The 55,918-nt window shown below is 64.5% G+C and carries 52 protein-coding genes and 1 riboswitch (1 of these 53 cut by a window edge); of the genes, 22 read left to right on the top strand and 30 right to left on the bottom strand.

Features of this window, described 5'->3' with window-relative positions; genetic code table 11:
• From H1D44_RS11895 to H1D44_RS11865, 7 genes are all read right to left on the bottom strand, one after another.
• Positions 1-754: the 5' portion of a PDDEXK family nuclease gene (locus H1D44_RS11895; RefSeq protein ID WP_181515071.1), read on the bottom strand. The gene continues 506 nt to the left of window position 1, outside the view; only the first 754 of its 1,260 coding nucleotides appear in the window; it begins with the start codon at positions 752-754; its stop codon lies off the left edge, out of view.
• Between the two features lie 125 nt (positions 755-879).
• A complete protein-coding gene (gene thiC, locus H1D44_RS11890; RefSeq protein ID WP_181515070.1) occupies positions 880-2,769 on the bottom strand; it encodes a phosphomethylpyrimidine synthase ThiC in 1,890 nt (629 codons plus the stop codon).
• A gap of 41 nt (positions 2,770-2,810) precedes the next feature.
• Positions 2,811-3,479 (bottom strand): thiaminase II, encoded by a 669-nt coding sequence (gene tenA, locus H1D44_RS11885; RefSeq protein WP_181515069.1) that lies wholly within the window; start codon positions 3,477-3,479, stop codon positions 2,811-2,813.
• Positions 3,480-3,561: 82 nt separating this feature from the next.
• A riboswitch (TPP riboswitch) is annotated at positions 3,562-3,695 on the bottom strand.
• Positions 3,696-3,760: 65 nt separating this feature from the next.
• Positions 3,761-7,096: a hypothetical protein gene (locus H1D44_RS11880; RefSeq protein WP_181515068.1), complete on the bottom strand. Its 3,336-nt coding sequence runs from the start codon at positions 7,094-7,096 to the stop codon at positions 3,761-3,763.
• 100 nt (positions 7,097-7,196) lie between these two features.
• On the bottom strand, positions 7,197-8,123 hold the full coding sequence (locus H1D44_RS11875) for a lysophospholipid acyltransferase family protein (RefSeq protein ID WP_181515067.1): 927 nt from the start codon (positions 8,121-8,123) through the stop codon (positions 7,197-7,199).
• Between the two features lie 4 nt (positions 8,124-8,127).
• A complete protein-coding gene (locus H1D44_RS11870) occupies positions 8,128-8,502 on the bottom strand; it encodes a DUF4870 family protein (RefSeq protein WP_181515066.1) in 375 nt (124 codons plus the stop codon).
• Positions 8,503-8,567: 65 nt separating this feature from the next.
• On the bottom strand, positions 8,568-8,960 hold the full coding sequence (locus H1D44_RS11865; protein ID WP_181515065.1) for a VOC family protein: 393 nt from the start codon (positions 8,958-8,960) through the stop codon (positions 8,568-8,570).
• A 67-nt stretch (positions 8,961-9,027) separates the two neighbouring features.
• Here H1D44_RS11865 and H1D44_RS11860 point away from each other — a divergent pair, with 67 nt between their 5' ends.
• From H1D44_RS11860 to H1D44_RS11835, 6 genes are all read left to right on the top strand, one after another.
• The gene (locus H1D44_RS11860; protein ID WP_181515064.1) at positions 9,028-9,663 is read left to right on the top strand and encodes a class I SAM-dependent methyltransferase; all 636 of its coding nucleotides are present in this window, start codon (positions 9,028-9,030) and stop codon (positions 9,661-9,663) included.
• A 233-nt stretch (positions 9,664-9,896) separates the two neighbouring features.
• Positions 9,897-11,306: an MFS transporter gene (locus H1D44_RS11855; protein ID WP_181515063.1), complete on the top strand. Its 1,410-nt coding sequence runs from the start codon at positions 9,897-9,899 to the stop codon at positions 11,304-11,306.
• 159 nt (positions 11,307-11,465) lie between these two features.
• Complete coding sequence (locus tag H1D44_RS11850) at positions 11,466-13,256, top strand: acyl-CoA dehydrogenase (RefSeq protein ID WP_181515062.1); 1,791 nt, start codon at positions 11,466-11,468, stop codon at positions 13,254-13,256.
• Positions 13,257-13,336: 80 nt separating this feature from the next.
• Entirely contained in the window at positions 13,337-14,968 is a 1,632-nt protein-coding gene (locus H1D44_RS11845) for an acyl-CoA synthetase (RefSeq protein WP_181515061.1), read from the top strand.
• 13 nt (positions 14,969-14,981) lie between these two features.
• Positions 14,982-15,830, top strand: a complete 849-nt coding sequence (locus H1D44_RS11840; RefSeq protein WP_181515060.1) for a 3-hydroxybutyryl-CoA dehydrogenase — start codon at positions 14,982-14,984, stop codon at positions 15,828-15,830.
• Positions 15,831-16,135: 305 nt separating this feature from the next.
• Positions 16,136-16,909: an enoyl-CoA hydratase-related protein gene (locus H1D44_RS11835; RefSeq protein WP_181515059.1), complete on the top strand. Its 774-nt coding sequence runs from the start codon at positions 16,136-16,138 to the stop codon at positions 16,907-16,909.
• Positions 16,910-16,987: 78 nt separating this feature from the next.
• On the opposite strand, the gene H1D44_RS11830 is transcribed toward H1D44_RS11835, so the two are convergent.
• Both H1D44_RS11830 and H1D44_RS11825 read right to left on the bottom strand, forming a co-directional pair.
• Entirely contained in the window at positions 16,988-17,869 is an 882-nt protein-coding gene (locus tag H1D44_RS11830; RefSeq protein WP_181515058.1) for a DMT family transporter, read from the bottom strand.
• Between the two features lie 109 nt (positions 17,870-17,978).
• Positions 17,979-18,362, bottom strand: a complete 384-nt coding sequence (locus H1D44_RS11825; RefSeq protein ID WP_181515057.1) for a Rieske (2Fe-2S) protein — start codon at positions 18,360-18,362, stop codon at positions 17,979-17,981.
• Positions 18,363-18,475: 113 nt separating this feature from the next.
• Here H1D44_RS11825 and H1D44_RS11820 point away from each other — a divergent pair, with 113 nt between their 5' ends.
• On the top strand, positions 18,476-19,315 hold the full coding sequence (locus H1D44_RS11820; protein WP_181515056.1) for an MOSC domain-containing protein: 840 nt from the start codon (positions 18,476-18,478) through the stop codon (positions 19,313-19,315).
• A 273-nt stretch (positions 19,316-19,588) separates the two neighbouring features.
• Positions 19,589-20,029 (top strand): YtoQ family protein, encoded by a 441-nt coding sequence (locus H1D44_RS11815; RefSeq protein WP_181515055.1) that lies wholly within the window; start codon positions 19,589-19,591, stop codon positions 20,027-20,029.
• A 69-nt stretch (positions 20,030-20,098) separates the two neighbouring features.
• On the opposite strand, the gene H1D44_RS11810 is transcribed toward H1D44_RS11815, so the two are convergent.
• From H1D44_RS11810 to H1D44_RS11770, 9 genes are all read right to left on the bottom strand, one after another.
• Positions 20,099-20,542 (bottom strand): DUF411 domain-containing protein, encoded by a 444-nt coding sequence (locus tag H1D44_RS11810; protein WP_181515054.1) that lies wholly within the window; start codon positions 20,540-20,542, stop codon positions 20,099-20,101.
• On the bottom strand, positions 20,539-20,691 hold the full coding sequence (locus H1D44_RS11805) for a hypothetical protein (protein WP_181515053.1): 153 nt from the start codon (positions 20,689-20,691) through the stop codon (positions 20,539-20,541). The genes H1D44_RS11810 and H1D44_RS11805 overlap by 4 nt, the downstream gene beginning before the upstream one ends.
• A 14-nt stretch (positions 20,692-20,705) precedes the next feature.
• Positions 20,706-21,818: a YncE family protein gene (locus tag H1D44_RS11800; RefSeq protein ID WP_181515052.1), complete on the bottom strand. Its 1,113-nt coding sequence runs from the start codon at positions 21,816-21,818 to the stop codon at positions 20,706-20,708.
• A 67-nt stretch (positions 21,819-21,885) separates the two neighbouring features.
• The gene (locus tag H1D44_RS11795) at positions 21,886-22,200 is read right to left on the bottom strand and encodes a hypothetical protein (protein ID WP_181515051.1); all 315 of its coding nucleotides are present in this window, start codon (positions 22,198-22,200) and stop codon (positions 21,886-21,888) included.
• A 69-nt stretch (positions 22,201-22,269) separates the two neighbouring features.
• The gene (locus H1D44_RS11790; protein ID WP_181515123.1) at positions 22,270-22,539 is read right to left on the bottom strand and encodes a DUF2933 domain-containing protein; all 270 of its coding nucleotides are present in this window, start codon (positions 22,537-22,539) and stop codon (positions 22,270-22,272) included.
• Positions 22,536-25,037 carry a heavy metal translocating P-type ATPase gene (locus tag H1D44_RS11785; protein WP_181515050.1) on the bottom strand — a complete coding sequence of 834 codons (2,502 nt, stop codon included), beginning with the start codon at positions 25,035-25,037 and terminating at the stop codon, positions 22,536-22,538. The genes H1D44_RS11790 and H1D44_RS11785 overlap by 4 nt, the downstream gene beginning before the upstream one ends.
• 83 nt (positions 25,038-25,120) lie before the next feature.
• On the bottom strand, positions 25,121-25,741 hold the full coding sequence (locus H1D44_RS11780) for a Spy/CpxP family protein refolding chaperone (RefSeq protein WP_181515049.1): 621 nt from the start codon (positions 25,739-25,741) through the stop codon (positions 25,121-25,123).
• A 104-nt stretch (positions 25,742-25,845) separates the two neighbouring features.
• A complete protein-coding gene (locus H1D44_RS11775) occupies positions 25,846-26,247 on the bottom strand; it encodes a hypothetical protein (protein WP_181515048.1) in 402 nt (133 codons plus the stop codon).
• Between the two features lie 88 nt (positions 26,248-26,335).
• Complete coding sequence (locus tag H1D44_RS11770) at positions 26,336-26,686, bottom strand: hypothetical protein (RefSeq protein ID WP_181515047.1); 351 nt, start codon at positions 26,684-26,686, stop codon at positions 26,336-26,338.
• Positions 26,687-26,948: 262 nt separating this feature from the next.
• Here H1D44_RS11770 and lgt point away from each other — a divergent pair, with 262 nt between their 5' ends.
• The 3 genes from lgt (at position 26,949) to H1D44_RS11755 (ending at position 30,377) form a co-directional block, all read left to right on the top strand.
• The gene (gene lgt, locus H1D44_RS11765) at positions 26,949-27,764 is read left to right on the top strand and encodes a prolipoprotein diacylglyceryl transferase (protein ID WP_181515046.1); all 816 of its coding nucleotides are present in this window, start codon (positions 26,949-26,951) and stop codon (positions 27,762-27,764) included.
• Positions 27,764-29,227 (top strand): cardiolipin synthase, encoded by a 1,464-nt coding sequence (gene cls / locus H1D44_RS11760; protein WP_181515045.1) that lies wholly within the window; start codon positions 27,764-27,766, stop codon positions 29,225-29,227. The genes lgt and cls overlap by 1 nt, the downstream gene beginning before the upstream one ends.
• A gap of 163 nt (positions 29,228-29,390) precedes the next feature.
• On the top strand, positions 29,391-30,377 hold the full coding sequence (locus tag H1D44_RS11755) for a L,D-transpeptidase family protein (protein ID WP_238984485.1): 987 nt from the start codon (positions 29,391-29,393) through the stop codon (positions 30,375-30,377).
• Positions 30,378-30,431: 54 nt separating this feature from the next.
• Here H1D44_RS11755 and H1D44_RS11750 read toward each other — a convergent pair whose 3' ends face one another.
• The gene (locus H1D44_RS11750) at positions 30,432-31,211 is read right to left on the bottom strand and encodes a c-type cytochrome (protein ID WP_181515044.1); all 780 of its coding nucleotides are present in this window, start codon (positions 31,209-31,211) and stop codon (positions 30,432-30,434) included.
• Between the two features lie 276 nt (positions 31,212-31,487).
• On the opposite strand from H1D44_RS11750, the gene H1D44_RS11745 reads away from it, so the two are divergent.
• Positions 31,488-32,168, top strand: coding sequence for a hypothetical protein (locus H1D44_RS11745; RefSeq protein ID WP_181515043.1), 681 nt, complete (start codon positions 31,488-31,490; stop codon positions 32,166-32,168).
• 72 nt (positions 32,169-32,240) lie between these two features.
• Positions 32,241-33,866 carry a multicopper oxidase family protein gene (locus H1D44_RS11740; RefSeq protein ID WP_181515042.1) on the top strand — a complete coding sequence of 542 codons (1,626 nt, stop codon included), beginning with the start codon at positions 32,241-32,243 and terminating at the stop codon, positions 33,864-33,866.
• Positions 33,867-34,010: 144 nt separating this feature from the next.
• Here the strand turns inward: H1D44_RS11740 and H1D44_RS11735 are convergent, their stop codons facing one another.
• The 5 genes from H1D44_RS11735 to H1D44_RS11715 all read right to left on the bottom strand — a co-directional run bounded on the left by H1D44_RS11735 (position 34,011) and on the right by H1D44_RS11715 (position 38,236).
• Positions 34,011-34,499, bottom strand: a complete 489-nt coding sequence (locus tag H1D44_RS11735; RefSeq protein WP_181515041.1) for a FixH family protein — start codon at positions 34,497-34,499, stop codon at positions 34,011-34,013.
• A 149-nt stretch (positions 34,500-34,648) separates the two neighbouring features.
• Positions 34,649-35,305 (bottom strand): response regulator, encoded by a 657-nt coding sequence (locus tag H1D44_RS21260; RefSeq protein ID WP_181515040.1) that lies wholly within the window; start codon positions 35,303-35,305, stop codon positions 34,649-34,651.
• Positions 35,302-36,903 carry a PAS domain-containing sensor histidine kinase gene (locus H1D44_RS11725; protein WP_181515039.1) on the bottom strand — a complete coding sequence of 534 codons (1,602 nt, stop codon included), beginning with the start codon at positions 36,901-36,903 and terminating at the stop codon, positions 35,302-35,304. Before H1D44_RS11725 ends, H1D44_RS21260 begins: the two co-directional genes overlap by 4 nt.
• Entirely contained in the window at positions 36,903-37,562 is a 660-nt protein-coding gene (locus H1D44_RS11720; RefSeq protein WP_181515038.1) for a 2OG-Fe(II) oxygenase, read from the bottom strand. Before H1D44_RS11720 ends, H1D44_RS11725 begins: the two co-directional genes overlap by 1 nt.
• 29 nt (positions 37,563-37,591) lie before the next feature.
• A complete protein-coding gene (locus tag H1D44_RS11715) occupies positions 37,592-38,236 on the bottom strand; it encodes a CoA pyrophosphatase (RefSeq protein WP_181515037.1) in 645 nt (214 codons plus the stop codon).
• Positions 38,237-38,306: 70 nt separating this feature from the next.
• On the opposite strand from H1D44_RS11715, the gene H1D44_RS11710 reads away from it, so the two are divergent.
• Positions 38,307-38,864, top strand: a complete 558-nt coding sequence (locus tag H1D44_RS11710; RefSeq protein ID WP_181515036.1) for an NUDIX hydrolase — start codon at positions 38,307-38,309, stop codon at positions 38,862-38,864.
• Between the two features lie 30 nt (positions 38,865-38,894).
• Here H1D44_RS11710 and H1D44_RS11705 read toward each other — a convergent pair whose 3' ends face one another.
• Positions 38,895-39,206: a YqfO family protein gene (locus tag H1D44_RS11705; RefSeq protein WP_181515035.1), complete on the bottom strand. Its 312-nt coding sequence runs from the start codon at positions 39,204-39,206 to the stop codon at positions 38,895-38,897.
• Positions 39,207-39,402: 196 nt separating this feature from the next.
• On the opposite strand from H1D44_RS11705, the gene H1D44_RS11700 reads away from it, so the two are divergent.
• A complete protein-coding gene (locus H1D44_RS11700) occupies positions 39,403-39,909 on the top strand; it encodes a fasciclin domain-containing protein (protein WP_181515034.1) in 507 nt (168 codons plus the stop codon).
• A gap of 61 nt (positions 39,910-39,970) precedes the next feature.
• Here the strand turns inward: H1D44_RS11700 and H1D44_RS11695 are convergent, their stop codons facing one another.
• Positions 39,971-42,808 (bottom strand): AMP-binding protein, encoded by a 2,838-nt coding sequence (locus tag H1D44_RS11695; protein ID WP_181515033.1) that lies wholly within the window; start codon positions 42,806-42,808, stop codon positions 39,971-39,973.
• A gap of 123 nt (positions 42,809-42,931) precedes the next feature.
• Between H1D44_RS11695 and H1D44_RS11690 the strand changes: the two genes are divergently transcribed.
• From H1D44_RS11690 to H1D44_RS11680, 3 genes are all read left to right on the top strand, one after another.
• Entirely contained in the window at positions 42,932-43,771 is an 840-nt protein-coding gene (locus H1D44_RS11690; protein WP_181515032.1) for a fructosamine kinase family protein, read from the top strand.
• Between the two features lie 102 nt (positions 43,772-43,873).
• Positions 43,874-44,866, top strand: coding sequence for a lipid A deacylase LpxR family protein (locus H1D44_RS11685; RefSeq protein WP_181515031.1), 993 nt, complete (start codon positions 43,874-43,876; stop codon positions 44,864-44,866).
• 89 nt (positions 44,867-44,955) lie between these two features.
• Positions 44,956-45,357, top strand: a complete 402-nt coding sequence (locus H1D44_RS11680) for a hypothetical protein (RefSeq protein WP_181515030.1) — start codon at positions 44,956-44,958, stop codon at positions 45,355-45,357.
• A gap of 42 nt (positions 45,358-45,399) precedes the next feature.
• Here H1D44_RS11680 and H1D44_RS11675 read toward each other — a convergent pair whose 3' ends face one another.
• Positions 45,400-46,335 carry an alpha/beta fold hydrolase gene (locus H1D44_RS11675; RefSeq protein ID WP_181515029.1) on the bottom strand — a complete coding sequence of 312 codons (936 nt, stop codon included), beginning with the start codon at positions 46,333-46,335 and terminating at the stop codon, positions 45,400-45,402.
• Positions 46,336-46,581: 246 nt separating this feature from the next.
• Between H1D44_RS11675 and H1D44_RS11670 the strand changes: the two genes are divergently transcribed.
• Both H1D44_RS11670 and H1D44_RS11665 read left to right on the top strand, forming a co-directional pair.
• Positions 46,582-47,778, top strand: a complete 1,197-nt coding sequence (locus tag H1D44_RS11670) for an efflux RND transporter periplasmic adaptor subunit (protein ID WP_340162531.1) — start codon at positions 46,582-46,584, stop codon at positions 47,776-47,778.
• The gene (locus H1D44_RS11665) at positions 47,778-50,918 is read left to right on the top strand and encodes an efflux RND transporter permease subunit (RefSeq protein ID WP_181515027.1); all 3,141 of its coding nucleotides are present in this window, start codon (positions 47,778-47,780) and stop codon (positions 50,916-50,918) included. The genes H1D44_RS11670 and H1D44_RS11665 overlap by 1 nt, the downstream gene beginning before the upstream one ends.
• Positions 50,919-50,938: 20 nt before the next feature.
• Here the strand turns inward: H1D44_RS11665 and H1D44_RS11660 are convergent, their stop codons facing one another.
• Positions 50,939-51,565 (bottom strand): TetR family transcriptional regulator, encoded by a 627-nt coding sequence (locus H1D44_RS11660; protein ID WP_181515026.1) that lies wholly within the window; start codon positions 51,563-51,565, stop codon positions 50,939-50,941.
• A gap of 174 nt (positions 51,566-51,739) precedes the next feature.
• On the opposite strand from H1D44_RS11660, the gene H1D44_RS11655 reads away from it, so the two are divergent.
• A complete protein-coding gene (locus tag H1D44_RS11655) occupies positions 51,740-52,771 on the top strand; it encodes a succinylglutamate desuccinylase/aspartoacylase family protein (protein WP_181515025.1) in 1,032 nt (343 codons plus the stop codon).
• A 6-nt stretch (positions 52,772-52,777) separates the two neighbouring features.
• On the opposite strand, the gene dusA is transcribed toward H1D44_RS11655, so the two are convergent.
• On the bottom strand, positions 52,778-53,821 hold the full coding sequence (gene dusA / locus H1D44_RS11650) for a tRNA dihydrouridine(20/20a) synthase DusA (protein WP_220128065.1): 1,044 nt from the start codon (positions 53,819-53,821) through the stop codon (positions 52,778-52,780).
• Between the two features lie 100 nt (positions 53,822-53,921).
• On the opposite strand from dusA, the gene H1D44_RS21255 reads away from it, so the two are divergent.
• On the top strand, positions 53,922-54,977 hold the full coding sequence (locus H1D44_RS21255) for a tyrosine-type recombinase/integrase (protein WP_181515024.1): 1,056 nt from the start codon (positions 53,922-53,924) through the stop codon (positions 54,975-54,977).
• On the opposite strand, the gene H1D44_RS11640 is transcribed toward H1D44_RS21255, so the two are convergent.
• The gene (locus H1D44_RS11640; RefSeq protein WP_181515023.1) at positions 54,974-55,804 is read right to left on the bottom strand and encodes a hypothetical protein; all 831 of its coding nucleotides are present in this window, start codon (positions 55,802-55,804) and stop codon (positions 54,974-54,976) included. The two genes, H1D44_RS21255 and H1D44_RS11640, sit on opposite strands and share 4 nt — an antisense overlap.
• Between the last annotated feature and the right edge of the window lie 114 nt (positions 55,805-55,918).

Genomic DNA, 55,918 nt, shown 5'->3' with positions numbered 1-55,918 from the left:
CGGCCTCGCTCAGGGCGGTCAGGGCGTCGGTGGCGGGAAAGCGCGGCGTAGCGTGAAGCTGCTGCCTGTCGGCACCGGGACGCAGCTCAGGGCCGTTATGCGGGTCAGGGGTGGCCAGTGCACCTCCCTCGCCGTGCACCATGCCATGCAGCTCGCCAAGCAGGCCGGCGAGTCGGTCGGCATGATGCGCCAGATACTGGGTCAGGCTCCTGCGGCGCTGGCAGGCTGCCTGCCAGCTGCCGCCATCGGAGAGTGCCCGAACCCGCTTGTAGCCGTTGGCCTGAAGATAGCGGTCGATGTCGAGCACCGGCTCCATGGCCAGCACCTCCGGCTCGCAGTCGGCGACATCACCGGCCATGCGGTAAAGCGCTCCGACCTGGGTGTCTACGTAGAGCCAGTCGGGAGCGCAGCGCCGCATGGCATGCTGCAGCAGCAAGGCCGTGAGCGTGCTGCAGCCGCTCACGTCCAGCGTTACCAGCAGGGATGAGTTGTCGAACTGCTGTCGCTGAAGATAGTCGGCCAATGAATTGGCATAAGCCGCACACTGCCGGGGGTCGTCGATGGCAAGGCTGGCGCGCGTCTCGATCTCTGTGTCCGTAGGCATTTCGTGGCGCAGCAGGATCGCTACCCGCTCGGCAGCCTGCGCCGATGCCCGGCAGGGCACCAGTACGATCCGCTGCGGGCGCAGCTGCAGGATCGGTATCAGGCACTTCTCGGGACGCTCGGTTACCAGTGCGACGTGCAGGTGTGGCATAGACTCCCTCCGCCCTTGGTCCTGGCCGTTTGCTTCAGGCTACATCCATGTACTCCATGCTGTCGCCTGCGGCGACAAAAAAACACGCCGGCCACTGGGCCGGCGTGTGCGGAGCCCATGCGGGCCTACACCTCCTTGTAGAGCTCGGCGCCCTCCTGGCGGAACTTCTCCGCCTGCTCCTCCATGCCCTTCATGACGGCTTCGGCATCGCCATCCAGGCCATGTTCGGCGGCGTAGTCGCGCACCTCCTGGGTGATCTTCATGGAGCAGAACTTGGGCCCGCACATGGAGCAGAAGTGGGCCACCTTGGCGGAGTCCTTGGGCAGGGTCTCGTCGTGGTACTCGCGGGCAGTGTCCGGGTCGAGGCCGAGGTTGAACTGGTCCTCCCAGCGGAACTCGAAGCGCGCCTTGGACAGGGCGTTGTCGCGGCGCTGGGCGGCCGGGTGACCCTTGGCGAGATCGGCGGCGTGAGCGGCGATCTTGTAGGTGATGATGCCGGTCTTGACGTCGTCCTTGTTGGGCAGGCCCAGATGCTCCTTGGGCGTGACGTAGCAGAGCATGGCACAGCCGTACCAGCCGATCATGGCCGCGCCGATGCCGGAGGTGATGTGGTCGTAGCCCGGGGCAATATCGGTGACCAGCGGGCCGAGAGTGTAGAAGGGCGCCTCGTCGCAGTACTCGAGCTGCTTGTCCATGTTCTCCTTGACCAGGTGCATGGGCACGTGGCCGGGGCCTTCGATCATCACCTGCACGTCGTGCTTCCAGGCGATATGGGTCAGCTCGCCCAGCGTCTTGAGCTCGGCCATCTGCGCCTCGTCGTTGGCGTCGGCCACCGAGCCGGGACGCAGCCCGTCGCCCAGCGAGAAGGCCACGTCGTACTGCTTGCAGATCTCGCAGATCTCCTCGAAGTGGGTGTAGAGAAAGCTCTCCCGGTGATGGAACAGGCACCACTTGGCCATGATCGAGCCGCCGCGGGAGACGATGCCGGTGACGCGTTTGGCGGTCAGCGGCACGTAGCGCAGCAGCACCCCGGCGTGGATGGTGAAGTAGTCCACCCCCTGCTCGGCCTGCTCGATCAGGGTGTCGCGGAATACCTCCCAGGTGAGATCCTCGGCCACCCCATTCACCTTCTCCAGCGCCTGGTAGATCGGCACCGTTCCGATGGGCACCGGGGCGTTGCGGATGATCCACTCCCGGGTCTCGTGGATGTTCTGTCCGGTGGAGAGGTCCATGATGGTGTCCGCGCCCCAGCGGATGCCCCAGGTCATCTTGTCCACCTCCTCCTCGATGGAGGAGGTCACCGCCGAGTTGCCGAGATTACCGTTGATCTTCACCAGGAAGTTGCGGCCGATGATCATCGGCTCGGACTCCGGGTGGTTGATATTGCAGGGGATGATGGCGCGGCCGGCGGCTACTTCGGCGCGCACGAATTCCGGGGTGATCTCTTCGGGCAGGCGGGCGCCGAAGCCCTGGCCCGGATGCTGATGGCCGAGGATACGCTCCACCTCGGCGGTCCCCAGGGCCTGACGGCGCTGGTTCTCGCGAATGGCGATGAACTCCATCTCCGGGGTGATGATCCCCTGGCGGGCGTAGTGCAGCTGGGTGACGTTCTTGCCTGCCTTTGCGCGTCTTGGGGTACGGGGCAGGTCGAAGCGCAGCTGGGCCAGGGTGGGATCGTTGGCGCGGCGCTTGCCGTAGTCGCTGGTGGGGCCGTCGAGGAACTCGGTGTCGCCGCGCTCCTCGATCCAGGCGCGGCGCAGCTCGGGCAGGCCGCGGCGCAGGTCGATCTCAGCCTGCGGGTCAGTGTAGGGGCCGGAGGTGTCGTAGACCAGCAGCGGCGGGTTCTCTTCATCGACACCGGAGGTCTTGGTCGGTGACAGCGAGATCTCGCGGAAGGGTACGCGAATGTCGGGGCGCGAGCCTTCGACGTAGAGCTTGCGCGAGCCGGGCAGCGGCTGGATGGCGGCCTCATCGACCTTGGCGGTCTCGGCGAGGAAGTGGGCGGTCTTGCTCATGGGTAGCGATCCTTGTTGCGTTTGTTGTCAGGGGGGAGGGCTCAGAGGCTGCGGTCGAGCCCCATCTGCCAGAAATCGATCTCGAGCCGGGTGGCATCGCGGAATACCTCCACGAGTTCGTCGAAACGTGCCGGGGTGACGTCGGCCAGGCGGGCGTCGAGCCAGGCCAGTTCCGCCTGCATGGCGGCCTGGAACTCCTCGCCTTCGTACATGGCGATCCAGGCCTCAAAGGGGTTGGCGTGGCCGCGCAGGGTGTTTGGCTGGGCGCCCAGCCAGTTGGCGATCTCGCCGTAGCCCACCAGGCAGGGAGCCAGCGCCACGTGGAGGTCGAGCAGGTCGCCGCGGTTGCCGGTATCCAGCACGTAGCGGGTGTAGGCCATGGTGGGGCGGGCCTCGGGCAGCGCGGCCAGCTCCGCCTCGGAGATGCCCCATTCGCGGCAGTAGCCCACGTGCAGGCCCAGCTCCACGTCGACGATGGCCTTGAGCCCCTCATGGGCCTGGCGCAGGTCGGCCAGGGTGCGGCTCTTGTAGGCGGCCAGCGCATAGGCGCGGGCGAAGTGAATCAGGAACAGGTAGTCCTGCTGCAGGTAGTGGCGAAAGGCGCCTTCGTCCAGGGTGCCGGCGCCCAGGCCGCGAACGAAGTCGTGCTCGATATAGGCGCGCCAGTCGTCGTGGCAGGTGCGGGTCAGGTCGGTGAAGCGGTAGCCCATCTTGCCTCCGGTGGTGAAACGAATCCGGAGCGCGGGCGAAGGGGAGAAGAGCGGCTCGGGGCTGAAGAGGGGAGTGCTGGTGCCCTGGCCACCGCTTGATTCCTACGCCGGTACGAGCCGGATCAGGTTCAACGGGCCCCGCCGTGACGACGCGTCTGCAACAGACAAGTCGTATGGCGATCTCAGCCGGTTCCACCGGCACCCCGTCAAGCGTTGAGGCCAGTCTAGCAGGTCGGCGGCCGCTTTCCAGCCATCCGTTTCACTCGATTCAATCCAGAGGTTCATTCCGCCTGAATGTCGAGGCGCTCGAACCAGGCCTCGCTCACGGGCAGCTCCAGCTCGCTGGCGGGCAGCCCGCTGGCGTACCACGAGCGGGCGTTGCGCAGCTGCCAGCGGCGTCTGCCCTCGTCGATCTCGATGCCCAGCCGCAGCGGGCCATAGCGAGCGAAGGCGCGACCGGCGAGCTGGGCGTCGCGCAGGGCGAGGTTGGCCAGTAGTTCCAGGCGCTCGCCGCCCTGCACGGCGAGATTCTCCAGCCGTACGGTGTCCTCGTTCAGCATGACCCGAGCCTCGCCGTGTACCTCGCCGAGGGTGAGGCGTTCACGCAGCCAGCGTCGTTCGCGGGCGGCATCGACGAGCAGATTCACCAGCAGGCCGCTGTCGCGCATGGCCAGTTCCAGTTGGGCGTCGAGTTCGAGTGGCCGCTCCCAGCGCATGCGTCCCTCGGGCAGCTCGAGCCGCGCCCACCAGCCGTGGCTGAGGCTGCCGCCGGCATCCGCCAGGCGCACGCCGTCGAGACTGAGCCGCGAGCCTGAGATGTCGAAGTCGAGATTCTCCAGGTCGCCTTCGGCGAGCCGGGTCTCCAGATGCAGGGCGCCCTCGAGCGTCTGCTCGTGCAGGGCGAGGCGGGCGTCCGGTGCATGCAGCTCCAGCCGGCCGCTGGCGCGCATGCCATCGAGCTGCAGGTGAGTGGCGATACGGGCCTGGCCGGCGAGCAGCTCGATGGCGCCGCCCTGGGGCAGGTAGTCGTTGAGCGCGGCCAGGTCCGGAGCCACCAGATGGGGAAGCGCGATCCGCGTACTCAGCTCGCGCAGCCCCTCGGGCAGATCGAAATGACGTGCGCGGCTGTGAATGTTAAGCAGCCGACCCTCGATCAAGGCGCCTTCGTCCGCCTGACGGCGCAAGCCGAAGCGGGGCAGGGACAGGCTGAGCTCGGCGCCGGGGTCGTCGACCGTTACGCTCAGCGAGCCGTCGCCGAAGGCCTCGTAGTGCATGAAGCGGGCGCCGAGCCGCTGGGAGTGTACGCGCAGCTGACTACCGGGCGTGGCTGCGCCGTCGCTGAAGTCCAGGTCGGCGCTCAGGCGTCCGCCACCCTGAATGGCCAGGCCGTGTTCGTCGGGCAGAAAGGCGTTGAGAAAGCTGAGCCGGTCGAGCAGTCCGTCCAGCCGCAGCGTGCCGGAAAGCGGTCGGCGCGGCGCCTCGCTGCCGGGCCAGTCGAAGCCGCCCTGGAGCCTTGCCTGACGGACCACCAGTTGGGTACGCAGGGGCTCGGCGCCGTTGGTCGAGGCATCGAGAGTCAGGCGACTGCCGGAGAGGTCCAGGCGCTGGCTGGCGGGGTGGAGGTTGCGTAGCTCGAGGGTCAGCTCCAGTTCCCCTTCGAACGCTTCCTGCAACAGGCGGCCACGAATGGCGTCGCCGGCCAGCGTGGCCCGGCCTTGGGCGCGCTCATCGTCGAGCAGCAGCTGCCCATTGCTCTCGGCCTGGCCGCCGTGCAGCCGCAGTGGGGCCGCTGGCGGCAGGTAGGCATCGAGCACGCTGACGTCGGGGATGCGCGCGCCGCGCCACTCGATTTCCGCGGTGTCGGGGCGTGTGGCCTGTGGGTGCGCCTGAGCGGCAGCGGCAAGTGCGAGGTGCTCGGCCTGGAACAGCCGGCGACCATCGCTGAGGCGGGCGAGATCCACCTCACCGAAGATGAGCTCCAGGCTCGCCTGGGGGTGGGGCTCGCCGGGCGTCAGGGCCAGATGGGCGCGGCCGTCACCCCGGGCGTGAAAGTCGAGAAAGCGGGCACCGAGCGCCTCGGATCGAACGTCGAGCCGGCTGCCGGGCAGCGGCTGGCCGTCGCGAACCTGAAGCGCGCCATCGAGCCGGCCGCCGCCCCGCAGGGCAAGGCCGCGCCCATCGAACACTCCGCTGAGAAAAGGGTCTAGCACGGCGAGATTGGCGACATGGCCGTGCAGCGCCAGCTGCGCCTGCCATGGCGTCTCGCCATCGCGCAGGGCATCATCGTCCAGTTCGCGCCACGCCAGCGGCGAGCGAAAGCGGGCGGTGGGCAGTTCGAGGGCAGTGGTGAGCGGCTGCGCCTCGCCAGGGGCGGCTGCCTCGAGCGCGAAGCGCGTGCCGGAAACGTCCACTGCGCCGAGTTCCACGTCGAGTTCGACGATGGGCAGGTGCAGGCCGAGCCGGCCGGTCAGTGGCTGTTCGCCGAGGCGCACCGAGATGGCCTCTCCGGTGAGGTCGAAACCGCCGGCCAGGCGCTCGGCGTCATAGACGAGCCCGCCCTGGAGTCGTGCCGAACCGCCTTCCAGCGTCAGCGGCACGGGTGGCGGCAGGTAGCGTGCGAAGGCGGCGATATCGAACGCCTCGGCGTTGCGCCAGTGCAGTTCGGCGCGCTGCAGTTCGTCCGGCGGGGCGTGCAGGCGCAGCACCGGGGTCTCCAGCGCCAGCCGGAACCCTTCGCCGCCGAGCAGCGGCTGGGCCGTGGTGGCGAGCGAAGCGTCGGGTGTTGCTTCGGTCATCTCTATGTCGTCGAGCTCAAGCGCCAAGCGCGCGCTTTGCGCCACCTCGACCTCGACGGCACCGGAGCCGTCGATGTGGTAGAGCGCGCCCGTTTCCAACCAGTGGCGCTCGTCGAGCCGCACGCTCAGGCGAGGGGAGTCCAGGCGCAGACGGCTGCCCGGCAGCACCTCACCGCGCTCGATGGCGATATCGCCGGTGAGGTCGCCGCGCCCGTCGATCTCGAGCCAGCCCAGCGCGGCGAGGTAGGGATTGAAGACGTTGTAGGCGTCGCTGCGCCCGGCCAGGGTGAGGTTGCCGGAGACGAAGCGTGCCGCCTCGCCGCCAGGGTGTTCGGCCAGGATCAGCGGGGCCAGGCGAAGGCCGGCATCCAGCGCCACGCCTTCCACCAGTACCGCATCGCCATGCAGCACGGCGCCCTCGTCCAACTGCAGCGAAACGCGCTCGGCGCCGATCTCGCCGGCGCGCCAATGGAAGCCAGCCAGTTGCAGGGTGCCGCTGCCCTGCAGCCGGTAGGCGTCGAGGCTGGCCTGACGGATTCCCTCGGCGTCGAGGGAGCGAATCTCCACTTCCCGCTCGAGCAGGGGAGTGAGGGCGAAACGCAGAGAGGCGCGCTCGGCCGCCAGGGTGAAGTCACGCTCGGCGGCGCTGCCGGCCAGGCGCAGTTGGGTCACCTGGAGCTGGCCGGGAATGAGTGTCCAGGCACGTTCCCACTCCAGGGAGAGCCGCGGCGTGCGGTCGAGCTGGGCGCGACCCCAGGCGCTGGCGAGCAGGGCGTTGGCGGCAACGAGGTAGAGCGCGTAGAGCATGGCCAGAAAAAGCATGAGCCATGGCAGTGCCTTCATTAGCCTGGGGCGGATCATAGCTGGCGCTCTCGGCCTCGAGGCATTCGTCTTCCCCCGGCACGAACGGCGGCGTCACCGTTCAGTAGAGTCGAAACTCCTGATGGTTCGGCACGCCCTGCTGCTCTTCGATCACCTTGCGGTAGCGCTTGTATTCCCACTGGTACTGGGCCGGATCCAGGGCGATGGCGTCTTCCACGCAGGCGTTGACGCCGGTGGCCGACTGCTCCTCGTCGGTGGCGTAGACCCGCTCGTCGGCGGCGAGGAAGTGAATGGCGAAGCCGCGGCCGGGAAGGCGCCGGGCCACGCCGGTCACGACCCGGGCGTCGGTGCGAGCCACCAGCTTGGGCAGCAGGGTCGCGGTATAGGCCAGGCGGTGGTAGAAGGGCGCGAACACGCCACTGCCCCAGTTGGGCTCCTGGTCGGGCAGGATGCCAATGGCTTCGCTGCGCTTGAGCGCCTTGAGCAGGGCGGCGACGCCGCGAGGGTTGGTCGGTACCAGGCTCGCTCCCATGCGCTCGCGGCCCTGGCGAATCACTGGATCGAGTTCGGCAATCTTGGGCGGTTCGTACATGGCGGTGAAGGGAAAGTGGCTCGAGAGCCAGAAATTCAGCACCTCCCAGTTGCCGAAGTGCGGTGCCAGCACGATCACGCCGCGCCCTTCCGCTCGCGCGTCGTCGAGTAGTTCACGACCGTGAACCTCGAGAATCGATGCCTCGACTCGCTCTGGCGCTCCCATCCAGGCGAACCCCAGCTCGAGCATGGTCGCGGTGGAGTGGGTGAGGCTCTCCCGCGCCAGCCGGCGACGCTCGCTTGGTGCCTGCTCCGGGTAGACTTCGGCAAGGTTGATCTCGGTGACCGTACGCTCGCGCCGGCTGAGGCGATGTACCAGCGGTCCGGCGGTGCGAGCCAGGCGCCAGAGCATGGCCAGATTGCGGCCTGCCAGGACTCGCCAGAGGCCGGCAATGGCGCGCCCTTGAAGGGTGGCGGTGCGGGGTTGCTCGCTCATGGACTCAGATCAGCCAGGATTCCACGTTGTCGGGTGCACGCTGCTCCTGCAGGCGCTTGATCCCTTTTACGCAGCGAATCACCAGCCAGACCACCGCCAGCAGCCAGGTCATGAAGCCGATCATCACCAGGGTGAGAATGCCGGAGACGGCAAAGTAGAGCAGCGATAGCCAGAAGGTACGGATCTGATAACGGTAGTGCTCGTCGTACCAGTCAGGCCCCTGGCCGCGGTAGACGTAGGCGATCACCACGCCGATCACGGCCGTCAGGCCTCCGCTGACCACGCCGGCCAGGAACAGGGCATAGACGACGATAGGCAGGGTGATATCGGGCTTCTGGTTCGGCTCGATGACGTTGCGGTTGTCAGGACTTTCGTTCATGAAACATCCAGTCGATCGTGATTTTGCCTCCATGATACCGGGCACGGGCGACATTGCCAGGCAGCTTACTCCACCGCTTCCTTCAGCGGCCGGCTGATCTCCAGCAGGTTGCCGTCGGGGTCGCGCAGGTAGAGGGACTCGATGGCGCCGTTGGCACCCTGACGAGTGACCGGGCCCAACTCCACCTCGACATCGAGAGCTTCCAGGTGTCGCTCTACCTCGTCAAGCGGCAGCAGGCTGCGCAGGCAGAGATCCAGGCTTCCCGGCGTGGGGGTAGCGGCACGCGGCTCGATATCCGTGGCCGTCCAGTGAAGGCGCAAGGCGATATCACCCAGCATCAGGTCGACGCGTTCACGATCCCGGTACCTCACCTCGAGACCGAGTACCCGCGAATAGAAGTCCACGGCGCGGGAAATGTCGGTCACGGTGATGACCAGGTGGTCCAGACCTGACAGCATTGCCGGCCTCCTTGTTATGATCCGTTTTCGTTAAACTCTGGCTCGCCAGGCCCCAAAGGATACGACGATGCCGAGTTGCCCGCTATGTGGTTGCCCATATTTGCGACATTTTCATCGTGATGCACGACGCGACTATCTCCGTTGCGAGACCTGCCGGCTGGTATTCGTGCCGCCTGAGCAGCGACTGTCGCCCGAGCGGGAAAAGGCCGTCTACGATCAACATGAAAATCATCCCGATGACCCGGGCTATCGGCGATTCCTGTCACGCCTGTTCGATCCGCTGCGAAGTCGTTTGGTGCCGGGCGCCGAGGGCCTCGACTTCGGGGCCGGCCCAGGGCCGACGCTATCGGTCATGTTCGAGGAGGCGGGGTATCCCATGGCGATCTACGATCCATTTTATGCGCCGGACCCCGCCGTGCTCGAACGCCGGTACGACTTCATCACAGCCACCGAGGTGGTGGAGCACCTCTTTTCTCCGGGGCATGAGCTGGAGCGGCTCGCGGCCCTGCTGCGTCAGGGTGGTTGGCTTGGCTTGATGACCAAGCGGGTAGCCAGCGAGGAGGCCTTTGCCCGCTGGCACTACATTCTCGACCCCACCCATGTCTGCTTCTTCAGCGAGGCGAGCTTCGAATGGCTGGCGCAACGACTGAGCATGAGCGTCGAGTTTCCCGCGGCGGATGTCGTCATGCTGCAAAAGCAGTGAGCGCCGGCTTGGCGTTTTAGTCTGTTTTTCACCCTGCTTGCGGGCCTTTTTTCTGGCTCCTCGTCGAGGGGCGTGTTAAGCCATTGACATGGGGGCTGCACGGCGTATGATTCGCGCGCCCCGCACCCGCGTTGATCGTGCTGATTTGCCATGCCAGTGCGTTGGGCAGCGTTTCACGGCATTCTCTGCCATCTTCTTCCCTTTACCTTTTCTGCAGTCGGAGAGGCGCGCCTATGTCGCGGCAATTGCTGGCCATGGCCCTGGCTCCCTTGTTGGGGCTGTTCATTCTGGGAATCGGCAACGGCTTTCTGGCCACGCTGATTACCCTGCGCTTGGATGCGGCTGGCGAATCGCCGGTGGTGATCGGCTGGGTCTCCTCGGCCTATTTCATCGGCTTGGCGCTGGGCGCCATGTTTAACGATCGGTTGCTGCTGCGCATCGGCCACATTCGCGCCTACGGCAGCTTCGCCTCGCTGGTGGCGGTCACGGTGCTGCTGCAGGCGCTGATTTTCGATCCCTGGGCCTGGTTTGCACTGCGCCTGGTTGGCGGTTGGGCCACCGTGGGGGTGTTCCTGGTCATCGAGAGCTGGCTGCTTACCTCGGGCGACCAGAAGGTCCGCGGCAGGCTGCTGGCGCTCTACATGATCTCGCTGTATGCCGCCGGTGTGATTGGCCAGCTGCTGCTTGGGGTCACCGATGCCATGGGCGAGACTGCGCCGTTCATGGTCATCGGCATGCTGGCTTCGCTCTCGGTATTGCCCATGGCCATGATCCCGCGAGTGTCGCCGCTGATCGAGAACGCCGAGCCGCTCTCGCCTATGCGACTCATCACGCTGACCCCCACCGGGGTCATGGGCAGCTTCGGCTCGGGCCTGGCGGTGGCTGCCGTCTATACGCTGCTGCCGCTCTATCTGCAGCGTGTGGGGCTCAGCGTGGCTCAGGTAGGCCAGATGATGGCCGTGGTGATCCTGGGTGCGATGCTGCTGCAATATCCCATCGGGCGCTGGTCCGATCGCCATGATCGCCAGATCGTGCTGATCCTGATCGGCGCTTTCTGCGTGCTGATTTCGGCCGGCATGCTGCTGCTGCCGCTGACCACCTGGGTGCTGGCGGCGCTGCTGTTCCTGCTCGGCGGCGGAGTGTTTGCCCTCTATCCGGTGGCAGTGAGCCATGCCGCTGACCGGGCGCCGGCGGGGGCGCTGGTACGCATGAGTCAGGGGCTGCTGCTGATCAATGCCATCGGCTCGACGGTGAGCCCGCCCTTGATCTCGCCGGCCATGGCCTGGGTGGGCGACGCCGGGCTGTTCTGGGCCTTCGGCTTCCTCGGCCTGTTCCTGGTGGCCTTCTTCACCTGGCGACGCAGCGTGCGTCCGGCACCGCTGCCGGTCGCTCCGTTCTCGCCCAACACCCCGATGTCTCCAGCGGGCGCCGAGCTGACCGTGACCGAGGAGCTGGTGCAGGGGGCCATCGAGCACGAGCACGTGGAGGATCTTTCCAGTGCAGTGCCGGAGGTTGAGGTGGCGGAACCCGTGGTCGGGCCACCGCCCCCGGACGAGCCTCACATCGTCTTCTATCATGATGACGATGACGTGGTGTACGGCGAGCAGGAAAAGGAAGCGCTCGACGGCGATTCTCGACGCTGAAGCTGCTGTTACTCCCATGACGCCCGATGCCCTCGCATCGGGCGTTTTTATTGCGTACTCAAGCGCGGGGCGCTGGCCACCAGGCTGCGACCTAGTGATAATGGCCAACGAAAAGTAGTATATCTACTATCTTCCCTATCATTTTCCTGAGGTGGACCCATGTTTCCTTTCGCTGCGCCCGTACGAGACCTTCGCTTTGTGCTCGAGGAACTTCTCGAGCACCGTTCGCTCGATCTGCCCGGCTTCGAGGAGGCGACTCCAGACCTGGTCGAGGCGGTGCTGGAGGAGGCGGCCAAGCTGGCCGGCGAAGTGTGGGCGCCGCTCAATGCCAGCGGCGACCGCCAGGGCTGCATGCGCCGGGAAGATGGTGGTGTGACCCTGCCGAATGGCTTTGCCGAGGCCTATCAGGCCTATGTCGAAGGCGGCTGGAACGGTATCGGCGTCTCCGAGGCGCTGGGCGGCCAGGGGCTGCCCGAGGTGGTGGCCAGCAGCGTGCAGGAGATGCTGCATGGCGCCAATATGGCGCTGGGGCTGTGCCCGATGCTCACCGCCGGTGCCATCGAGGCGCTGGCCCATCATGGTAGCGATGCACTCAAGGAGACTTACCTGCCCAAGCTGGTCGAGGGCAGCTGGACCGGCACCATGAACCTCACCGAGCCTCAGGCCGGCTCCGACCTTTCCAAAGTGCGCACCCGCGCCGTGCCCCAGGAGGACGGCAGCTACCGCCTCTTCGGCCAGAAGATCTTCATCACCTGGGGCGAGCACGATGCCAGCGAGAACATCATTCACCTGGTGCTGGCGCGCAAGCCCGACGCACCCGAGGGCAACAAGGGCATCTCACTGTTCCTGGTACCCAAATATCTGGTCAATGCCGATGGCTCGCTGGGGGAGCGCAACGACGTCACCTGCGCCTCCATCGAGCACAAGCTGGGCATCCACGGCTCGCCCACCTGCACCCTGAGCTTCGGTGAGAACGACGGCGCCATCGGCTACCTGGTGGGTGAGGAGGGGCGCGGCCTCAACCACATGTTCACCATGATGAACGAGGCGCGGCACAAGGTCGGCATCCAGGGTATCGGCGTGGCCGAGCGGGCCTGCCAGCACGCCTTCGCCTACGCCCTGGACCGAACCCAGGGACGCAGTCCGCGCTCCGGGCGTGACGACTGCACCATCAGCGACCACCTCGACGTGCGCCGCATGCTGCTCTCCATGCGGGCGCGTACCGACGCGCTGCGTGCCCTGGCGCTCTATTGTGCCGCCCAGCTCGACGTGGCCCGGCACGGTGCTGCCGGTGAGCGCGAGGTGGCCCAGGCCCGTGCCGATGTGCTGATCCCCGTAGTGAAAGCGTTTTCAACCGACCAGGCCGTGGACATCGCCTCCCTGGGTGTGCAGGTGCATGGCGGCATGGGCTTCATCGAGGAGACCGGGGCCGCTCAGCTGCTGCGGGACGCTCGCATCGCGCCGATCTATGAAGGCACCAATGGCATCCAGGCCCTCGACCTCGCCGGGCGCAAGCTTCAGCGTGATGGCGGTGCGGCGCTGGCTGGCTTGATCGAGGAGGTCGAGGCTACGGCGAGCGAGCTGAGCGAGAACGGTGAACACGCCGCAATGGGCGAAAGCCTGGCCGCCGGCGCGGCCGATCTCGAGGCTGCCATGCAGCTCGTGCTCGAGGCGGGACGCGACCCCGAGCAGGGGGCGGACGCCATCCAGGCCTACGCCACCCCCTTCCTCAGCCTGGCCGGCCACGTGCTGTGCGCCTGGCAGATGGGGCGCGCCGCACTCCGGGCCAGTGCCGCGCAGGCCAGCGGCAATAGCGAGCCCTTCTACCAGGCCAAGCAGGCGGCCGCCGACTTTGCCCTGCGCCACTGGCTGCCCGTCGGCCGTGCCAACCGCAGCGTGATCGAGGCGGGCATGAAGAGTCTGGCCGACTATCGAGTCACCCCCTCCTGAGCCGTTACCCCACCGGCCGTCACCTCGGCGGCCGGTGTCCTGGACAGCATCTATAAGAACGATATCCACTCGGAGCCACCATGAACAACAGCATCTTCGAACAGGGCCTGCCCAAGACACAGGCCAACCACGTGCCACTGTCGCCGCTGACCTTCATCGAGCGTAGCGCCTCCATTTACCCCGACTATCCGGCCGTGGTGCATGGCGATATCCGCCGCAGCTGGAGCGAGACCTGGACCCGCTGTCGCCGGCTTGCCTCGGCGCTGGAGCAGCGTGGCATCAAGCCCGGCGAGACGGTGGCCGCCATGCTGCCCAACGTGCCGGCCATGTTCGAGGCGCACTTCGGCGTGCCGCTGGCCGGCTGTGTGCTCAATACGCTCAACATTCGCCTCGACGCCGACGCCATCGCCTACATGCTCGAGCACGGCGAGGCCCAGGCGGTGCTGGTGGATCCGGAGTTCGCCGGGGTGATCGAGGAGGCGGTGTCGCGGCTGGCGATCAAGCCGCTGGTGATCGACGTCGACGATGTCCTGTTCGAAGGCGAAGCACGTCATATTGGTGAGGTCGAATACGAAGCGCTGCTGGCGGAGGGCGATCCGGAGTACGCCTACCGCCTGCCCGAGGACGAGTGGCAGGCGATCTCGCTCAACTACACCTCCGGCACCACCGGCAAGCCCAAGGGCGTGGTCTACCACCATCGCGGTGCTTACCTGAATGCGGTGAGTAACATCCTCGAGTGGGCCATGCCGCACCATCCCGTCTATCTCTGGACCCTGCCGATGTTCCACTGCAACGGCTGGTGCTTCCCCTGGACCATCGCCGCAAACGCCGGCGTCAGCGTCTGCCTGCGCCGGGTCGACCCGAAGAAGATCACCGACCTGATCGCCGACGAGAAGGTCACCCACTTCAGCGGTGCGCCCATCGTGCTCAACGGCCTGGTCAACCTTCCCGCCGAGCACCAGCGCGAGTTCGACCATCCGGTGAAGGTCACCACCGCCGGCGCTGCGCCGCCCGCCTCGGTGATCGCCGGGGTCGAGAAGCTGGGCATCGAGGTGACCCATGTCTACGGCCTCACCGAGGTCTACGGCCCGGTGACCGTGTGCGCCTGGCGCGAGGCGTGGGACGAGCTGTCGCTGGAGCAGCGGGCCAGGATCAAGGCGCGCCAGGGCGTGCGCTATCACATGCTCGAGGCACTCTGTGTGGCCGATCCCAACACCCTGGAGCCGGTGCCCAAGGATGGCCAGACCATTGGTGAGATCCTCATGCGCGGCAACAACGTGATGAAGGGCTATCTCAAGAACGAGGCTGCCACCGAGCAGGCGCTGGAAGGGGGTTGGTACCACACCGGCGACCTCGCCGTGTGGCACCCGGACGGCTACATCGAGATCAAGGATCGCTCCAAGGACATCATCATCTCCGGCGGTGAGAACATCTCCACCATCGAGGTGGAGGACGCCATCTACTCCCATCCCGCCGTGGAAGAGGCCGCGGTGGTGGCCAAGCCCGACGAGAAGTGGGGCGAGACGCCCTGTGCCTTCGTCAAGCTCAAGGTGGGCTATGGCGAGGTCAGCGAAGCCGACATCATCGAGCACTGCCGCCAGCATCTGGCACGCTTCAAGGTGCCGAAGACGGTGATCTTCACCGAGCTGCCCAAGACATCCACCGGCAAGATCCAGAAATTCGTCCTGCGCGAAGAAGCGCGCAAGCAGTGAAGGGGAGAAAAACATGAGTCAGCAATCCATCGGTGTGGTCGGCGCCGGCACCATGGGCCAGGGTATCGCCCAGGTCCTGATCACCAGCGGTTTTCCCGTGCAGCTTTACGACGTAGCCGACGATCAGCTCGGCCGCGCCCAGGCCGCCATCGACAAGGGCCTGGGCAAGCTGGTGGCCAAGGAGAAGCTCGCCGAGGCCGAGAAGAACGAGGCCATGGGACGACTGGCGCTGACCACCTCGCTCGAGGCGCTGCGTGGCTGTGAGGTGATCATCGAGGCGGCTCCTGAGCAGCCGGCGCTGAAGGAGAAGCTCTTCCGTGATCTCAGCCGCCTGAGCCACGATGCCATCCTGGCATCCAACACCTCGTCGCTGTCGCTGACCCGGCTCGCCGCGGTGTGCGAGCGTCCCGAGCGGGTGGTCGGCATGCACTTCTTCAACCCGGTGCCGGTACTCAAGCTGGTGGAGGTGATCCGCGCCGAGCAGACTAGCGATGCCACCGCGGCACGCATCGAGGAACTGACCCGGCAGCTGGGCAAGACGCCGGTGGCGATTGCCGACTCGCCCGGGTTTGCCGTCAATCGCCTGCTGATCCCGATGATCAACGAGGCCGCTTTCCTGCTGCAGGAGGGGGCGGCCAGCGCCGAGGACATCGACCAGTCGATGCAGCTCGGTGCCGCCCATCCCATGGGGCCGCTGGCCCTGGCCGACCTGATCGGCCTGGATGTCTGCCTGGCGATAATGGAGGTGCTGCAGGAGGGCTTCGGCGATCCCAAGTATCGCCCCTGTCCGCTGCTCAGGCGTATGGTGGCAGCCGGTTATCTGGGGCGGAAATCAGGACGCGGCTTCCACATATACCAGTAAGCGACGATTCACTACTGCGCTCGACGACCCACAGGGATGTGGGAAGTGCGTTGGTTCGTCGGGAACGAACCTAGCCATCCTGATTGCCGGCGGTCCCGAAGCGTCGGACCGTCGCTCTCCTCATGTAGCAGGCTACACTCCGGGAGCTGCGGTCCGGCGGCAACCAGCCTCTCATCGCTCGTGACGTGAATCGAGCGCTTCCTTTGCGCTAATTCACTCGACTTCATCTAACAGGGGATTGCCGACCAACCAAGCGTTCGCTAGGGTTGGTCGGTATCGTCCTGACTACAAGCAAGGAGCCCCAAATGAGCGAGAAGCTGATCGAGGTGGTCGACAACGCCGGCGTCGTGCGCCTGACCATCAACCGTCCCAAGGCGCTGAATGCGCTCAACAGTGCCGTGCTCAGCGAGCTTGAAGCGGTGCTCACCGAGCTCGAGCAGCGCAGCGATCTGCGCGCGGTGCTGATCACCGGGGCGGGTGAGAAGTCCTTCGTTGCCGGTGCCGACATCACCGAGATGCGCGACAAGACGCCGGAAGAGGCGCGTGCCTTCGCCAGCCAGGCCCTGCGTACCATCAAGCGACTGGAAACCCTGCCGGTGCCGGTGGTCGCCTTGGTCAACGGGTTTTGTCTTGGCGGCGGCTGCGAACTGGCGCTGGCCTGCGACTGGGCGGTAGCCAGCGACAACGCCATCTTCGGCCAGCCCGAGGTGCTGCTGGGTGTGATTCCCGGCTTCGGAGGCACCCAGCGCCTGCCGCGTCGCGTCGGACCGGCGATGGCGATCGACCTGGTCACCACTGGGCGCAAGATCGATGCCCAGGAGGCCCTGCGCATCGGCCTGGTCAACCGGGTCATGCCGCAAGCCGAGCTCGAGGCCTACGCCGAGGAGCTGACCAAGCAGCTGGCCGGCAACGGCCCCCAGGCGGTGCGCGCCTCCAAGCAGGCCGTACATGACGGCATGGATCAGGACCTCGACAGTGCCCTGGCGCTGGAAACCGCCCTGTTTGCCGTTTGCTTTGCGGGTGAGGAGCAGAAGGAGGGCATGACGGCCTTCGTCGAGAAGCGCAAACCCAACTTCTGATTCGCCCGCCATCTCGATACGAAACCGGCAGCGCGTTGATACGCACTGCCGGTTTTCGCTATCTGGTCAGCGGTGTCCTCAGACGACGGCGCGCCGACGCAGCCGGATCATGCCGGTGGCCACGGCCGTACCCACCAAGGTAATGGCCATGCCGACCATGATCTGCAGGCTGAGCCGCTCGTCCAGCAGCAGAAAGCCCCATAGCAGGGCGCTGACCGGCACCAGGAAGGTGACCGTCGAGGTGGCAGTGGCACCGGCACTCGAGATCAGTCCGAAGTAAAGCAGGAAGGCCAGCGTGGTACTGAAGATGGCCAGGCCCAGGCCATTGGCCCAGGCCAGGCCGCTGATCGGCTCGGCGGGCCACAGCCAGAGTCCCGGAATCAGCAGAAGCAGCGCCGACATGGCGGTACTGCCTGCCGCCAGTACCCGGACCGGCAGGTGTGCCAGGTAGGTCTTGGAGTAATTGCTGGCCACGCCGTAGCAGAGAGTGGCGCCGAGAACCGCAAGGATGAACCAGCCGTCACCGCCGAGGGCGAAATCCAGGCGGTTGGCAGAGAGCACATAGACGCCGATAAAGGCCAGGGCCAGGCCAAGATACTGCTGGCGTTGCACTGGCGTGGTAAAGAACAACGCTCCGATCAAGGCGGTGAAGATGGGCGTAGTCGCGTTGATCAAAGAGGTGAAGCCCGCTTCCAGTCGGATGGTGGCAATGGCCAGCAGCACGAAGGGTAGTACGTGGTTGACCAGTCCCAGCAGCAGCAGGCTGCCCTTGTACTCCCACACCAGCTTGAGGTAGCGCAGACTGAGCAGCAGCGGGATCAGCAGCAACGCGCCAATTCCCATGCGTACCAGTATCAAGGGCACCGGGCCGAATTCTGGCACGGCTACCCGCATGAAGATGAACGACATGCCCCACAGCGAGGAGAGGAGTATCAGGCGCAGGGAATCGGCCGGGGTCATGCGACGGTCCTTGGCGTCAGAGGGTGAACGAGGAGCGTAAACGAAACGGCTGGAAGATAGATAGCCTTCTATCCATCAATATTCGTGATGTGACGTATCAACGTCTTGCCTACCCGGCAGGCTCACCAATGACGACCCAGCCTTCGGGATCGACGCCAACCGGCACCGGGTCGAGTTCACACCCCAGGCCAAGACCGCCGGTGCCCTCGCCGGTGCGGGAGGAGAAGAGGGCGTCGTGATTGGTACAGCGAAGCGACTCGCCGTCCTGACTGAGAATCCGCGGGCCACGCTGGTCGAGCGGGAGGTATTGGTGGGGGCAGGCGTTGACATAGCCCAGCAGGGCATCCTCCAGGCGTACGATGAGCACGGGAAAACTTCCCTTCTCGCCCTGCAGCGTCAGGCTATGGGTAGTGCCAACGGCGAGCTCATCGAGTCGAACGAGGCGCGTGCCGAGTGCAGGAGCGCTGCGATATTGTTGCCATGCCTGTGTCATGCTCTTTCTCCTTGGCGGTTGGTAGGTCGGTATTCTCACCAATACCCATCCGCTTGTCAGTCTGCAGCTGAGCCTCAGGAATCGAGTCATTCATCACCCTTGGGAGCAACACAATGAAGATCGCGCAGCTCAATGTCTATCCGGTCAAGTCGCTGGCTGGCATCCACCTGGAGAAGGCGACCCTGGGAACGAGAGGCTTGGCTTTAGATCGCAACTGGATGGTGGTGGATCAGGTCGGCCGCTTCGTTACCCAGCGGCAGCTGCCGGGCATGGCGCGAGTCTCGGTGCGTCTAGCCAATGACTGGCTGGTGCTCGAACATCCCGAGGCAGAGCCATTGGCCATCGAGCTGGCGCGGCGCGACCAGCCAAGGCTGATCGCCTATGTCTGGGACGATACCTGTCAGGCCCTGGACGAAGGAGAGGAGGCCGCCGCCTGGCTGACACGCGTCCTCGGCGATCTGCGTGGCAGTAACCTGCGTCTGGTGCGCTTCGACGACCAGCATCTTCGCCCGGTCGAGCCACGCTACCTGCAAGGTGAGGAGGCCCATACCGCCTTCGCCGACGGTTATCCGTTCCTCATCGCCTCCCAGTCCTCGCTCGACGCTCTCAACCAACGTCTGGAGGATAAGGGGCTAGTGCCTTTGCCGATGAACCGGTTCCGGCCCAATATCGTGGTCGAGGGAAGCCAAGCCTTTGCCGAGGATGGCTGGCACGAGCTGACGGCACGCAACGGGGCCTACCGGTTCGGTCTACGCAAGCCTTGTCAGCGCTGCAAGATCACCACGATCGACCAGGCCAGCGGCTGCATCGACGTGCCGGGTGAACCGCTGCGAACACTGGTGGAAATGAAGACCCAGCCATTGCGCCCAGGCGCGTACTTTGGCCAGAACGCCACGCTGCTGGGCGGGGAAGAGTGTGTTCTCGCGGTAGGAGATGAACTCGATGCGAGCTAAAGGTTATCTCAAGCGCCTTGCGGGTGAAGAAAAAGAAGCCCGCTCAAAAGAGCGGGCATAAGCAAGGGACTCACGACTGCTGTGCAAGAACCGGCGTGAGTCCTCATAAGGTAGCTCTTGTGCCGCAATACGAATGTCATCCTTTCTCGTTCCTTTGTGTAAGCGATTGCCTACAGCAAGTGTAAGGCTCTGAGGAGAAGCGCCCGGTCAGGCTTTTGTATACATACCTCAACCTGTCTATGATGGGCGGCCCACGATGACAGGAGAGCCTTGATGAGCTTCTATGTTTACCTATCCGGCGAGATCCATACCGACTGGCGCGACGAGATCGAGCGAGGCGCGAAAGCGGCAGGCCTGGATATCGTCTTCACGGCACCCGTGACCGATCATGACGCCAGCGATGCCGCAGGGGACCACCTGGGACGTGAAAGCGATGCCTTCTGGCGCGATCACAAGTCGGCCAAGGTGAATGCCATTCGCACCAAGACGCTGATCGAGCAGAGCGACCTGGTGGTGGTGCGCTTCGGCGACAAGTACAAGCAGTGGAACGCGGCCTTCGATGCGGGCTACTGCGCGGCCCTGGGAAAGCCGTACGTGACCCTTCATGGCGAGGAGATCGTCCACCCGCTCAAGGAGGTCGATGCCGCCGCCATGGCCTGGGCGACCAGCACCGAGCAGGTGGTGGAGATCCTGCGTTACGTGACCGAGGCCTGAAGGCGCGGGCCTTCCGACTCGAAGCAGTTGGCCACGCGCCTGAGGTACCGGCGCGTGGCCTCGCCGCCATTACAGCGTCATGAACGGCATCGGCTCCTGGTCGGTGAACTGGTAGACATCCCAGTCACCGCGCTTCGGGCCCGGCATCCCAGGAGTGCCGATGGGCATGCCGGCAAGGCCGATGCCGCCGACCTCGGGGCGCTCCTGGAACAGCCGCTCCACGGCCTCGAAAGGCACGTGCCCCTCGATGGCATAGTCGCCCATCAGGGTGGTGTGGCAAGAGCCCAGGCCGTAGGGCAGGCCGACCTGCTGCTTGATCTTGCCGACCTCCACGTCGTCGATGATGGTGACCGAGACGCCTTTCTCTTCGAGTTGCCGAGCGTATTCGTGACAGCAGCCGCACTCGGGGTTCATGTACAGGGTGGCTTCGGTGGGTAGAGCCGCGTGGGCGGTGCCGGCGGCGCCCAGCAGCAGGCTGGCGGAAAACAGCAGGGATGAAGTGCGACGGTTCATGATTGTGCTCCGGTCATTGGCTTGGAAGAGGTGAAGAGATACTTGAGCAGGGCCGCGATACCGAGGCCCAGCAGGGCAAGAACGGTCAGTGGCATCAGCCAACCCAACCAGCTCATGTTGCCCATCAGGGCGAGGCAGTGAGTCATCATGGTGGCTCTCCTTCTCAGTTGGCCAGCCAGGTCACGCCGTTGGGGCCGTGGCCGGTTGCGTGGGTCGCAACGATCTCCCCAGCTTGCAGGTCGATAACCGACAGGCTGTCGTCGAACAGGCTGGTGACGAAGGCGAAGCGGCCGCTGTCGTCGATACTGATCCCGTGAGCCCCTGCGCCTACCTCATAGGTGGCGACAACCTGCCGTGTGCTGGTGTCGATGACCGAGACACGGTTGTCGGGGTCGTCACTCGTGCCTTCGTTGGCCACCAGCATCAGCTTGCTGTCAGGGGTTCCGTAGACCTGAATCGGCAGCCGGTTGACCTCCACTGTGGCTGCGACCTCGCGTGAGGCAGTGTCGATGACGGCAATGCGATTCTCGTCACGCAGGCTGACGTAGACCTGTTTGCCGTCAGCCGTAAAGCCGACCTGGACAGGGGCTTCTCCTACCGCGATGCGGGCCACTTCTTCGTGAGTCTTCGTATCGATGACCGAAACGCTGCCGTCCGCCACGTTGGCCACGTAGAGTTCGCTGCCATCGGGGCTCAGGCGCAGGCCGTGGGGATAGTCGCCTGTCCCAACCGTGGCGACCACTTCACGAGATTCCAGGTCGACGACTGAAACGCTGGCGTCGCCGGCATTGGTCACGAAGGCGAACTGGCCGGCGGGGTCACTCACCACATGGGCTGGGTGGCTGCCCACCGGGATAACGGCGAGCGGCGTGCCATCGAAATGGCCAGCATCGAATACCTTCAGTTTGCCGGGCTCGTCGCCGTGGCCATGACCATGCCCATCATCGCCGTGAGCATGACCGGCCGGCTCGCCGACCGCGAGCAGGTAGCGGCCGTCGGCGCTGACCTGGACGTTATGCGGTGCAATGGCGATGGCGTGGGTGGTCGAGGTGCCCTCGGCAAGGTGGATATGGGTGAGCGAGGCGCCGCTTTCGTCGGCGGTGACCACCTGGCCTTGCGGCATCTGGCCGGCCAGGGTAGCACTGCTGCCCAGCGCCAGGCTGGCGGCAAGCAGCCAGCCCAGGGCGGGACGTAGTGGTGTCGTCGCAACGCGGTGTGAAACGGCTTCGGTGACGGGACGGCGGACAGGCGCGCCTTTCTGGATAAGGGTTATCATCAGAACTCCTGATCTGCGAAATCGGGTAGGGCTTGGGTTCGTTGGGCGGCAGGACCGCCGTGCAGGATCAGGTTCTGGGAGGGCGCTGCGGAGGCAGGGGCGAGTAGGGCAGGAATGCCACACCGGGCGTGGCTGACTGCTCGTCTGGGCCGGAGAGGGCCAGCTGCAGCCGGGGGGTAACGGCAGTGCAAGTACCGCAGTGATGCTCCTCGGCGCTGCTGGCTTCGTGCTGGATCTGAGCCACGGCGACACACTCGGTCGGGTCGGCTTCCATGGCGGCATGACTGGTGAGGCTGCCCATTGCCACCAGCAACGCGAGCAACAGCGCCAGAAGGCGCAGCGTGCGTCGATGTTGCAGGTTGGAAAGGGCGAGTCGGGTCATGGTGGTGCCTCGGTTGCTTATCCTCAATCCTATAGTGGCCAGGGTCGCGCTGCATTGACCTGGCGCAATTCACCGCTCTCCTTCATCGCGATGGTCATGTCCGTGGCGGTGCAAAAAGAAGTGCATGCCCAGGCACAGCAGCATGGGGAGCAGCAACAGCAGGCTGCTGCCGGTCTGGCCGCGCCACAGCACGAACAGCATGGCAGCCCCCATCATCACCAGGCAGAGCGTCATCATCCCGCCATGCAGCCTGCTCGAACGTTCGCCCCGGGGCTGGTCGGGTGTTTCGTGGCGGTGTGCTGCGGGGTCGGCCTGTGGCCTGGGGTTGGAGCGGGTCATGAGGCGTCTCCTTTGGCTTGGGTACGGGCGTAGCGCCGCTTGAGCAGCAGCGAGTTGCCGATCACCGACAGCGAACTGGCGGTCATGGCGATCACCCCGATCATGGGGTGCAGCAGGCCGGCGGCGGCAATGGGAATGGCGGCCACGTTGTAGCCACTGGCCCAGATCAGGTTCTGCACGATCTTGCCGAAGGTGGCTTTGGAAAGGTGCATGGCATCCACCACGCCGGTGAGCTCGCCCCGCACCAGGGTCACGTCGGCGGCCTCGATGGCCACGTCGGCACCGGCGCCGATGGCGATACCCACGTTGGCCTGCTTGAGGGCGGCAGCGTCGTTGATCCCGTCGCCCACCATGGCGACATGGTTGCCGTGCTTCTCTTGCAGCGCCTTGATGGCATCCACCTTGCCGTCGGGAAGCACCTCGGCCTGAACCTCGTCGATGCCCACTTCCTCAGCCACGGCCCGGGCGGCGCGCTCGTTGTCGCCGGTTATCATCACCACATGCAGGCCGAGCTCGTGCATGCCGCGAATGGCCTCCTTGGACTCTTCCTTGAGCGTATCGGCCACGGCGACGAGCCCCAGGGCCTTGCCATTGGCGGCGACGATGACCACGGTGCGGCCCTTTTCCTCGAGCCCCTGCTTGGTCTCTTCCAGGGCATCCAGGCCGCTGACACCCTCTTCTTCCAGTAGCTTTCGGTTGCCGATCAGCACCGTTTCGTCACCCACCTTGCCCGATACGCCCCGGGCCCCGGTGGACTTGAAGTCGCTCACCCGTTCGAGCGTGACTTCGCGCTCCCTGGTGCCCTCGACGATGGCCCGGGCAATGGGATGCTCGGAGGCATCCTCGACGCTGGCGGCCAAGGTCAGTAGCCGCTTTTCCTCTACCCCTTCGGCAGGCACCGCATCGGTGAGCTTCGGCTCGCCGCGGGTGATGGTGCCGGTCTTGTCGAGCACGATCACCTTGATGTCCTTGAAGGTCTGGATCGCCTCGCCGGAGCGGATCAGAATGCCGCGTTCGGCGCCGATGCCGGAGCCGACCATCAGCGCCGTGGGGGTGGCCAGGCCCAGGGCGCAGGGGCAGGCGATGACCAGCACGGCGATGGCGGCAAGGATGGCCAGGATCGGGGTGGCGGCCGTGGGGTCGACCCAGGGCAGGAAGTTGGCGCCCCATTCGAGGATCGGGCGCAGCGCATCGCCGGCCAGCAGCCAGGCCAGCAGGCTGGCCAGGGCGATCACCAGCACTGCCGGCACGAAGCGGCCGGTCATGCGGTCGGCAAACTCCTGGATCGGTACTCGCGAGCCCTGAGCCTCGTCGATCAGTTTGACCACCTGGGACAGGAAGGTATCGCCGCCCACGCGAGTAGCCTCGACACGTAGCCGCCCCTCCTTGTTGATGGTGGCGCCGATCACGCTGTCGCCCAGGCTCTTGTAGACCGGGATCGATTCACCGGTGGCGAGGGATTCGTCGAGATGGCTCTCGCCCTCCACCACCTTGCCATCGGTGGGAATCTTTTCGCCGGGCCGCACGATCATGATATCGCCGGCTTCCAGCTCCTTTACCGGCACCTCGACCTCTTTACCGTCGCGGTCGACCCGGGCGGTCTTGGCGCTCATGTCGATGAGGCGGCGAATCGCTTCGGAGGCACGGCCTTTGGCCATTGCTTCAAGATAGCGCCCCAGGAGATGGAAGGTCATGATGGTGGCCGCCATCTCGATGAACGAGGTCATGGGGAAGAAGAAGCCGAGCAGCCCGAGCAGATATGGGGGCAGGCTGCCCATGGAGATCAGCACGTCCATGTTGAAGGTGCCGTTCTTCAGCGAACGCCAGGACGCCCTGTGGGTCGCGGCACCGCCAAAGAGGAATACCACCGGAAAGGCGAGCACGGCGACGATGGCCAGGTAGCCGGGAATCGGCTGCCAGAACATGTGCGGCATCATCAGGATCATGATCAGGGTGGTGGGCACTGCGGCGATGATCAGCCGCTTGCGCGCTTCCCTGAGATAATCCTGCTCGATCTGGCTGTCATCATCCTCGCCCGCGTCACTCTCGTCCTGCACGCTCTTGACGTCATAGCCGGCGCCCTCGACGGCCTGCTTGAGGGTCTCGCCATCGGGACCTTTGCTGCCCAGCGTGACCGTGACCCGGTGGCTGGCGACATTGGTCTGGACCGCTTCGACGCCTTCCAGGCGCTCGATGGTCTTGCGCACGATGCCGGCACAGTGGTCCGAGCCCATGCCGGGAACGTTAAGCCGAATCCTGCGCTGACGGGCGCCGCCGCGGACGGCTTTGACGTCGTAGCCTGCCCCTTCGATGGCCTGCTTGAGCGATTCCCCATCGGGCCCGCTATCTTCGTCGACATTGACGCGAACACGATGACTGGCAATGTTGGTCTGTATCTCGCTCACGCCATCGAGTCGCTCGAGCGTCTCGCGTACGATGCCGGCACAGTGATCGCTGCCCATGCCGGGTACTGTCAGGGTGATCTGTTTCTGGCTCATATCGGTCAGTGCCTATCCCGTTGGAGGCAGCGGAAAGCCATCGCTGGCTTTCCGCTCCGTTGCTGGCTCAGCCGCCTTCGCGGTCAGTGGTGGGCAGCGTGGTCGTCCTCGGCATCGGTTTCAGGGGCGGCCTGCTGCAACTGCTGGCGCTGTTCATCGGTCATGAGGTCGTGCATGGCGTTACGCATGCGCACCATTTCCGCCATCATCTCGCCGTGCAGCTCCGCCATCTGGGCATGGATGGCCTGGACTTCGTCGGGGTCGGGGCGTTCTGAGTGCATGGCTTCCATCAGGTCGTCGCGCAGGTTCATCAGCTGTCCCATGCGCTCGAATTGGGCGGGGCGGTGGTCGCGCATCAGTTCGCGCATCTCGATGCGCTGCTCGGGTTCGAGCATCAGCATCATGCCTTTTCCGCTCTCCATCATCGGGCACGGCATCATGCCGCCGCCCATCATGCCGGGGCCCATACTGCCGCCCATCATGCCGGGGCCCATACCGCCGCCCATCATGCCGGGGCCCATGCCACCGCCCATCATGCCGGGGCCCATGCCGCCGCCCATCATGCCTGGGCCCATGCCACCGCCCATCATGCCGGGACCCATGCCGCCGCCTTGCCCCATTTCCTGGGCGAAGGCCAGGCTGGAGGCGGTGCTACCGATAGCCACGGCGAGGCCCGTGGCAATTGCAAGCTTGCGCAGTTTCATGTCGTACTCCTATGAGCGTGATCGCTCGGGTGTGCTGCCGAGGTTGGCGAACGTCAGGTGGACGTCACCGGGAATTGCCGCAAGAAAGAATGCTATGGGGGGAGTCAGGGACGCAGGCGCTGCGTCAATAGATAGAGCGGTGGGCGAGCAAAGGTGGGTGCGGCACTGGGCATGCCGATGTCGGTGGCGACCGGCGGTGGCGCCACTGCCGGGTCAGGCCGATGCGTGGCGGTGCCATCGGCATCCAGGCGTTCACCGCGCAGAAGTATTTCTGCACCGTGTTCCCGGCCGTGGCCGTGCTCGCAGTGAGGCGCAGGGACTGGCGGGTTTGTTTGCGCAAGTTCTTCAGCCACGGCGAAGTGGGGGGATGCCGGCTCTGGATGCGCCGTGGCCTGAACGCCGAACACCACAGCCATCGACAGCAGCAGCAGGCTGAAAAGCCAGCTGCGGCACCACCCGATGCGAGTGATACGGTGCTGCGTGACAGTGGATGATCGCTGCGTCATGGCGTAGCGCTCCGACGTGATAGGCAATATCAGATTAGTCGAAACCGCTTCGAATCCCTTTGACTTGTATCAATCGCACCTCCTTTTTTCAACCTGGGTGCTGCACATAGGTTGTTGTTTTTATGATTTTTTTATTGGCGATGAAGCGGGTGCTTGCGGCTTGCTTGAGACCGTGGAAGACTAGGCACGACCCTGACATACACTCGGTTGATTCATTTCGATGCGTTCTCGTCCTCTCTCCTGGTTGCTCTGTCTCCTCTTCGGCATCCTGCTCGCGCTGCCGCAGGTTGCCATGAGCGCCTGGAATCACGGTGATGAGGACTGCCAGGCAGGCACCTTTGCTGCGTTGGGCACAGCTGTTGTCGTAGAGAACGACAATGGCCAAGTGCAGGGGGGAGAGCGAGCTGCCTGTACGGTTGCGAGTCCAGTCTGTTCTCATGCCAACCTCGCGTTTCCCTCATTGGCTCCTCGCTCGCTCGAGCCTCACCGGCCTGTCGACATGGCTCTTCTTCACGCACCTCGTGATCGACCGGAGCGCCCTCCGCGGGGATAGCGCCTTCACCTCTCTCATGATGTCTGCCGACCAGCGTTGTCGCTGTGCACGGCATTGGATCGGAGTGTCGAGTTTCAGCGACATTCCCACCTGATTTTCCGCAGGGGCAATGATTTCTGCCATGCGCCTGCAAGGAGCACAATTCGAGATGAACTATCCCGACATCGACCCGGTGGCCATTGCCATCGGCCCGCTGCAGATCCATTGGTACGGCTTGATGTACGTGGTGGGCTTCGTTGCCGCCTGGTTGCTGGGGCGTTACCGTGCCCATCGCCTGGGGCTCACGCATGACGATATAGGCGATCTGCTTTTCTATGCCGCGATCGGCGTGGTAGCCGGCGGGCGTCTTGGCTATGTGCTGTTCTATGGCATGGAACAGTTCCTGGCCAACCCACTCTGGGCCTTCCGGCTCTGGGATGGGGGGATGAGCTTCCATGGTGGCCTGATTGGCGTGCTGCTGGCGGCGCTGCTGTTTGCGCGCAAGAAAAGGCTCGCCTTCTTCCAGTTGACCGACTTCATTGCGCCGTTGGTGCCTATCGGCCTCGGCGCCGGACGTATCGGCAATTTCATCAATCACGAGCTGCCGGGGCGTGTCAGCGATCTGCCCTGGGCCATGCCGTTCCCGCACATGGGGCCTGAACCCCGCCACCCTTCAGCACTCTATGAATTGGCTCTCGAGGGTGTGGTGCTTTTCGTGGTGCTGTGGTGGATTTCGAGCCGTCCCCGGCGTCGTGGGCTCGTCTCTGGCCTGTTTCTGCTGCTCTACGGTGTCTTCCGCTTTGCGGTAGAGTTCGTGCGCCTGCCTGACGAGCATATCGGCTTCATCGCCTTCGGCTGGGTGACCATGGGTATGCTGCTGACGCTACCGATGATCGTGGCCGGGATCGGGTTGATTCTCTGGTCGCGACGTCAAGGGCGGGATGCACCTGCCTCATCGACCGCGTCGGCGCCAGAGGCCGGTTGATGGTCGGCTGGCTGTCGCGCAAGCAGCCCCGGGAGCGGCGCTCCTGGGGCAAGCTCGCCGTTTTCATGCTGGTGGCACATGCGGTGGGGCTGGTGTCCTCGGTAGAGGCTCTGATGTCCAGCCGCACGTCCCAGGGGGCGATAGCCTGGATCGTCTCGCTCAATACCATCCCCTACGTGGCAGTACCGACCTACTGGATATTCGGGCGCAACAAGTTCGAAGGCTACGTGCTTTCCCGGCGTGACGAGGACTCAGAGCTGACCCGTGCACTGGCGGACAAGCTCGACGAGCTCAGGGTGCATCGTGTGGAGTGGTCCAGCGGCGATCGCCAACTGGCGGGTGTGGAGCAGCTGGCCAAGCTGCCCTACCTGGGACACAACCGGGCCGAGCTGCTGGTAGATGGGGACGCTACCTTCGACAGCCTGTTCGCCGGTATCGATTCCGCCGAGCGCTACCTGCTGGTTCAGTTCTATATCGTGCGTAACGATGATCTGGGGCGGGAGTTCAAGCGGCGCCTGATCGATCGAGCCAAAGCGGGTGTCGAGGTCTACTTCCTCTATGATGAGATCGGCAGCTACAAGTTGCCCAGGTCCTTTCTCAGGGAACTGCGTGAGGGCGGCGTGAACGTGCATCGGTTCCATTCCACTCGCGGGCCAGGCAACCGTTTCCAGCTCAATTTTCGCAACCACCGCAAGATAGTGGTAGCTGATGGAGCAAAGGCCTGGGTCGGTGGCTTCAACATCGGCGATGAGTATCTTCATGGCCACGAGGAACTGGGCCCTTGGCGCGACACGCATCTCAAGCTGGAGGGGCCGGCGGCGCTGGCACTCCAACTGGTCTTCATCGAGGATTGGCACTGGGCCACCGAGGGGATTCTCGACTTGCCATGGGAGCCGACCGAACCTGGCGAGAACGGGGTGCCCGCGCTGATCCTGCCATCCGGTCCGGCAGATCGGTTCGAAACCGCCAGCCTGATGATTCAACAGGCGATCAGCGCATCGCAGGAGCGGATCTGGATCTCGAGTCCCTACTTCGTGCCTGATGAAGCGGTGCAGTCGAAGCTCAAGCTGGCGGCACTGAATGGGATCGATGTCAGGATTCTCATTCCCGAGCGACCTGATAATCTACTGACATTTTTCGCGGCCTACGCCTTTCTCGGGCCGCTGATCGATGCGGGGGTGGAGATCCATCGCTACCAGGAAGGTTTTCTTCACGGCAAGGCGTTTCTGGTCGATGACATCGGTGCTGCCGTGGGAACGGTCAATCTCGATAACCGTTCTTTCCGCCTCAACTTCGAGGTGACGGCGCTGGTGGTGGACCGCGATTTCGCCTCTGACGTCGAGAGGATGTTTTTGCAGGATTTTGCCAGGTCACGTCAGATGGTCCGTGATGACATCGATGATCGACCGCTTTGGCACCGGGTGGCCGGAAGGGGCGCCTATCTTCTTGCTCCGGTACTCTAGTACCCGGGGCCGGGAACGACTTTTCTGATTTGGAATCCACCCGCTAGGTGGAAAAAGGGAAGAGGCAAACGCTATGAAATATCACGCCACCGATTGGCTACAGGGCCAGGCGTTCTTTCGCTCGGCATGGCTGGCGCTGGTCATGGGGCTGCTGTGCATCGCCATGATGGCGGGGCCGGCATGGGCCGAGGAAGACCCCCAGGAGCAGGAAGAGAGCGAAGCGGAGTGGCCGAAAGGGCATTATCCGTTGCCCGAGCAGGGCGATGTGATCGGTGAGGATTTCGTTGTGACCGCGAAGGACGAGCAGACCCTGCTCGACATCGCACGCGAACACAATGTCGGGTACGAGGAGATCCGCCGTGCCAATCCCGACGTCAGCGTTTGGCTGCCCGGGGAGGGCACCGAAGTAGTCATCCCCGGCCGCTTCATCCTGCCGCCGGTAGCCAGGGAAGGTATCGTCATCAATGTGGCTGAACTCAGGCTCTACTACTACCCGCCGGTAGAAGAGGGCGAGACGCCGCGAGTGGAGACCTATCCGATCGGTATCGGCCGTGAAGGCTTCGATACCCCGTTGGGCAAGACCAAGACCACCATGCGGCTCAAGGATCCGGCCTGGTATCCACCGCGCTCCGTACGTGAGGAAGCGGCGGAACGAGGCGAGACTGCACCCGCCGTGGTGCCGCCCGGGCCGGACAATCCCTTGGGCAGCCATGCCATCCTGCTCGATATCTCCGGCTATCTCATCCACGGCACCAACCAGCCCGACGGCATCGGCATGCGTGCCAGCCGTGGCTGCATCCGTATGTTCCCCGAGGACATCGAGTCGATCTTCGACCGCGTGCCGGTCGGCATGCAGGTGAACATCATCAACCAGCCGATCAAGGCAGGCTGGGACGGCGATACTCCGTATGTACAGGTCTACGAGGCGCTGGGTGAGCAGGAGGCCGGTATGGCCTCACTGATGGAAACGCTAGCCATGCTTCAGCGCAACGACGAGGAGTCGGCAACGCCGCTCAACTATGAGATGTTGCGGGAACTGCTCGAAAATCCGAGTGGCGAAGTGGTGGCGTTGACTCCGGCCCCGGAGCCCGAGCCCGAGGAGGCGGTGGAAGAGGAGCAGGAGCTGCTCTGGAGGGAGCTGGCCGTCTAGTATCGGCTCTAAAGTCGGCAGAGAATCGGGCGCCCAGTCGGGCGCCCGTTTGCGTCAGTGCTGGTGGGAAGGGTCGCCCTCGGTATCTGATTTTATGCTCATGCCGTGTCGAATGTAGTGAATCACCGACCAGACCTGCTCTTCGTCCAGCTTGGAGCCGAAGCTCGGCATGGCGCTTGCTGGATTACCTTCACCGATGATCCAGGCGTATTCGCCGGCAGCGTGGGCCGGACCGTGCAGCGCCAGATCGGTGGGGCTGGGGTCGAAGTCGCGGGTGGCAGGCGCCAGGCCATCGCCCTGGCCAGAGGGGCCATGGCAGGCTGAGCAGTACTGTCGATAGATCTGCTGGCCGCTGGCTAGAACTTCATCGGTGAGGGGTAGGGGGTTCTCGCGCGTCAGCCAATCTTCGGGAATTCCCCGGTCATGGTCATGATCGTGGGCCGCATGGTCATCCTCGCCGCCATGGTCATGGGCCGCATGGTCGTCCTGGCCGCCATGGTCATGGGCCGCATGCTCGTCCTCGCCGCCATGGTCATGGGCCGCATGGTCGTCCTGGCCGCCATGATCATGGGCCGCATGGTCGTGGGCCGCGTGGTCATCCTCGCCGCCATGGTCGTGGCCGGCGTGGTCCTCTTCATTGTCATGGGTGTGGCTGTGGTCCGTATGACCGTGGGCATGGTCGCCATGGCCACGGTCATCGGCGAGGCTGGAGTGAGACGTGACCGACATGGCGGCGCTGACCAGGAGCGCGACGAGCAGTGCGCTGTGGCGGGTCGAGTTCAATACGGCGGGGTTTTCCGCTTGGAAGGGGCGCGGAGTGAATATCTTGGACATGGTGAGCTCCTGACTACGGCAAACGGTGGTCTCGGCGCCATGGCGCCGCTTCGCTGGCAATAATCAGATGACTCTTGGAGGTCGTTCATCGAGGGTGCAGGGTGCCGCAGGGCGGTTCTCGGCAGGGGATTTCGGCGCTTTCGAGACAGCCGAAAGGTCGATGGTGGCAGCCAGCGGCATGGCGCCGCTTATGCAGTGGCTGCCACTAAGGCAGCTCTTCTTGCTGCATTCGTCCTGGCCCGTGTGGGCCGCCTGGCCGCAGGCGGGGGGATCGTCTTGAGCGCCATCGTGCTGGGCATGGGGAGCCTCGAGAACAGCATCTGGGTCGGCAAGCACCGTCGATCCTGCCGACAACGACAGGACCAGGAACAGGCTGACCATGATGAGCAACGTTCTTCGCATGAGCGGCGATATCCAAGGGAGCGCTACCTGCTCATCATCATCAGAAGCTGGGAGTCGGGCAAGCGCTGCCAGATCTCAGTAAGCGAAAAGTCACCAATTACTGATCTCGGTCAGGCGCGAACCCATAACATTCAGCAAGGTATGTGCAGCACCGAGGTTGCCCAGCTTCTCTCTGGCATGAAATACTCCCTTTGTCATTGGCTCACTCCTCAACCTGAATTCATGCGCCGATTCTCCTGTCACTGGCTACCAAGCCTGCTGCTAGCTCTGTTGCTGGGCATCGCACCGCCCGTGGCGGCGGTAGGGCATCATGGCGATCTCTCCTGCCTGCAGAGCCTGGTCGATGAGGAGGTCTCGATGGCCTGGGCCGTGGCCGATGGGGATGAATCGACTTCCAGTGAGGCGCCTCCCTGCTGCCTGCCATGCGCCCAGTGCGGCACCACAATGGCGCCCGTGGTAGGGAGTCCTGTAGTAGCTGCATCTGCTCTACGCGGTCCTGGCGTGGGCAGTCTTTCAGGTCCTCCCGATCCTTTCGAACGCCCTCCTCGTACCTGAATCTCTACCCCCCTGATGGCGCCGTGGACAATCGATCCACGGTGAGAGCTTTCATGCTACGAGGACAATTCAATGAAGCGTCGCGAATTCCTGGGCTACTCAGCGCTGGGTGCCCTGCTGATCTCCACGGCCGGTACCATGGCCTATGCGCTATCTCGCCAGCATCCCCATGGGGCATCGCCCGCCAGCCTTGCCGCCTTGCCGCCGGGCGGCCAGCCGCTGCAACCGCTACCCCGTATCGTCAATTTGAGCGACTCTGTCGCACGCTTTCGCAGCGCGCTCACGCCAGGCCCTCACAGCATCTCCCTCAGTGAGGAGCTCGAGGCCAGGCTGTGGCTATACAACGGCAAGGTGGCACCGCTGATCGAGGTGCGGGAAGGCGATGAGCTGGATGTCACCCTGATCAACGAGCTGGAGCAGGAAACCACCTTGCACTGGCACGGCGTGCCCGTGCCGCAGGCTCACGATGGTGCGCCCTGGGATGCAGTTGCGCCGGGCGAAACGCGCCAGTATCGCTACACCTTCCCCCCAGGGAGTGCGGGGCTCCACTGGTTCCATCCCCATCCTCACGAGGGGACTGCCTGGCAGGTAGCCCATGGGCTGGCGGGGGCGCTGCTGGTACGCCCCACCGTGGATGTGCTGCCTGACGAGATCGAGGAGCATCTGCTGGTGGTCAGTGATCTGCGACTGCGGGCCAACGGTGAAGTGGCGCCGCACACCGCCGAGGATTGGATGAACGGGCGCGAGGGCGAACTGCTGCTGGTCAATGGCCAGCATGAGCCGCACCTGGACGTGGCACCGGGCACTACGCTGCGCCTGCGCTTGATCAATGCCTGTGCCGGGCGCTACCTGCGTCTGCGCCTGGACGAGCATGAGCTGACCCTGATCGGCACCGACGGTGGGCTGATCGAGCGTCCGCAGCCGCTGGAAGAGCTGCTGCTGACTCCGGGCGAGCGCGCCGACCTGCTGGTGCGGATTAGCGAGCAGGCAGAGGAGCGCTTCCTGCTGGCCAGCCATCCCTACGAGCGCGGCTGGATGGGCGACAAGCCGCCTCACCTGGAGCAGGTGGCCCCACTACTGGCGATTCAAACTCTCAACGCAGGGGTCAAGCCCGCCGTTGCGCTACCCGAGCGGCTCGGCCGCGTCGAGCCGCTGGGCGAGCCGGCGGTACGCCGCCAGGTGGAACTGACCGAGGTGATGCCGGGGCATGATGATCATGGTGGCGGCCACGGCGATCCGCACGCCGGCCACGACGACCCACACGCCGCTCACGGCGGAGGCAGCAGCGGCAGCCATCATGGCACCCATGGCCCCGGGGCTGGGGTAGACCATGCGATGGATGAGCCGGCCGCTCCCCCTGAGGTGGACTTCCTGATCAACGGCCGCGCCTTCGCCATGGACGAGATTCTGTTCGAAGGCAAGGTCGGCGAGGTGGAAGAGTGGGAGGTCTTCAACAACTCCCACATGGATCACCCCTTCCACGTGCACGGAACTCACTTCCAGGTGATCGCCACCCGCGATGCCGAAGGCGAATGGCAGCAGGCGCCCTGGCTGGCATGGAAGGACACGGTCAACCTGGCCCCCTACCAGCGACTCAAGCTGCGCATGGTGTTCCGTGAACCAGGTGACTGGCTATTCCACTGCCACATCATCGAGCACGAGGAGCTTGGCATGATGGCGACGATCCGCGTGAGTTGACGCTGTCCACGGACTCCGGTGCCGGGGCCGTTCACGGCCCTGGTCTTATCCAATGCAAGAGTGACTGATCCGGTGAGCGACTCACCAAGCATGTGCGTGTTGTGTTGCATCAACATTGATGCAGAGCATTAGCCAATGTGGCCCTCACCCCCTGACATCGAACGGTAGCACCCCGGTCACGTCCGAGAATGTCATGTGCATCTGCCAGCTGCCGGACATGGGCAACGGTGCCGTCGCGGTAAAGCGGTCATGGCCCGTCTGTTCAGCTGTTACGCTGAGTGACATGTCATGGCCAGGCATGGAGAAAGTGATCGGCACGCGCATCGCCTGACGCGGCGGACTTCCGTCAGGCCCTCGCAGTTGGAAGATCAGCTGCGCTTCACGCTGGTCATCGATCATGACGCTGCCAGCCACGCTCCACTGGTGCACGGTACCTGAGAAGCGAACTCCGCCGAGCTCCGCTCCTGCCTGGGTGGGCACCGGGCCGTCGGCCTGAAGCGTTGTTTCGTCCCCCGCCATGAACGGCATAGCCATGAGTACAGCCAGGATCAGGAGGAAGGGAATGCCCAAGGCCAGCGCGACGAGACGGGCAGAGCGGGTTGAGTGATCGGGTGTGCTGGAGCTGGGGGCCATCGCGTCATTCCTCTCTTGTGCACTATGCCTGTCGGAGAGTAGCAGGAAGCGGCATGCGGTGGTGATGACCCAAGTCAGGCACATTTACGCCAATGCACTTACCTTGCTGCTACCGTCATCAGCGTCGCCGGCCTGACAGTAGTGCCGGGCTACTCCTCTGGAGCCAGGCTGCCAGTATCAGGCAGTGCATCAACGAGCCCCAGCGCCACGCAGATGCGCACCAGTCCAGCCAGGTTGGAGGCACCCAGCGCCTTCATGCCCCTCAGGCGATAGACTTCCACCGTCTTGGCGCTGACGGCGAGATGTTCGGCAATTTCACGACTGGTGAAGCCCTTCGCCACGAGTACCAGAATCTCGCGCTCCTTGGGGCGCAGGGCGTCATAACGGGTTCGCAGGTCTTCGACGCGTAGACGCAGCGAGCGCAGCCGCTGGTGCTCGGCGAGCGCCTGCTGTACGGCATCGATCAACTGCTGCTGGTTGAAGGGTTTCTCGATGAAGTCGAAGGCGCCGGACTTGAGCGCGGCCACCGCCATGGGCACGTCGCCGTGGCCGGTCATGAAGATTACCGGCGCAGTGTCGCCGCGCTCGTTGAGGCGCTGCTGTACCTGCAGGCCGGAGAGTCCGGGCATGCGCACGTCGAGCAGCACCGCATCGAAACTGTCGGGGTCGGCGGCGAGAAATGCCTCGCCGTCAGCGAAGGAAAGTGTGGCCAGGCCCACGGAGTCGAGCAGCCAGGCCAGCGAGTCGCGCAGCGCCTCGTCGTCGTCGACCACGGCGATACAGGGGGCGGCGCTGGGCTGGGTCACGACTGTCTCCGGGGCGGCTTGCTGCGGTGAATGGGGTTCGCTTCGGCCAGCAGTGTACCGGTAAAGGTGGCGCCCTCGGAACCGTCGGTGAGGTCCAGGCTGCCACCCATGGCTTCCATCAGCGAACGGCTGATGGCAAGGCCCATGCCGAGCCCTTCAGGGCGGCTGGAGTGAAACGGGGTGAAGATCCCCTGGGCCTGGTCGGGGGCGATACCAGGCCCCTGGTCGCTGACGCTGAAGGTCACCTCGCGCTGACCGCTGCGCCGTGCGCGGATCTCGACCCGCACGGCAGCAGGCCGTTCACGGCTCGCTTCCAGCGCGTTGAGCAGCAGGTTGACCAGCACCTGCTCCAGGGCGATGGGGTCGGCCATCACGCGGGGCAGCGTCTCCGGCAGGGCATGGTTCAGGCTCACGCCCGCCTGCTGATACTGCCACTCGCACAGCCGGCAGGCAGCGTCCACCACCTCGAACAGCGCGACCGGGCGCGGGCGGGTCTGCCCCTTGCGTACGAAGGTGCGAATGTGGCGCAGCCGCTGTGCCAGTCGCTGTACCTGGGCATCGATTCGCTCGAGGGGCAGGGCGAGGTCGCTGGCTGGGCGATTCGGATCGGCACGCAGCTGCAGCAGCGCGCCGCTGACGTAATTGGCGATGGCCCCCAGCGGCTGATTCAGCTCATGGGCGATGTTGGAGGCGAGCTCGCCGGTGGTGGCCAGGCGGTTGGCATGGGCGATCTGCTCCTGATGGCGTCGCGCCTGGGCCTCGGCGGCCTTGCGCAGACCGATGTCGCGATTGAGCAGCGAGAGGTGGTCGGGCTCGGCGCCGGGGCCACGGTGGGCCAGCACCACGCTGAGTACCGGCACTGGTCCCTTGGGCCCCGGCATCTCCAGCTCGCCGCTCCAGGAGCCGTAGCGAGCCACGGCGGGCAGCACGATCTCACGCAGGATGGCAAGCGATGCTGGGGTATAGGCCCGTTCGAGCCGGGCATCGAGCCCTTCGCGCGGCAAACCCAGCAGGCGTCGCGCCGCCTCGTTGGAGTAGAACAATCGTTCGTCGCCGTCGCAGAACAGCACGTAGTCGGTGGTCGACTCCACCACCCGGGCCAGGCGCTCGCGATTGGCCTCGGCGCGAATGCGCCGGCCCACGTCGCGGGAGACGCAGAGTACGTCGATCAGCTCGCCGGTGGTCGGGTCGCGGCGGGTGCGGCTGGTGGTCTCGAACCAGACGTAGTGTCCGTCCTTGGCGCGGAAGCGGTAGGTCTGCTGATAGAAACCGTCGTGGTAGTAGACCCGCGGCGACTTGTTGAGCAGGTCGGCGAGGTCGGCAGGGTGGAACAGGTCGTAGGCCGAGACGCCGATCAGCTCTTCGGGCTCGTAGCCGAGCAGGTCGCGGGCGGCCTGGGAGGCGTAGAGGAAGCTGCCGTCGCGGGCGTGACGCGAGATCAGATCGGTGGTGCTCTCAGCCAGCCAGCGATAGTGGCGCTTCTCTTCGTCGAGTTCGGCGACTCTCGCTTCGAGTTCTTGTTGGCCTCGTTCGAGCGCGGTATTGCGGGCCTCGAGTTCGGCCAGCCGCGCGCGCAGCGCCTCGAGTTCGCCGGCCATCAGCGCGCCGGGTCCACCCGGCCACCCAGCGAGGCGTTGCGCCGGAACCAGCCGGCGATGCTGGCTCGCGGCAGGCGGGTCGGCAGTACCTCGTGGGGCACGGTTTCGGCGAGAAAGCAGGCGAAGTTGCCGGCCTCGGGGCGCACCCGGGCCACTTCTCGCTCGGGGTCGTCGGCGGCGAAGATTGCCATCTCCCCGCCGCCATCCGCCGGCCAGTCGGGGTTGAGGTAGCCCACCGTGGAGACCACCCGGTTGGCGCGTCCGCGAAAGCTGTCCAGGTGCTTCTTGTAGAAGGCCCCGGGCGGGTAGTGGGCGAAGTGCGCCTCGTACTCGAACAGCCCCAGGAACAGCGCCTGGTTCAGCTCGTGCTGCAGCTCGCCCATGGCTTCCAGGTAGCGGCGCTGGGCCAGGCTCTCGCGGTCGAGCCAGCGAATGGCGTCGCCGCGGATGTCGCGGCGCAGCTGGTGCTCGTCGCCGCGGCCGATGCCGGCGGCGGCCAGGGCGTCGCGCTCGGCCATCTCCATCAGCTCCCGATGCAGGTCATGGCACAGCTCCACGTCGAGGAAGCCCTCGCCGATGTACCAGCCCTGTTCGACCAGGGCGTCGACCAGTTGGGGCAGGGCGCGGGTCGCGAAGACCGGCCGGGTGAGCAGTGACATGGTCGAGCTGTCTCTCCAGTCTCAGGCGTTCAGGAAACGCGCGTCTCGGTCTTCGAGCTGCGCAGCAAACGCTCGGGAAAATAGCATAGTCGACCGTGCGGCGGCTCATCGAACAGGCTGATGGGACGCTCGAATCCTTCTGCCAGCAGCTCCACCAGCATCATTGCCGATAGGCCCCAGATCACCTGGCCCTGGGTGTGGTAGCTGGGCACGTAGTAGGGCCGACCGTTCACCGGTATCACGTCGGTGTGGTGGCGTCGGTCCTCGAGGAACAGCTCGAGCGGCACCTCGAAGATAGCGTCCAGCTCGTCGGGATCGGGCGTGAGGGGCAGGTCCGGCGGGATCAGGCCCACGTAGGGGGTGACCAGGATGCCGTGCAGAGAGATCACGTCCGACAGGCGGCCGAGCAGTTCGACCCGATCCGGCGGCAGGGCGATCTCCTCGTGGGATTCGCGCAGGGCGGTGAACAGCAGGTCGCGGTCGGCCTCCTCGCGCTTGCCGCCGGGAAACGCCACCTGGCCGCTATGGGTGTTCAGGTGCCCCGCGCGGCGGGTGAACAGCAGCGTCGGCTCGGGACGCTCGACGATCGGCATCAACACCGCTGCCTGCGGCATGTCGAGGCGCATGTGGCGGGGAGCGTGCGCTTGCAGGCGCTTGCGAAGTTTCTCTAACATGGGGTTTCCATCGGGTTTGATTCCTTCTACCCGGGCGCCTTTGCCGACGTCAAGCCTGCCAGGGAGACTCATGAACTTCTGCAGCCACTGTGGCCAAACCGTGCGTTTCGCGATTCCGGCAGGGGACGACCGACCCCGGTACCTGTGTGACGGCTGTGGCTCGATTCACTATCAGAATCCGCGCATCGTGGCCGGTACCCTGCCGGTGAGCGGCTCACGAGTACTGCTCTGTCGCCGGGCGATCACACCGCGCAAGGGCTTCTGGACCCTGCCGGCAGGCTTCATGGAGAACGCCGAAACCACCGTTCAGGCGGCGGCCCGCGAGACCTGGGAGGAAGCCTGCGCCGAGGTCGACATCCACGGGCTCTATACCCTGATCAATCTGCCACACATCAATCAGGTCTACATGATCTTCCGCGCTGACCTCACCGGCCCCTTCTCCGCCGGGCCGGAGAGCCTCGAGGTCGCGCTGTTCGAGGAACACGAGATCCCTTGGGACGAGCTGGCGTTTCCCACCATCGAGCGCACCCTGCGCCATTTCTACGCCGACCGTGGCGATGGACACTACCCGCTGCACATCAGCGACATTACTGCCGAGGACCGCGAACGCTACTTTGGTTCGGCCTGACCGGTACTCGGTCAGGCCTCGGCTGTTGCCTCAGAACGTCTCCAGCTTCCACACGTCGAAGGCTGGTTCCTCATAGGGGTGCGCGGCACGTAGGGCCGCGACGGCGTCGTGGATCAGATCGTCCTGGCATACCATCTCCACTTTCACCTCCTCGACCTTTTCCAGGTCACCTACCTGACCGATATGCGGGCTGGCGCCATCCAGCGGGCGAAACTGACCGGTACCGCGGGTCTCGAAGCAGCACGCCTCATAGTCGCCGATACGCCCGGCGCCGGTGACGAACACGGCTTCCTTGACGGCCTCGGCATCCTCCAGCGGAACGAAGAAGGCAAGCTTGTACATCGCTATCTCCCTGTCACGATTCTGAGTGGATTCCGTGCTTCCCTTTTTGCCACAGCTGGCAGGCAGCGTCAGCCCCTTGGCTGTCGCAGAGGCGCAGTGAAAAAAATACTTGTCCAATAGCTGTACAATAACTATTGTCTGTATAGGGGTGGGGTTGGTGCTCCACCCTATACGTACACACTGAGGAAATGACCCGATGAAACCGATTCATGTGGTAGCCACGAAGTGCGTGGGAGCAGGTTTGGTTGGCCTCATGCTGGCGGGCACCGTCCAGGCCGGCAGTCATGGAGACAAGCAGGACATCGTGGACACCGCCGTGGCGGCGGGGCAGTTCGAGACCCTGGCCGCCGCGCTGGAAGCCGCCGGGCTGGTCGAGACCCTCAAGGGAGAGGGGCCTTTCACCGTCTTCGCTCCTACCGACGAGGCTTTTGCAGCCTTGCCCGAGGGTACCGTGGAGAGCCTGCTGGAGCCTGAGAACATCGAGCAGTTGCAGGCCGTGCTGACCTACCACGTGGTGGCGGGGAAAGTCATGGCCGAAGAGGCCATGGGTCTGGACAGCGCTACCACCGTACAGGGCCAGGACATCACCATCACTACCTCAAACGGCAGCGTGATGATCAACGACGCTACCGTGATCCAGGCCGACATCGAGGCCAGCAACGGCGTCATCCATGTCATTGATAGCGTGCTGCTGCCTGAGTAAGACAGCCGTCCTTGGCTGTGTCCGCCTTGCCACCCTCCGGGGTGGTTTTTTTCGTGATTCTTCAGCCGGAATGGCGTGATTCGCCGCAGTTCTCGAGGATAAAGGCGTAGGCCTCGTTCTTGAGCTGCAATGCCGCGTTCCAATCACTGCCCTTCGGCTGCAGTGGCGCGCCCACATGCAGGGTCACTCGCCCTGGGTGGGGGCGCCATTCCCGGCCGCGCAGGCGCTCGCGCGTACCTTCGATAGCGACCGGTACCACCGGCACTCCGGCGTGGGCGGCGGTCAGGAAGGCGCCCATATGGAAGTCTCCCAGGCCGGGCTTGGGGCCGAAGGTTCCTTCGGGGAAGATGGCCAGGCTGTCACCGGCGGCCACGGCATGTTCCGCCTGCTGCATGTCCTGCTCCGCCTGGCGCGGGTCGAAGCGCTCGACGAACAGCGCACCCATGCGGGTGAGGGGAATTCGGCTCGCGCTGCGGCTCTCGAGCTCCTCCTTGGCCAGGTAACGCAGGGCGCAGGGCAGGGAGGCAGTGAGTATCAGCACGTCGAGATAGCTGGCGTGGTTGGCCACGAGCACGAAAGGCTGGTTGCCCGGCAGCTGTTCCAGGCCGCGTATCTCGAGGCGAATGCCGGCAAGCGCGGCCATCCCTCGGCTGAGGTGACGGGCCACTCTCCAACGCCAGCTCAGTCTGGGCAAGGGCAGGCCGATGAGCGCGAACAGCGCGGCCCCGAGGCCGAATATCGTCCACCCATAAGCGTAGTAGATCGCGTATCGTGCCTTGCCCAGGTGCATTTTCCATCGCTGTAGCCTGGCCCGCAGCGACAGCCTGACGACCTGGCGCCAGACCGGTGCGGCCTGCTTTCCCAGGCGACCCTGGCGATAGTGCTCGCGAGTCGCTGCGCGGCGTATCTTGCCGCTTGAAGTCTTGAGCACGCTGTGGGGCGGTGCCAGCACGATCTCGTCGGCCGGCACGTTGACGATATCGACCACGCTGTCGGCCACGGCGTGGTGCAGCTCGCGGCGTCGCGCCGGGTCTTGCTCCTGGGTCTCGGCCACCACCACCAGGGCCTCGGCCCCCGTGGCCGGATCGGGGTTGCCGAACACCGCCACGCAGCCCTTGCGAATCCCCTCGAGGTCGCCCACGGCTGCCTCGATGTCGTAGGGATAGAGGTTGCGTCCACCGCGCACCACGACGTCCTTGAGGCGCCCGCTGATGTGCAGATCGCCGCTGGCGAGATAGCCGCGATCACCGGTACGCAGCCAGCCGTCGTGGCGCAGTTTCGCGCTCTCCTCGGGATTGTCGAAATAGCCGTCGGTGGCGGAGGGGCCCTGGAATTCGATATCCCCCTCCAGGCGTTCGTCAAGCTCATGGCCTTGGGCGTCGACGATGCGCAGCCGGTATCCCGGCAGCGGCGGGCCGCAGTTGACGAAACGCTGGGCTGCAGCCGGGTTGCTCTCGGGCCACGCTTCGCCGCTCGCCTCGAAGCGCTCGCGGTTGACGGTATCGATCACCACGCCACGGCCGGGGCTCGCCACGCAGAGACCCACCGCAGCTTCGGCCAGCCCGTAGACCGGCATCAAGGCGCTCGATTGCAGCCCGCAGGGTGCCAGTCGCTTGCCGAATTGCTCCATGGTGTCTGCGCTGACCGGCTCCGCGCCGTTGAACGCCACTCGCCAGCTGCTCAGGTCCAGGCCCTGCATGCGCTCCGGGGTCAGGGCGCGCAGGCACAGCTCGTAGCCGAAGTTCGGCGCGCCGGAGATGGTGCCGCGATGCCGGTCGATCAGCTCCAGCCAGCGCAGCGGGCGCGAGAGGAAGGAGAGCGGTGACATCACCACCAGCGGGATGCCGTAGTAGAGGCTGGCGAGCCATGCCGCGATCAGTCCCATGTCGTGGTAGAGCGGCAGCCAGCTGACGAAGACGTCATCCGGCCTGGCCTGCAGGCGCTGACCCATGGCGCGGATATTGGCCAGCAGCTGGGCGTGGGTGAGCTGAACCCCCTTGGGATCCCCGGTGCTGCCTGAGGTGTACTGCAGCAGTGCCAGGTCGTTGGCCGCCGGTACCGCTGGTGCTTGCGCCTCCGGTGCCTCGTCTAGCTCCGCCAGGGTGGCGATATGGCAATGGGGTGCTTCCGCATGCAGCAGGTGTGCCACTGAGCGCGCCTCTGCGACGGTAATCAACAGGCGGGCACCGGCGTTGTTCAGGATGCGCCCGTGGCGCCGCAGGTGCTCCTCTAGCTGGGCGGGTCGCGCGGGGGGGTAGATGGGCACGGGAACCGCCCCCGCCCTTAGCACGCCGAAAAAGGCGATGAAATAGTCGCGTGAAGTGGGCAGCATCAGCGCGATGCGATCGCCGGCACGCACGCCGCGCGACACCAGGGCAGCGGCCACCCGCCGCGCGCCCCGGTCCAGCTCGCCGTAGCTGAGGGTCTCGGGATCGTCCCGGTCTCCATACAGGTAGAGGTGTGGGAGGTCCGGGTGCCGCTCGAGATGCCAGTCCATGGCGGCGTTGAGCGTGTCGGCCTCGCCTGGCTCACCCGTGACTTTGCCTTCGGACCCCGCCGGCGCGGCTGGTCGCGTGGGGCCTGCCGAGGTGGTGGGCGGCTCCGGGTGGGGGGGCTGCGCAGTGTCGGACTTGAGCTGCTGGAGCAGGTCACCGGGCGTCTCGGCGAGGAGCGCCGACTCCGGCAGGCGCTTACCGAACGCCTGCTCGATGCGCAGCAGCAGTTCGGAGCGTGCCAGGCTGTCCAGCCCCAGGTCGCGGTCGAGGCGAGATGCCAGGGTGATAGGCCGGGTGTCATGCCGGTCGGGCTGCACCTCCTGTACCAGCCCCTCGAGCAAGGCCAGTAATCGCTGCTCGGTCTGCTGGCTGGCCATGTCCTGGTTGTCGTCGCGTCTCGGCATACGTCACCTCTTTCGGGTGCCCTTGGGCAATGGACTGCGCCATGGCATGGTTTCTCCCCAAGCGTAGTGATGGTTTGGCAGATAGTTGTAGCAAGAGTCATCGCATAGCCAAGGAGAAGTCGAATGGAACAGGCGCTTTTCGAACTGTTAGGGGCACAAGGGCTTGTGCCCCAGGGCGAGCTGCACTCGCTCGGAGGCGGCGACATTGCCGTGGTCTACTGGTTGGCAACCTCACGTGGTCCGGTGGTGGCCAAGCGTGACGATGCGCAGCGCCTGGCCGGTGAGGCTGACGGGCTGCGGGCCCTGCGCGAGGCCGCAACGTCTCTGCTGGTGCCCGAGGTGCTGGCGCTCGGCGACGGCTGGCTGGTGATGGAGGCGCTAGACAGCGGTTCGAGATCATCGCACTCCGCTTCTGCACTGGGCGAGGGGCTGCGCCAGCTGCATGCACATACCGCGAGCGCGCATGGCTGGCCTCGTGACAATGCCTGCGGACGAACGCCGCAGCCCAATGCGCCCATGGTCGATGGACGAGCCTTCCAGCGCGAGCGTCGCCTGCTGCCCCTGGCGCAGGCCTGCCACACGCGTGGGCTGCTCGATGCTCCCTTGCGCCGCCGAGTCGAGAGCGTGGCGGAAACCTTGGAGAGCTGGCTTCCCGATGCCCCGGCGAGCCTGCTGCACGGTGACCTCTGGTCAGGCAACGTGCTGCATACTCCAGTGGGGCCGGCGATCATCGACCCCGCGGTTTACTGCCACTATCCCGAAGTGGACCTGGCCATGCTGACGCTGTTCGGCTCACCCGGCGAGGCCTTCTTCGAGGCCTATTGGGACGGCGATGCGCCCCATGACTGGCCAAGGCGCGAGGCGCTGTTTCAGCTCTATCCGTTGCTCAATCACCTGCTGCTGTTCGGTAGCGGCTATCGAGGCGGTGTGGAACGCGCGGTCGCTGCCGTCGAATCCGGGTAGCGAGGATCGTTTCATTCAAGGGTACGTTTGAATCACCTTGCCGAGAGCGATGAATAGTACATACACTCGTGTATGTTAGGCTCGCTCAAGGAAGAGAACGTTATGAATCGAGGCATCGGTGATTTCATTCGGGGGGTTGCCATAGGCTGCCTGCTGGCCACACCGGCATTTGCTGGCTCGGGCGTCGTGACGCTACAGGTGGACAACGACGGCATGGTCAGCAGCGACGACGACCATTACACCTCCGGGGTGGAGTTGCACTGGACCCGGGCGGTCTCGCCGCAGCACTGGAGCCAGCGCATCACCCATGGCTTGCCCGGCGTATGGCTCGGCTCGGTGGATGCCATCAGCTACCACCTGAGCTATCGCATGTACACGCCGGTTGAGGTGGAGCGCCGCGACCTGATTGAGGACGACCGCCCCTACGCCGGCTTGATCCTGGGCGGCCTGGCGCTATATGGCCGCGAGCCGCTGAGCGGTGCCTGGCATCGTGAAGAGGCATTCCAGCTCGACCTCGGTGTGGTTGGCCCCGCTACCTCCGCCGACAGCGTTCAGCGCGAGGTGCACCGCTTCACCAACAGTCAGCGCCCCCGTGGCTGGTCCCATCAACTGGGCAACGAGCCCATCCTCAACCTGGGCTATCGTCGCCACTGGTGGCAAAGCCATTCGCTGGGTGATCTGGAGATGCAGCACGGCCCGGGCGTGTCGGCCTCTCTCGGTAACCTGCTGGCGCAGGCCGGTGGCGGCTACGGCTTGCGGTTCGGCCGCGGGCTCGATGCCAGCATGGGCTGGCCCTCCCTGAGCATCGAGCGCGGTGGCTATCGTCAGGTCGCGACATCGCCGGGCAGCGGCTGGAATCTCTTCGCCGCGCTGCAAGGGCGCTACGTGGCGCACAACCTGCTGCTGGATGGCAACACCGTGCGCGACAGCCATTCGGTCGATCGCCGCGAGTGGGTCGGCGACGCCGTCGTCGGTGTGGCGCTGACATGGGAGCGCTGGGAGGTGAGCCTGGCTCACGTGTGGCGCAGCAAGGAGTTCGAGGAGCAGGTGAACAGCACCGTTCACGGCGCGCTGTCGCTGAGCTACCGGCTATGAGCTGAGCGCTTCTGGCCGAGAGCACCGCTATGCCTATACTGGAGACCTGGCCGGTGCGCCGAGGAGGATGATGCCGGGGGAGAAAAGTCATGCACGAATCGAAAAAGCTGCGGTGGGGCGTCGTCGGCGGGCTTCTGCTGGCAGGCTGCTTCGTGCTTGGTTCGAGTGCCTGGGCCGCGTCTGACGAGGTCGGAGCCGCCACCCACGGGGCGCTCTTCCTGCCCGTGCAGCACCCGCTGGCCTGGCATCGCGAGCACTGGCGTCAGCGCAGTTATCGCGATCCTGAAATTACCATCGAAGTACCCTGGGAGTTCCTGGGTCCATACCTCTTCTGGCCCCAGCCGCCCCAGCCGGGCAAGCCGCCCAGGCCGGCTGAGGTGCAGCCTCGTGAGCGCGGCGACATCTGGCGTGACGACGTGGTGGGTAGCGGCAGTGGCGAGCGAATCGAGACTCACCCCGAAGGGCGAATACTGCGTAGTCGGCCGCGTTAGCACCGCTTGGAACCAACTCGCTTTACGGTTCACAAAACAGGGTTAGTCGGCGTTCTTCAAAGCGGTGCGTCGCCTGGCCCAGGCGCTCAATCGTTGCCACCAGCCTTGCGCGGCGTGCTGCGGACGTCGTGCTGACTTCTGTGGGGGGCGGGTGAGAAATTCAGCGATGGGGGCTACCTGGCTGCTGCGGTCGAGCATCGGCGCATGGCCGCAGCCGGGGACTTCCAGAGTCACCAGGTCGGGCTGTGCCTTGGCCATGCTCACGACACTCTCGGCATCCAACAGCGGCGATTCGGCGCCGCGTATTACCATCAGCGGGCAGTCGATCGCTCGCCAGTCGGCCCAGGTGTCGCGCGGGGTGTCGTTGATGAATTGTTCGGCAATGCGGGGATCGTAATGATAGGTCCAGCTGCCGTCAGGCAGGCGCCGTGCGCTGCCAAGTGCCAGTTGACGCCAGGCTTCTTCCCCCTCGATGCCGAAACCGTGATAGTGCTCGGTCAGCTCGGCTTGCAGCTGAGCGAAGGTGGTGAAACGATGCGGCCTGCCGAAATAGAGTGCCAACTGCATCAAGCCTTGGGGATTCAACTCGGGGCCGACGTCGTTCAGCACCAGACGTTCTATACGATGCGAGCTTTCGGTTTCGGCAGCCAGGAGCATTCCCAACAGCCCACCCATCGAGGTTCCGACCCAGGGCACTCGCTCCAGTTCGAAGTGATCCAGCACGGCCAGTGCCACACTCATGTAATTGCGATAGAGATAGTCTTGCGATGGAATGGGCGACCAGCTCGAAAGCCCTCGTCCGGGGGTGTCCGGAGCCAGCACACGCCACTCAGGGCCGAGTGTGCGGGAGAATTTTTCGAAATCGCCACCGTGGCGTGCCAGCCCATGCCAGGCGACAACGGTTTTCGGCGCCTCCGGGTGCCAGATGCGCACCGCTATCTCCAAGTCTCTCAGCGTGACCAGTTCCATCGCATCCATCTGTATCGGCCTCCGTCGCCACCTTATGCTGCTTTGCAGCATAGCCTGTTTTCTCGGCCTTCGCCTTGCCCAGGGGAAACGATGCAATCGGGGTAAGGCTAGTATACATACAAGGTTGTAGATATAATTCGTCGCCAGCTAACCACCTGCCATGCGACCCCTGCTACCAGGCGTGTTGCTCTGACGAACCACGATACCCAGCGGAGATCCAATATGCATTTGTCACTTCCGGGAGCGCGCCTTCCCGTGAAATGGATACTGGCTGTCGGCCTCTTGGTATCCCTGCTGGGAGGGTGCGAGCAGAATGGAAACGGCGGAGCCCCCGCCGGTGCCGGAGAGCGCCCACCGCCCGAGGTCTACGTACAGCGCGTGGAGCCGCGTTCGGTCGATGTGGTGGAGGAGTACGCCGCCCGCGTGCGCGGCTCCCGTGAAGTGGAAGTGCGCGCTCGCGTGCAGGGCATCCTGGAAGAGCGCCTCTACACCGAAGGCCAGGTCGTGGAAACGGGAGAGCCGCTGTTTCGTATCGACCGTGAGCCGTACCAGATCGAGCTGCAGCGCGCTCGGGCGGAGTTGGCCAATGCCCAGGCCGAGCTGAACCAGGCGCAGCGCGAATGGCGGCGGATCTCGACGCTGTTCCAGCAGAATGCCGTCAGTGAGCGCGAGCGCGACTCGGCGCTCTCCGCTCGCGAGCTGGCCGAGGCGCGCTATGCCTTGGCCGAGTCCGGCGTGGCCACTGCCGAACTCAATCTCGACTACACCGAGGTGCGCGCACCGCTGGCCGGCATGACCGGACTCGAGAGCTTTCCCGAGGGCAGCCTGATCGAGCGGGGCACGCTGCTGACCACGGTGACCCAGCAGGACCCGGTACACGTGCGTTTCTCGCTGCCCGAGGGCGATGCCGCCCTGCAGCGTGCGGCACGTCGCGCCATGTCCGCCAACGGCCAGTCCGAGCAGCGTGAGGCGCTGCTGACCCTGCCCGACGGCCGCGTCTATGAAGAGAGCGGGGTGGTGGACTTCACCGACAGCACCATCGATCCGCGTACCGGCAGTGTGTCGGCCCGTGCCGTGTTCCCCAACCCCGATGGGGAAGTGGTGCCGGGGCAGTTCGTGCGTGTCCGCGTGCTGGTGCAGGAGCTCGAAGACGTCTTTCTGATTCCCCAGCAGGCGGTGGGACAGGGGCCCCAGGGGGCCCGTGTCTTCGTCGTGGAAGACGACACCGTTCACGCGCGTACCGTGGAGCTCGGCCCCGTCGTCGACGGACGCCAGGTGGTGCTGACCGGGCTGGAGGCCGATCAGCGCATCGTGGTCAACGGTCTGGTAGGGCTGCAGGATGGCATGCCGGTTCGGGTCAATGAACTGAGTCCCGAAGAGGCACAGCAGGCGGCCGAAGAGGCCGAGGCCTCGGCGGCGGAAGCCGAAGCCGAGACCGACGAGGAGGCGTAATGCTCAGGTTCTTCATCGACCGGCCGATCTTCTCCTCGGTCATCTCGATCATCATCATGCTGGTGGGCACGGCAGCGCTTCGCGCGCTGCCGGTGGAACAATATCCCAACGTGGTACCGCCCGAAGTCGTGGTGCAGGCCCAGTATCCCGGTGCCAGCGCCCAGGTGATCGCCGAGACCGTAGCCGCCCCGCTGGAGCAGGAGATCAACGGCGTCGACGACATGCTCTACATGGAATCGACGGCCACCGATGCGGGCAGCTTGCAGATCACTGTCTCCTTCGAGATGGGTACCGACCCGGACCAGGCGGCGATCAACGTCAACAACCGGGTGCAGGCCGCCCTCTCACGGCTGCCGCAGCAGGTACAGACGCTGGGCGTGCGCGTCGAGGCGCGCTCCACCAACATGCTCATGGTGCCGGTGCTGTATTCGCCGGATGGCTCCCGCGATCCGCTGTTCCTCTCCAACTACGCCTTGCTCAACGTACTCGACGAGCTGGTGCGCCTGCCCGGGGTGGGCGATGCCTCACTGTTCGGCGCCCAGGACTACTCCATGCGCGTGTGGCTCTCGCCGGACAAGCTGGCGCAGTACGACCTGACGCCTTCCGACGTGGCCGCCTCCATTCGCGAGCAGAACGCGCAGTTTGCCGCCGGTAGCATCGGCGCGCAGCCGGCTCCGGAGGAAGTGGCCTTCACCTTCGCTGTTTCCACCCCGGGCCAGCTGTCCGAACCGGAGGAGTTCGAGCGTATCATCCTGCGCTCCGACGAGCAGGGTGGCACCTTGCGTCTGGGGGACGTAGCAAGGGTTGAGCTGGGCTCGCAGAGCTACGCTTTCTCTGCCACCTACAATGGCCAGGGCGCGGTGCCCATGGGGGTGTACCTGCAGCCTGGCGCCAACGCGCTGGATACTGCCACGGCGGTGCACGAAGCACTGGAGAACATGTCCTCGCGCTTCCCCGAGGGGGTTGGGTACGTCGTGCCCTACGACACCACGGAGTTCGTCGAGATCTCCATTCGTGAGGTGTTCATCACGCTGCTGATTGCGGTGGCGCTGGTGGTGGTGGTGACCTTCGTCTTCCTCCAGCACCTGCGCGCGACGCTGATCCCGGTGGTGGCGATCCCGGTGTCGCTGATCGGTACTTTTGCCGGCATGCTGGCACTGGGCTTCTCCATCAACATGCTCACCCTGTTCGGGCTGGTACTGGCCATCGGCATCGTGGTGGACAACGCCATCATCGTGCTGGAGAACGTCGACCGACTGATCAAGGAGCAGGGCTTAAAGGCGCGGGATGCCGCCGTGGAGACCATGAAGCAGGTCGCCGGGGCGGTCGTGTCGTCGACCCTGGTGCTGGTGGCGGTATTCGCGCCGGTCACCTTCCTGGGTGGTCTCACCGGTGAGCTCTATCGGCAGTTCGCCGTGACCATCGCCATTTCGGTGGTGGTGTCCGGGGTGGTGGCGCTCACGCTCACGCCGCCCATGTGCGCGCTGATGCTCGACAAGCAGAAGCACGAAGTGGCCAAGCCCTTCCAGTGGTTCAATGCCGCCTTCGACAAGCTCACCAGCGGCTTCGCCTGGCTGGTGGGCAAGCTGCTGCGCCATGCGCTACTGGGTATGCTGTTGTTCATCGGTGTGATCGCCTTGACGCTGTTCTCGCTGACGCGTCTACCCTCAGGCCTGGTGCCGCAGGAAGACCAGGGTACGGCGCTGGTGGTCTATAACCTGCCGCCGGCTTCGGCGCTGCCGCGTACCGAGACGGTACGCGACCAGATCACGCAGATGCTGCTGGGCATGGACGAAGTGGATCAGTTCACCACGGTGGCGGGCTTCGACATGATCGCGGGCTCGCTGCGTACCAACGCGGGTATCGGTTTTGCCAACCTCGCCGATTGGGGCGATCGCACCGGGCCGGGGCAGGACGCCGCTTCCGTGGCCGGGCGCATCATCGGCATGGGGGCCGGCATTCCCGAGGCCAACGTGATCGCCTTCACGCCGCCGCCGATCATGGGGCTTTCTCTCACCGGTGGGGTGGAGGGCTACCTCGAGGTGAGTGGCGACGTGACCACCGAGGAGCTGGAAACGCTCGGTCAGCAGCTCAGTGCCGCTGCCAACGAGCGGCCGGAGCTGACCAATGCGCGCATCACCCTGGACAGCGGCATTCCCCGCTATCGTGCCGCGGTGGACCGTGAGAAGGCGCGGGCCATGGGTGTGCCGATCAACCAGGTGTTCGAGGCGATGCAGAGCACCTTCGGCTCGCTCTACGTCAACGATTTCACCCTGGCGGGGCGCAACTGGCAGGTCAACCTGCAGTCCGAGGGCGAGTTCCGCAGCCAGCCCGAGGATCTCAACAAGGTCTTCGTGCGTTCGGAGTATGGCGAGATGCTGCCGCTCTCGAGTCTGGTGAGCCTGGAGCGCACCAGCGGGCCGGACATCATCAACCGCTTCAACGTCAACAGTGCGGTCAACTTCCTTGCCGATGCGGCCCCGGGCTACACCACCGGCCAGGCCAAGGAGGCGATGGAAGAGGTCGCCGCCCAGGTGCTCGATGCCGATAGTTCGCTGGGCTGGATCGGTGAGGCCTACCAGCTTGATGCCGCCGCCGGTGCGGGTGGGCTTGCCTTCGGCCTGGCCATGGTGATGGTGTTCCTGATCCTGGCCGCCCAGTACGAGCGCTGGACCCTGCCGATGGCGGTGGCCACGGCGGTACCCTTTGGCGTGCTGGGTGCGGCACTGGCTGCCATGCTGCGCGGTTTTCCCAACGACATCTACTTCCAGGTGGGGCTGCTGGTACTGATCGGTCTGGCGGCGAAGAACGCCATCCTTATCGTCGAGTTCGCAGCGCAGAACCGGCGCACCGGCATGAGCTCCTTCGATGCGGCACTGGCTGCGGCCCAACAGCGCTTTCGTGCCATTCTGATGACGGCGCTGACCTTCATCATTGGCACCTTGCCGCTGGTATTCGCCACCGGAGCAGGGGCCAACAGTCGCCAGGAGATTGGCACCGTGGTAGTGGGTGGCATGATCATGGCCAGTTCGCTGGCGCTGATCTTCGTGCCGCTGGCCTACAAGGTGATGGAGGATCTGGCCACTTGGCGGCGTGAGCGCAGCCAGCGCAATGCAGAGAGGAAGGCAAGCCGGGCATGATGCCTGGCCAGGCGCCGGGGTCAGGGCGACTCTGGTGCCTGTGCCAGCAGCCTGAGCTGCGTATCGACCAGCTGCGTGCCGCGCTCGACGAGCGAGAAGTGCTCGTGATTGCGCAGCCAGTCGTGAAATAGCCCGCCAAGGGTCGCCTGCAGTAGCCGGGCGGCGACTTCCGGCGAGAGGTCGTGACGCAGGTGGCCCATGCGGGCAGCGGCGGTGAAGTACTCGATAAGAGCCCCGCATGCCTCCTGGGCAATCTCGTTCTGCATGGCCAGTGGATCGATCTCGGCGAAGGTTTCGCAGTGGTGGATCAGGATGGCATGCACGCGTCGATAGCGTGGCTGTTCGAGGCGGGCGAAGCCGCGATGGCAGGCCTGGCGGATGGCTTCCAGCGGCCGCTCGGCCAGTCCCGGATCGCCAATCTCCTCGACCAGCTCCTCGAACGGCATGCGTACCCGTAGCAGCATGGCACGGAACAGGTCGGCCTTGTTCTTGAAGTGCCAATAGACGGCGCCACGGGTCACGCCGGCCTCGCGGGCGATCTGCTCCAGCGAGGTGCGAGCCACGCCGCGCTCGAGGAAGGCTGCCTCAGCGGCATCGAGCAGGGCCTCACGAGTGGCGGCGGCCTCCGCCTTGGTACGTCGCGCCATGGTGCGTTAGTGCTCCTCAAGCTTGCCGTTTGCTCCATTCTAGCGCAGAGAGTCGCTTTTTACATTCATTGATGTATGTTTGTTGGGCCTCATGTCGGCTTCCGGCGGCCCTCGTATTCCCTGGCAGGTCGCGGTATAACAGAGCGAACACTGTTCTGTTTCGGAATCCGGCCCATGCCCCGCCCTCCTTTCGAACTTGCCGGCGTCACCATCAAGCCTGGCAGCCGTCTGCAGATCGACGTGCCGGTTGCTCGGCTCTATACCCATGCGCCACTGCACATCCCCGTGGAGGTCGTGCATGGCCGCCGCCAGGGGCCGGTGCTGCTGGTGTGTGGCGGTATCCATGGTGACGAGATCAACAGCGTGGAGATCGTGCGCCGGCTGATGCGCTCGAAGCAGATACAGGGCTTGCACGGCACCCTGATCGCCGTGCCCATCGTCAACGTGTTCGGTTTCATGCAGCACAGCCGCTACCTGCCGGATCGGCGCGATCTCAACCGCTGCTTTCCCGGCAGCGAATCTGGCTCGCTCGGGGGGAGAGTGGCGGCACTTTTTCGCGAGCAGATCGTCGATCACGCTACCCACATCATCGACCTGCATACCGGTGCCATTCACCGCACCAACCTGCCGCAGATCCGCGCCCAGCTGAGCCCCGGCAGCGAGACCGAGCGCATGGCCAACGCCTTCGGTGCGCCGGTGATCCTCAACGCCGAGCTGCGCGAGGGCAGCCTGCGCCACTACGCCCAGTCCCGCGGCATCCCGGTGCTTACCTACGAAGCCGGTGAGGCACTGCGCTTCGACGAGTGGGCGATCACCCCGGGAGTGCGTGGCGTGCTGCGGGTCATGCGCCGGCTGGGCATGCTGACTGGGGAACATCGCCGGCGAGCGCCGCCGACGGCCGAGCTGGCCAACGGCTCGAGCTGGGCGCGGGCACCCATTGACGGCATCCTGCGCCCCAAGGTGCGCCTTGGGGCGCGGGTGGCCAAAGGCGACGTGCTGGGCAAGGTGGCGGATCCGTTCGGCAACGCCGAGGCGGCGGTCAAGGCGATGGCGGATGGCATCGTGATCGGCATGAGCCGGCTGCCGTTGGCCAACGAAGGCGAAGCGCTGTTTCATATCGCCCGCTTCGACGCCATCGAGGAGGCCGAGAACGCCATCGAGACCTTTCACTCCAGCCTCGAGCCGCCGCCCGATCCGCTCTACTGAGGCGGCTTAGGCCGTTTCGGCAGGCTCTCGTTCCGGCACCAGGCTCAGCGCATCATCGAACACCCGCAGGCAGGCGCCGTCCAGGTGGCCGTTCTCGGAGAGATGACGGCGGAAACGGCGCCCGCCCGGCTGGCCCTGGAACAGGCCCAGCAGGTGGCGGGTCACGTGGTTGAGCTTGACGCCCTCCTCGAGGCGGCGGGCGATATAGGGGCGAAATGCCCTGGCTGCGGCATGACGGCTCACGGCCGGCCCTGGCACGCCGTACAGCGCCTCGTCCACCCCGGCCAGCAGCCAGGGGTTCTGATAGGCCTCGCGGCCCACCATCACGCTGTCCACGTGGTTGAGCTGGTCGAGGCACTCGTCCAGCGTCTTGATGCCGCCGTTGATACCGATGTGCAGCTCCGGCCGGCTGGCCTTCAGGCGATGCACGCGGGGGTAGTTGAGCGGGGGGATGTCGCGGTTCTCCTTGGGCGAAAGTCCCTGCAGCCAGGCCTTGCGCGCATGCACGATGAACACCTCGCAGCCGGCATCCGCTACCTGGGCGATGAAGCGCTCCAGGTCGGCGTCCTCATCCTGGTCGTCGATGCCGATGCGGCACTTCACCGTGACCGGGATCGTCACCGCCTCACGCATGGCGCGCACCGCCGCTGCCACCTTCTCGGGATGGCCCATCAGGCAGGCACCGATCATGTTGTTCTGCACCCGGTCGCTGGGGCAGCCGACGTTGAGGTTTACCTCGTCATAGCCCCATTCCTCGGCAATCGCCGCGCACTCCGCCAATTCGCCGGGGTCGCTGCCGCCGAGCTGCAGCGCGATGGGGTGTTCCACCTCGTCATAGCCGAGAAAACGCTCACGGGGGCTGCCGTGCAGAATGGCACCGGTGGTCACCATCTCGGTATAGAGCAGCGCCTGGCGGGTCAGGGTACGAGCGAAAGCTCTCTGGTCCCTCGTCGTCCAGTCCATCATCGGCGCGACGGAGAACGTCCTGTCCAGCGCAGGGCGCGCCGTGCCAGACTTCATGCGGGTTGTGGCGGTTGCCTTGTCAGTCATAACTGTTCATATTTACAGTATTCATGCCTCGTTTTGCGCTAATGCTTGGTACATTTTTGGCACACGGGGCACTGGCGATTTGGTACATCGGAGGATGCGCGTGGCGACGATCAGGAAGCGTCGGAAAAAGGACGGCAGTTTCTCATACATGGCCCAGATACGCATCGCCCGGTGTGGACAACCAGACCACTCCGAATCGCGGACGTTCCCGAAGAAGGCGATGGCCGAGGAGTGGGCGAAGCGTCGGGAGCTCGAGCTGATGCAGCCCGGCGGCATCCTGACGGCCAAGTGGCGCGGCGTAACCTTGAACGATGCCTTCGAGCGTTACCTGCATGAGTTTGCCCAGGATGCCGGCTGCAGCAAGCGAATGACCATCCAGCAGCTGCAGCGCTTCCCGATCGCTCGGGTGAAAATCAACGAGCTCAGCAGCGAGCAGATCACCGAGCATGCCGTGATGCGCAAGAACAGCGGTGTTAAGCCTGCTACCGTCAACCAGGACATTGTCTGGATCGGGATCACTCTGAAGACCGCAGCGGCCGCCTGGAAAATGCCGGTGAACCTGAACGACTTCGAAGCGGCCAAGCTGCTGCTGCGTAGCAAGGGACTGATCGGCAGCCCCGCCGCTCGAAGCCGGCGGCCAACGGATGCTGAGCTCGAGAAGATCCGTGCCTATTTTCGTCGGTCCCAGCGCATCCGGCCGACTGCCCTTATTCCGATGGAAGACATCATGGACTTCGCCATTGCCTCCTCGAGACGCCGTGAGGAGATCACCCGGATCCAGTGGACCGACCTGGATGATGAGGCCATGACCTGCTGGGTGCGCGATGCGAAGCATCCTCGGCAGAAGTGGGGCAATCACAAGCGCTTCAAGCTGACTCACGATGCGATGGCCATCATCAAGCGACAGCCCAGGGCGGCAGGGGAAGACAGGATCTTCCCCTACAATCCTAAGTCGATCGGCACACGATGGCAGGCGACCACGGCCGCGTGCGGAATCGAGGATCTACGCTTCCACGACCTGCGCCACGAAGCGACCTCGCGGCTATTCGAGGCGGGGTATGAGATCGTCGAGGTGCAGCAGTTCACGCTCCACGAAAGTTGGGATGTTTTGAAACGGTACACACACTTAAATCCAGAGAAGCTTGTGTTACGTTAAGGCTGAATTTTTGCTTTATGCATTGAGTTGAAATATCCAAATATGTTGAAGTAGTCCGAGTAGACCATAACTCTGTTGCTTTCCTCGCTTTCGCCTGGCATGGAGAGATCTTTGATCGTTCTTTCGTTGTTTTCTATAACGTAATTCTCTACCTCTTCAACTAAAGCTGGATGCGCGTTAGTAACTGCTATTCGTCTAAGGGCGTCGTATTCAAAATCAATAAGTCCCGCTGCTTTTGTTGCTAGCAAATAAGATAGTAAATACATGTATGAATTTCCTTGCGAAATGTCAGACAATTCAAAAGAGGTGCGCTCCTTGTAACCTAAAATAGCAATTAATAGAGCTTCACAGCCTCGCGGTGGAGAATTATTTAGGAAGCTTATAGCTTGTGTGTCGCTTGTAAGGGTTGCGACTGTCTGATCTGATGACTCTGTTTTGATTGTGTGTGTAGTGTCATCTCCCAGCATTTTTTCTTTCGATAAATTTTCGAGAAGCTTGTTCGAGCTATCCACTTTGCTGGTGACTTTTTTAATGCTGTCTGGTATCTCTTTTATTTCATTTGTCAAGGTGTTTATGTTTTGTGCGGCATATTTAATTTCAGTCGAGGATTCTGAGATCTTTTGGAGAGTTAAAGATAGATTCTCGCCAGAATAAAAAGCATAGGCAATCGCAAGGGTTGCGAGTAATAATGATGAAACTGTTAGGGCAAAGCTTATATATTCTGTCAGTCTTGGTACTTCAGACCACTTTACTGAAATTAAGCCAATTATGATAAATGCCATAATTGCTATAATGTAGCTAAAGTGGATATTTCTGTTATCCTTCATATTCCTTTTCCTCACACGCTTGTATCTCAATAACGCATGGCGGTCTCAATGACCAAGTGCAACACCTGACCCATCAGGTATCGTGTTGCCATGCCTCATTGCTATCGCCACCTC

Source organism: Billgrantia kenyensis (genome assembly GCF_013697085.1).
GTDB classification, from domain to species: Bacteria; Pseudomonadota; Gammaproteobacteria; order Pseudomonadales; family Halomonadaceae; genus Halomonas; species Halomonas kenyensis.
This window is presented reverse-complemented; position numbering and strand designations above follow the sequence as displayed.

Excerpts from the sequence above, each read along its gene's own strand:
- H1D44_RS11870 (WP_181515066.1), bottom strand. The coding sequence starts at position 8,502 with ATGAACGAAAGTCCTGACAACCGCAACGTCATCGAGCCGAACCAGAAG.
- H1D44_RS11845 (WP_181515061.1), top strand. The coding sequence starts at position 13,337 with ATGAACAACAGCATCTTCGAACAGGGCCTGCCCAAGACACAGGCCAAC.
- lgt (WP_181515046.1), top strand. The coding sequence starts at position 26,949 with ATGAACTATCCCGACATCGACCCGGTGGCCATTGCCATCGGCCCGCTG.
- H1D44_RS11800 (WP_181515052.1), bottom strand. The coding sequence starts at position 21,818 with ATGATAACCCTTATCCAGAAAGGCGCGCCTGTCCGCCGTCCCGTCACC.
- H1D44_RS11735 (WP_181515041.1), bottom strand. The coding sequence starts at position 34,499 with ATGGCCCCCAGCTCCAGCACACCCGATCACTCAACCCGCTCTGCCCGT.
- H1D44_RS11795 (WP_181515051.1), bottom strand. The coding sequence starts at position 22,200 with ATGACCCGACTCGCCCTTTCCAACCTGCAACATCGACGCACGCTGCGC.
- tenA (WP_181515069.1), bottom strand. The coding sequence starts at position 3,479 with ATGGGCTACCGCTTCACCGACCTGACCCGCACCTGCCACGACGACTGG.
- H1D44_RS11825 (WP_181515057.1), bottom strand. The coding sequence starts at position 18,362 with ATGACACAGGCATGGCAACAATATCGCAGCGCTCCTGCACTCGGCACG.
- H1D44_RS11675 (WP_181515029.1), bottom strand. The coding sequence starts at position 46,335 with ATGGATGCGATGGAACTGGTCACGCTGAGAGACTTGGAGATAGCGGTG.
- H1D44_RS11790 (WP_181515123.1), bottom strand. The coding sequence starts at position 22,539 with ATGACCCGCTCCAACCCCAGGCCACAGGCCGACCCCGCAGCACACCGC.
- H1D44_RS11810 (WP_181515054.1), bottom strand. The coding sequence starts at position 20,542 with ATGAACCGTCGCACTTCATCCCTGCTGTTTTCCGCCAGCCTGCTGCTG.
- H1D44_RS11740 (WP_181515042.1), top strand. The coding sequence starts at position 32,241 with ATGAAGCGTCGCGAATTCCTGGGCTACTCAGCGCTGGGTGCCCTGCTG.
- H1D44_RS11840 (WP_181515060.1), top strand. The coding sequence starts at position 14,982 with ATGAGTCAGCAATCCATCGGTGTGGTCGGCGCCGGCACCATGGGCCAG.
- H1D44_RS11770 (WP_181515047.1), bottom strand. The coding sequence starts at position 26,686 with ATGAGAACAGACTGGACTCGCAACCGTACAGGCAGCTCGCTCTCCCCC.
- H1D44_RS11660 (WP_181515026.1), bottom strand. The coding sequence starts at position 51,565 with ATGGCGCGACGTACCAAGGCGGAGGCCGCCGCCACTCGTGAGGCCCTG.
- H1D44_RS11815 (WP_181515055.1), top strand. The coding sequence starts at position 19,589 with ATGAGCTTCTATGTTTACCTATCCGGCGAGATCCATACCGACTGGCGC.
- H1D44_RS11820 (WP_181515056.1), top strand. The coding sequence starts at position 18,476 with ATGAAGATCGCGCAGCTCAATGTCTATCCGGTCAAGTCGCTGGCTGGC.
- H1D44_RS11655 (WP_181515025.1), top strand. The coding sequence starts at position 51,740 with ATGCCCCGCCCTCCTTTCGAACTTGCCGGCGTCACCATCAAGCCTGGC.
- H1D44_RS11755 (WP_238984485.1), top strand. The coding sequence starts at position 29,391 with ATGATGGCGGGGCCGGCATGGGCCGAGGAAGACCCCCAGGAGCAGGAA.
- H1D44_RS11710 (WP_181515036.1), top strand. The coding sequence starts at position 38,307 with ATGAACTTCTGCAGCCACTGTGGCCAAACCGTGCGTTTCGCGATTCCG.
- cls (WP_181515045.1), top strand. The coding sequence starts at position 27,764 with ATGGTCGGCTGGCTGTCGCGCAAGCAGCCCCGGGAGCGGCGCTCCTGG.
- H1D44_RS11685 (WP_181515031.1), top strand. The coding sequence starts at position 43,874 with ATGAATCGAGGCATCGGTGATTTCATTCGGGGGGTTGCCATAGGCTGC.
- H1D44_RS11775 (WP_181515048.1), bottom strand. The coding sequence starts at position 26,247 with ATGACGCAGCGATCATCCACTGTCACGCAGCACCGTATCACTCGCATC.
- H1D44_RS11850 (WP_181515062.1), top strand. The coding sequence starts at position 11,466 with ATGTTTCCTTTCGCTGCGCCCGTACGAGACCTTCGCTTTGTGCTCGAG.
- H1D44_RS11860 (WP_181515064.1), top strand. The coding sequence starts at position 9,028 with ATGCCGAGTTGCCCGCTATGTGGTTGCCCATATTTGCGACATTTTCAT.
- H1D44_RS11700 (WP_181515034.1), top strand. The coding sequence starts at position 39,403 with ATGAAACCGATTCATGTGGTAGCCACGAAGTGCGTGGGAGCAGGTTTG.
- H1D44_RS11830 (WP_181515058.1), bottom strand. The coding sequence starts at position 17,869 with ATGACCCCGGCCGATTCCCTGCGCCTGATACTCCTCTCCTCGCTGTGG.
- H1D44_RS11705 (WP_181515035.1), bottom strand. The coding sequence starts at position 39,206 with ATGTACAAGCTTGCCTTCTTCGTTCCGCTGGAGGATGCCGAGGCCGTC.
- H1D44_RS11680 (WP_181515030.1), top strand. The coding sequence starts at position 44,956 with ATGCACGAATCGAAAAAGCTGCGGTGGGGCGTCGTCGGCGGGCTTCTG.
- H1D44_RS11640 (WP_181515023.1), bottom strand. The coding sequence starts at position 55,804 with ATGAAGGATAACAGAAATATCCACTTTAGCTACATTATAGCAATTATG.
- H1D44_RS11695 (WP_181515033.1), bottom strand. The coding sequence starts at position 42,808 with ATGCCGAGACGCGACGACAACCAGGACATGGCCAGCCAGCAGACCGAG.
- H1D44_RS11880 (WP_181515068.1), bottom strand. The coding sequence starts at position 7,096 with ATGCTTTTTCTGGCCATGCTCTACGCGCTCTACCTCGTTGCCGCCAAC.
- H1D44_RS11855 (WP_181515063.1), top strand. The coding sequence starts at position 9,897 with ATGTCGCGGCAATTGCTGGCCATGGCCCTGGCTCCCTTGTTGGGGCTG.
- H1D44_RS11865 (WP_181515065.1), bottom strand. The coding sequence starts at position 8,960 with ATGCTGTCAGGTCTGGACCACCTGGTCATCACCGTGACCGACATTTCC.
- H1D44_RS11785 (WP_181515050.1), bottom strand. The coding sequence starts at position 25,037 with ATGAGCCAGAAACAGATCACCCTGACAGTACCCGGCATGGGCAGCGAT.
- H1D44_RS11875 (WP_181515067.1), bottom strand. The coding sequence starts at position 8,123 with ATGAGCGAGCAACCCCGCACCGCCACCCTTCAAGGGCGCGCCATTGCC.
- H1D44_RS11725 (WP_181515039.1), bottom strand. The coding sequence starts at position 36,903 with ATGGCCGGCGAACTCGAGGCGCTGCGCGCGCGGCTGGCCGAACTCGAG.
- H1D44_RS11750 (WP_181515044.1), bottom strand. The coding sequence starts at position 31,211 with ATGTCCAAGATATTCACTCCGCGCCCCTTCCAAGCGGAAAACCCCGCC.
- H1D44_RS11805 (WP_181515053.1), bottom strand. The coding sequence starts at position 20,691 with ATGATGACTCACTGCCTCGCCCTGATGGGCAACATGAGCTGGTTGGGT.
- H1D44_RS11780 (WP_181515049.1), bottom strand. The coding sequence starts at position 25,741 with ATGAAACTGCGCAAGCTTGCAATTGCCACGGGCCTCGCCGTGGCTATC.
- H1D44_RS11720 (WP_181515038.1), bottom strand. The coding sequence starts at position 37,562 with ATGTCACTGCTCACCCGGCCGGTCTTCGCGACCCGCGCCCTGCCCCAA.
- H1D44_RS11690 (WP_181515032.1), top strand. The coding sequence starts at position 42,932 with ATGGAACAGGCGCTTTTCGAACTGTTAGGGGCACAAGGGCTTGTGCCC.
- H1D44_RS11715 (WP_181515037.1), bottom strand. The coding sequence starts at position 38,236 with ATGTTAGAGAAACTTCGCAAGCGCCTGCAAGCGCACGCTCCCCGCCAC.
- thiC (WP_181515070.1), bottom strand. The coding sequence starts at position 2,769 with ATGAGCAAGACCGCCCACTTCCTCGCCGAGACCGCCAAGGTCGATGAG.
- dusA (WP_220128065.1), bottom strand. The coding sequence starts at position 53,821 with ATGACTGACAAGGCAACCGCCACAACCCGCATGAAGTCTGGCACGGCG.
- H1D44_RS11665 (WP_181515027.1), top strand. The coding sequence starts at position 47,778 with ATGCTCAGGTTCTTCATCGACCGGCCGATCTTCTCCTCGGTCATCTCG.
- H1D44_RS11835 (WP_181515059.1), top strand. The coding sequence starts at position 16,136 with ATGAGCGAGAAGCTGATCGAGGTGGTCGACAACGCCGGCGTCGTGCGC.